General features: G+C 67.8%; 48 protein-coding genes and 5 pseudogenes (2 of these 53 running past the window's edge). 21 read left to right on the top strand and 32 right to left on the bottom strand.

Annotated elements, in window-relative coordinates:
* On the bottom strand, positions 1–1062 hold the 5' portion of the coding sequence (locus tag P9K36_RS27125; RefSeq protein WP_043389141.1) for a dihydroxy-acid dehydratase. The gene continues 636 nt to the left of window position 1, outside the view; only the first 1062 of its 1698 coding nucleotides appear in the window; its start codon is at positions 1060–1062; its stop codon lies off the left edge, out of view.
* A 370-nt stretch (positions 1063–1432) separates the two neighbouring features.
* A complete protein-coding gene (locus P9K36_RS27120; protein WP_236961850.1) occupies positions 1433–2068 on the bottom strand; it encodes a substrate-binding domain-containing protein in 636 nt (211 codons plus the stop codon).
* On the opposite strand from P9K36_RS27120, the gene P9K36_RS27115 reads away from it, so the two are divergent.
* The 4 genes from P9K36_RS27115 (at position 2054) to P9K36_RS27100 (ending at position 6724) form a co-directional block, all read left to right on the top strand.
* Positions 2054–2956: a fructose-specific PTS transporter subunit EIIC gene (locus tag P9K36_RS27115; RefSeq protein ID WP_236961852.1), complete on the top strand. Its 903-nt coding sequence runs from the start codon at positions 2054–2056 to the stop codon at positions 2954–2956. The two genes, P9K36_RS27120 and P9K36_RS27115, sit on opposite strands and share 15 nt — an antisense overlap.
* A 67-nt stretch (positions 2957–3023) precedes the next feature.
* Positions 3024–4505, top strand: a complete 1482-nt coding sequence (locus P9K36_RS27110) for a carbohydrate porin (protein WP_043759998.1) — start codon at positions 3024–3026, stop codon at positions 4503–4505.
* 579 nt (positions 4506–5084) lie between these two features.
* Positions 5085–6374, top strand: a complete 1290-nt coding sequence (locus P9K36_RS27105) for an AraC family transcriptional regulator (RefSeq protein ID WP_075381190.1) — start codon at positions 5085–5087, stop codon at positions 6372–6374.
* Positions 6371–6724 (top strand): hypothetical protein, encoded by a 354-nt coding sequence (locus tag P9K36_RS27100; protein WP_244447709.1) that lies wholly within the window; start codon positions 6371–6373, stop codon positions 6722–6724. The genes P9K36_RS27105 and P9K36_RS27100 overlap by 4 nt, the downstream gene beginning before the upstream one ends.
* A gap of 82 nt (positions 6725–6806) precedes the next feature.
* Here the strand turns inward: P9K36_RS27100 and P9K36_RS27095 are convergent, their stop codons facing one another.
* On the bottom strand, positions 6807–7232 hold the full coding sequence (locus tag P9K36_RS27095) for a hypothetical protein (RefSeq protein WP_043761632.1): 426 nt from the start codon (positions 7230–7232) through the stop codon (positions 6807–6809).
* A 114-nt stretch (positions 7233–7346) separates the two neighbouring features.
* Entirely contained in the window at positions 7347–7742 is a 396-nt protein-coding gene (locus P9K36_RS27090) for a hypothetical protein (protein ID WP_043759995.1), read from the bottom strand.
* 480 nt (positions 7743–8222) lie between these two features.
* On the opposite strand from P9K36_RS27090, the gene P9K36_RS27085 reads away from it, so the two are divergent.
* Both P9K36_RS27085 and P9K36_RS27080 read left to right on the top strand, forming a co-directional pair.
* Entirely contained in the window at positions 8223–8747 is a 525-nt protein-coding gene (locus tag P9K36_RS27085; protein ID WP_043354056.1) for a DUF892 family protein, read from the top strand.
* 155 nt (positions 8748–8902) lie between these two features.
* Complete coding sequence (locus P9K36_RS27080; RefSeq protein WP_091994905.1) at positions 8903–9508, top strand: hypothetical protein; 606 nt, start codon at positions 8903–8905, stop codon at positions 9506–9508.
* A 75-nt stretch (positions 9509–9583) separates the two neighbouring features.
* Here the strand turns inward: P9K36_RS27080 and P9K36_RS27075 are convergent, their stop codons facing one another.
* From P9K36_RS27075 to P9K36_RS27065, 3 genes are all read right to left on the bottom strand, one after another.
* Positions 9584–10891, bottom strand: coding sequence for a TAXI family TRAP transporter solute-binding subunit (locus P9K36_RS27075; protein WP_244447708.1), 1308 nt, complete (start codon positions 10889–10891; stop codon positions 9584–9586).
* A 175-nt stretch (positions 10892–11066) separates the two neighbouring features.
* A complete protein-coding gene (locus tag P9K36_RS27070) occupies positions 11067–11369 on the bottom strand; it encodes a hypothetical protein (protein WP_043759991.1) in 303 nt (100 codons plus the stop codon).
* Between the two features lie 1206 nt (positions 11370–12575).
* Positions 12576–14372, bottom strand: coding sequence for an EAL domain-containing protein (locus P9K36_RS27065; RefSeq protein WP_078947229.1), 1797 nt, complete (start codon positions 14370–14372; stop codon positions 12576–12578).
* Positions 14373–14832: 460 nt separating this feature from the next.
* Between P9K36_RS27065 and P9K36_RS27060 the strand changes: the two genes are divergently transcribed.
* The 4 genes from P9K36_RS27060 to P9K36_RS27045 all read left to right on the top strand — a co-directional run bounded on the left by P9K36_RS27060 (position 14833) and on the right by P9K36_RS27045 (position 19088).
* Positions 14833–15261 (top strand): MerR family transcriptional regulator, encoded by a 429-nt coding sequence (locus P9K36_RS27060; protein ID WP_043759986.1) that lies wholly within the window; start codon positions 14833–14835, stop codon positions 15259–15261.
* Complete coding sequence (locus P9K36_RS27055; RefSeq protein WP_043759985.1) at positions 15197–15586, top strand: carboxymuconolactone decarboxylase family protein; 390 nt, start codon at positions 15197–15199, stop codon at positions 15584–15586. The genes P9K36_RS27060 and P9K36_RS27055 overlap by 65 nt, the downstream gene beginning before the upstream one ends.
* A 179-nt stretch (positions 15587–15765) precedes the next feature.
* Complete coding sequence (locus P9K36_RS27050) at positions 15766–16794, top strand: IS110-like element ISMmg2 family transposase (RefSeq protein ID WP_043758515.1); 1029 nt, start codon at positions 15766–15768, stop codon at positions 16792–16794.
* 608 nt (positions 16795–17402) lie between these two features.
* Entirely contained in the window at positions 17403–19088 is a 1686-nt protein-coding gene (locus P9K36_RS27045; RefSeq protein WP_043759983.1) for a methyl-accepting chemotaxis protein, read from the top strand.
* Positions 19089–19217: 129 nt separating this feature from the next.
* Here the strand turns inward: P9K36_RS27045 and P9K36_RS27040 are convergent.
* The 3 genes and pseudogenes from P9K36_RS27040 to P9K36_RS27030 all read right to left on the bottom strand — a co-directional run.
* Positions 19218–19331: pseudogene (locus P9K36_RS27040) on the bottom strand (IS110 family transposase); the annotation flags it as partial.
* Positions 19332–19615: 284 nt separating this feature from the next.
* Entirely contained in the window at positions 19616–20818 is a 1203-nt protein-coding gene (locus P9K36_RS27035) for a bifunctional diguanylate cyclase/phosphodiesterase (protein WP_278306246.1), read from the bottom strand.
* On the bottom strand, positions 20790–22259 hold the full coding sequence (locus P9K36_RS27030) for a PAS-domain containing protein (RefSeq protein ID WP_278306245.1): 1470 nt from the start codon (positions 22257–22259) through the stop codon (positions 20790–20792). The genes P9K36_RS27035 and P9K36_RS27030 overlap by 29 nt, the downstream gene beginning before the upstream one ends.
* A gap of 692 nt (positions 22260–22951) precedes the next feature.
* Here P9K36_RS27030 and P9K36_RS27025 point away from each other — a divergent pair.
* From P9K36_RS27025 to P9K36_RS26990, 8 genes and pseudogenes are all read left to right on the top strand, one after another.
* Positions 22952–23452, top strand: a pseudogene (locus tag P9K36_RS27025) (transposase); the annotation flags it as partial.
* Positions 23453–23947: 495 nt separating this feature from the next.
* Positions 23948–24573, top strand: a pseudogene (locus tag P9K36_RS27020) (cation acetate symporter); the annotation flags it as partial.
* Positions 24574–24976: 403 nt separating this feature from the next.
* A complete protein-coding gene (locus tag P9K36_RS27015) occupies positions 24977–26212 on the top strand; it encodes an ABC transporter substrate-binding protein (RefSeq protein ID WP_111473487.1) in 1236 nt (411 codons plus the stop codon).
* A 5-nt stretch (positions 26213–26217) separates the two neighbouring features.
* Positions 26218–27084 carry a branched-chain amino acid ABC transporter permease gene (locus P9K36_RS27010; protein ID WP_111473488.1) on the top strand — a complete coding sequence of 289 codons (867 nt, stop codon included), beginning with the start codon at positions 26218–26220 and terminating at the stop codon, positions 27082–27084.
* Entirely contained in the window at positions 27081–28142 is a 1062-nt protein-coding gene (locus P9K36_RS27005) for a branched-chain amino acid ABC transporter permease (protein ID WP_111473489.1), read from the top strand. Before P9K36_RS27010 ends, P9K36_RS27005 begins: the two co-directional genes overlap by 4 nt.
* Positions 28139–28897 (top strand): ATP-binding cassette domain-containing protein, encoded by a 759-nt coding sequence (locus tag P9K36_RS27000; protein ID WP_111473490.1) that lies wholly within the window; start codon positions 28139–28141, stop codon positions 28895–28897. The genes P9K36_RS27005 and P9K36_RS27000 overlap by 4 nt, the downstream gene beginning before the upstream one ends.
* Before the next feature lies 1 nt (position 28898).
* Positions 28899–29624 carry an ABC transporter ATP-binding protein gene (locus P9K36_RS26995; RefSeq protein ID WP_164706355.1) on the top strand — a complete coding sequence of 242 codons (726 nt, stop codon included), beginning with the start codon at positions 28899–28901 and terminating at the stop codon, positions 29622–29624.
* A 43-nt stretch (positions 29625–29667) separates the two neighbouring features.
* Positions 29668–31224, top strand: coding sequence for an amidase family protein (locus P9K36_RS26990; RefSeq protein ID WP_111473492.1), 1557 nt, complete (start codon positions 29668–29670; stop codon positions 31222–31224).
* Between the two features lie 33 nt (positions 31225–31257).
* On the opposite strand, the gene eutC is transcribed toward P9K36_RS26990, so the two are convergent.
* The 11 genes from eutC to P9K36_RS26935 all read right to left on the bottom strand — a co-directional run bounded on the left by eutC (position 31258) and on the right by P9K36_RS26935 (position 43708).
* Positions 31258–32049: an ethanolamine ammonia-lyase subunit EutC gene (gene eutC / locus P9K36_RS26985; protein ID WP_111473493.1), complete on the bottom strand. Its 792-nt coding sequence runs from the start codon at positions 32047–32049 to the stop codon at positions 31258–31260.
* A complete protein-coding gene (locus P9K36_RS26980; protein WP_278306244.1) occupies positions 32046–33449 on the bottom strand; it encodes an ethanolamine ammonia-lyase subunit EutB in 1404 nt (467 codons plus the stop codon). Before P9K36_RS26980 ends, eutC begins: the two co-directional genes overlap by 4 nt.
* A gap of 29 nt (positions 33450–33478) precedes the next feature.
* Positions 33479–34267, bottom strand: coding sequence for a histidinol-phosphatase (gene hisN / locus P9K36_RS26975; protein WP_111473494.1), 789 nt, complete (start codon positions 34265–34267; stop codon positions 33479–33481).
* A 2-nt stretch (positions 34268–34269) separates the two neighbouring features.
* Positions 34270–35205: a phosphotransferase gene (locus P9K36_RS26970; RefSeq protein WP_111473495.1), complete on the bottom strand. Its 936-nt coding sequence runs from the start codon at positions 35203–35205 to the stop codon at positions 34270–34272.
* Between the two features lie 10 nt (positions 35206–35215).
* Positions 35216–36196 (bottom strand): phosphotransferase, encoded by a 981-nt coding sequence (locus tag P9K36_RS26965; protein WP_111473496.1) that lies wholly within the window; start codon positions 36194–36196, stop codon positions 35216–35218.
* Positions 36193–37485, bottom strand: coding sequence for a Zn-dependent hydrolase (locus P9K36_RS26960; protein WP_111473497.1), 1293 nt, complete (start codon positions 37483–37485; stop codon positions 36193–36195). The genes P9K36_RS26965 and P9K36_RS26960 overlap by 4 nt, the downstream gene beginning before the upstream one ends.
* A complete protein-coding gene (locus tag P9K36_RS26955; protein ID WP_043347193.1) occupies positions 37478–38236 on the bottom strand; it encodes a DeoR/GlpR family DNA-binding transcription regulator in 759 nt (252 codons plus the stop codon). Before P9K36_RS26955 ends, P9K36_RS26960 begins: the two co-directional genes overlap by 8 nt.
* Positions 38237–38341: 105 nt before the next feature.
* Positions 38342–40186, bottom strand: coding sequence for an ABC transporter ATP-binding protein (locus tag P9K36_RS26950; RefSeq protein WP_111474317.1), 1845 nt, complete (start codon positions 40184–40186; stop codon positions 38342–38344).
* A gap of 5 nt (positions 40187–40191) precedes the next feature.
* The gene (locus tag P9K36_RS26945) at positions 40192–41112 is read right to left on the bottom strand and encodes an ABC transporter permease (RefSeq protein WP_052083744.1); all 921 of its coding nucleotides are present in this window, start codon (positions 41110–41112) and stop codon (positions 40192–40194) included.
* Complete coding sequence (locus P9K36_RS26940; RefSeq protein ID WP_278306243.1) at positions 41112–42092, bottom strand: ABC transporter permease; 981 nt, start codon at positions 42090–42092, stop codon at positions 41112–41114. Before P9K36_RS26940 ends, P9K36_RS26945 begins: the two co-directional genes overlap by 1 nt.
* A 56-nt stretch (positions 42093–42148) precedes the next feature.
* Positions 42149–43708 (bottom strand): ABC transporter substrate-binding protein, encoded by a 1560-nt coding sequence (locus P9K36_RS26935; protein WP_043347205.1) that lies wholly within the window; start codon positions 43706–43708, stop codon positions 42149–42151.
* Positions 43709–44393: 685 nt separating this feature from the next.
* Here P9K36_RS26935 and P9K36_RS26930 point away from each other — a divergent pair.
* The gene (locus tag P9K36_RS26930) at positions 44394–45845 is read left to right on the top strand and encodes a carbohydrate porin (RefSeq protein ID WP_043347199.1); all 1452 of its coding nucleotides are present in this window, start codon (positions 44394–44396) and stop codon (positions 45843–45845) included.
* A 596-nt stretch (positions 45846–46441) separates the two neighbouring features.
* Here the strand turns inward: P9K36_RS26930 and P9K36_RS26925 are convergent.
* The 5 genes from P9K36_RS26925 to P9K36_RS26905 are packed head-to-tail and all read right to left on the bottom strand — an operon-like array spanning position 46442 to position 49807.
* Positions 46442–47209: an amino acid ABC transporter ATP-binding protein gene (locus P9K36_RS26925; RefSeq protein ID WP_043759968.1), complete on the bottom strand. Its 768-nt coding sequence runs from the start codon at positions 47207–47209 to the stop codon at positions 46442–46444.
* Positions 47202–47858, bottom strand: coding sequence for an amino acid ABC transporter permease (locus P9K36_RS26920; protein ID WP_043759967.1), 657 nt, complete (start codon positions 47856–47858; stop codon positions 47202–47204). Before P9K36_RS26920 ends, P9K36_RS26925 begins: the two co-directional genes overlap by 8 nt.
* Entirely contained in the window at positions 47855–48508 is a 654-nt protein-coding gene (locus P9K36_RS26915) for an amino acid ABC transporter permease (RefSeq protein ID WP_043346416.1), read from the bottom strand. The genes P9K36_RS26920 and P9K36_RS26915 overlap by 4 nt, the downstream gene beginning before the upstream one ends.
* A 45-nt stretch (positions 48509–48553) precedes the next feature.
* Positions 48554–49384: a transporter substrate-binding domain-containing protein gene (locus P9K36_RS26910; RefSeq protein WP_278306091.1), complete on the bottom strand. Its 831-nt coding sequence runs from the start codon at positions 49382–49384 to the stop codon at positions 48554–48556.
* A 3-nt stretch (positions 49385–49387) separates the two neighbouring features.
* Positions 49388–49807 carry a RidA family protein gene (locus P9K36_RS26905; protein WP_051044636.1) on the bottom strand — a complete coding sequence of 140 codons (420 nt, stop codon included), beginning with the start codon at positions 49805–49807 and terminating at the stop codon, positions 49388–49390.
* A gap of 213 nt (positions 49808–50020) precedes the next feature.
* Between P9K36_RS26905 and P9K36_RS26900 the strand changes: the two genes are divergently transcribed.
* Positions 50021–51427: a PLP-dependent aminotransferase family protein gene (locus tag P9K36_RS26900; RefSeq protein ID WP_278306242.1), complete on the top strand. Its 1407-nt coding sequence runs from the start codon at positions 50021–50023 to the stop codon at positions 51425–51427.
* A gap of 52 nt (positions 51428–51479) precedes the next feature.
* Here P9K36_RS26900 and P9K36_RS26895 read toward each other — a convergent pair whose 3' ends face one another.
* Positions 51480–51614 (bottom strand): hypothetical protein, encoded by a 135-nt coding sequence (locus P9K36_RS26895; RefSeq protein WP_257787389.1) that lies wholly within the window; start codon positions 51612–51614, stop codon positions 51480–51482.
* 184 nt (positions 51615–51798) lie between these two features.
* Here P9K36_RS26895 and P9K36_RS26890 point away from each other — a divergent pair.
* A pseudogene (locus tag P9K36_RS26890) lies at positions 51799–52196 on the top strand (transposase).
* Positions 52197–52217: 21 nt separating this feature from the next.
* Here the strand turns inward: P9K36_RS26890 and P9K36_RS26885 are convergent.
* The 5 genes and pseudogenes from P9K36_RS26885 to P9K36_RS26865 form a co-directional block, all read right to left on the bottom strand.
* Complete coding sequence (locus tag P9K36_RS26885) at positions 52218–52496, bottom strand: hypothetical protein (protein ID WP_100794048.1); 279 nt, start codon at positions 52494–52496, stop codon at positions 52218–52220.
* A gap of 417 nt (positions 52497–52913) precedes the next feature.
* A complete protein-coding gene (locus P9K36_RS26880) occupies positions 52914–54569 on the bottom strand; it encodes a porin (protein WP_278306241.1) in 1656 nt (551 codons plus the stop codon).
* A gap of 482 nt (positions 54570–55051) precedes the next feature.
* A pseudogene (locus P9K36_RS26875) lies at positions 55052–55263 on the bottom strand (IS3 family transposase); the annotation flags it as partial.
* A gap of 34 nt (positions 55264–55297) precedes the next feature.
* Positions 55298–56923, bottom strand: coding sequence for an efflux transporter outer membrane subunit (locus P9K36_RS26870; protein ID WP_278306240.1), 1626 nt, complete (start codon positions 56921–56923; stop codon positions 55298–55300).
* Between the two features lies 1 nt (position 56924).
* Positions 56925–57671, bottom strand: the 3' portion of a protein-coding gene (locus P9K36_RS26865; protein ID WP_043388087.1) for a DHA2 family efflux MFS transporter permease subunit. Its footprint extends 828 nt past the window's final position; only the last 747 of its 1575 coding nucleotides appear in the window; its start codon lies beyond the right edge, outside the window — the gene reads right to left on this strand; its stop codon occupies positions 56925–56927.

Here is a 57671-nt window from a genome sequence, read left to right as displayed (position 1 = left end):
GTCCAGGCGCTCGGCGAGGGTGCGGCCCTCCACATCGACGGTGTCGAGGTGCAGGAGCGGCCGCAGCTCGCGCAACAGCGCCCCCATGCCGCCGGCGGCATGGAAATCCTCCATGTACCCCTGACCCACGGGCTTGAGATCGACCAGAACCGGTGTCTCGTCCGAGATCTGGTTGAAGCGCTCGGGGGAGACCCGGATGCCGAGCCGCCCGGCGATCGCCGTGAGATGCACGATGGCGTTGGTCGAGCCCGAGACCGCCATCAGCACCCGGATCGCGTTCTCCACCGACTTCTCGGTGATGACCTGGGAGGGCCGGATCTTCGTCTCGATGAGACGCACGGCGGCCCGGCCGGTCTCCTCGGCGGCCACCAGCCGGTCGGAATGCACCGCGGGGATCGCCGCGGTGCCGGGCAGCGACAGGCCCAGCGCCTCGGCGATGCAGGCCATGGTCGAGGCCGTGCCCATCACCGCGCAGGTGCCCTGCGTGACCGAGAGCCGTCCCTCGACTTCGGCGATCTCCTCCGCATCGACGGTGCCGGCCCGGTACTTGGCCCAGAAGCCCCGGCAATCCGTGCAGGCGCCGAGCCTCTGCCCGCGGTGGCGCCCGGTGGACATCGGGCCGGTGACGAGCTGGATCGCCGGCAGGTCGGCGGAAGCCGCCCCCATGAGCTGGGCCGGCACGGTCTTGTCACAGCCGCCGATCAGCACGACCGCGTCCATGGGCTGGGCCCCGATCATCTCCTCGGTGTCCATGGCCATCAGGTTGCGATACATCATGCTGGTCGGATTGAGGAAAACCTCGCCGAGCGACACGGTGGGGAAGGGCCGCGGCAGGGCCCCGGCCGCCAGCACGCCGCGGGAGACCGCCTCCACCAGCTCGGGCATGCCCCGGTGGCAATTGTTGAAGCCCGACGGCGTCATCGCGATGCCGACCACCGGCTTGTTCAGCAGCCCGACCGAGATGCCCATGGAGCGGGCGAAGGACCGGCGCAGGTAGCGCGCGAAGTCGCGGTCGCCGTAATTGGTCAAGCCGCGATCGAGGCCGTGCGGTTCGTCGGTCATCGTCGGATCCTGTTTCGAAGGCGCGGATGTCTGCGGTGTCGTCCCGGGCCTCGGGCACCCTGTCGGTCATGCCCTTCGCGACCGGAGACCGTGCCGGCCGTCGGAGCCTTCGCGCAGCCGATCCGGCCGGGCGCGGCCCGGCATCCGGAGGTGCGCGCCGAAGCCTTCGGCAGGTGGACCGGGACCGCTCGTCCGGACCGGGCCCGGCGGGAGGCTACCGCATGGCGTTTGCCCTGGGTAGCCGGAAGACCCGCTTCGGGCGCTACCCGGCGCGGGCCGCCGACCCAACGCCCCGCGCGGCCGGAACCGGTGGCGTGCTCCGCCCGGCAGACACCCCGATCCGCGGCGCCGCGCGCGCATAGGCAGACCGTCACCGTGTCCCAGTCGAACCGCGCGGGACGAGACAGCCGCTGAGGACCACGCGCCGGACCGGCTGATCCGGCCTCTCGATCCGCTCGAACAACAGGCGCATCGCCTGGGTGCCGATCTCGGCGACCGGTTGCTCGATCACGGTGAGGCCCGGTTCGGCGAGTTCGGTCCACGGCTCGTTGTCGAAGCCGGCGAGCGCGAGATCCCGCGGGAGCGCGAGATTCAGGGCACGGGCCGCCCGCACGGCGCCCATCAGGATGAGCCCGTTCGAGACCACGAGCGCCTCCGGCCTGTCGGGCTCCTGGAACCAGCGCGTGGCCTCCGCCATCGCCGCGGCCGCGTTCGGGGGCACGCTGCGGATCTGCGGCGCCAAGCCGTGCCGCCCCATCGCCTCCAGATAGCCGGCACGGCGCTCCTGCGCGGTCGAACTCGTCGAGCCGAACAGGCCGCCGATCCGCCCGTAGCCCTGGGCCGCCAGATGATCGACGAGGGTCGCGCAGGCCGCCACGTTGTCGAGGACGACGCTGTCGTAGGCCCCTGGCGGTCCGGCCCGGTCGATCAGCACCACCGGGAAATCGAACCGGCGCGCGCCGAGCCCCCCGGGGTCGGCGGAATCGACGCCATGGCGCCGGACCACGCGGGAACCCTGGGCTACGCCCTCGGGCAGATCGGCGCCAAGGCGGCCTTCGCGCTGATCGTCCCGGCGCTCGCCGGCTACATCGCCTACTCGATCGCCGACCGGCCCGGGATCGCCCCCGGCATGATCGGCGGCATGCTGGCGGCCAATCTCCAGGCCGGCTTCCTCGGCGGCATCGCGGCCGGGTTCATCGCCGGCTACACCGCCCGCTTCCTCAACACGCATATCCGGCTGCCCAGGAACCTCGAGGGCCTGAAGCCGGTCCTGATCCTGCCGCTTCTCGCCACCACGATCACCGGCCTCCTGATGATCTACGTGGTCGGCGTGCCGGTCGCGGCGGTGCTGTCGGCGCTCACGACCTGGCTCAAGGGCATGCAGGGGGCGAGCGCCCTGGTGCTCGGGCTCGTCCTCGGCGGCATGATGGCGCTCGACATGGGCGGCCCGATCAACAAGGCCGCCTACGCCTCGGCGGCGGCCCTGCTCTCCTCCGGCGTCGACGCGCCCATGGCGGCGGTGATGCTCGGCGGGATGACCCCGCCGCTGGGCCTCGCCTTGGCGACCCGCCTGTTCCCGGCCCGCTTCACGCAAGCCGAGCGCGAGGCCGGCGGCGCCGCCGCCGTGCTGGGGGCGGCCTTCATCACCGAGGGGGCGATCCCCTTCGCGGCGGCCGACCCCCTCCGGGTGATCCCGTCTCTGGTCGCGGGGTCCGCGGTGGCGGGCGCCCTGGCGCTCACCCTCGGCGTGACCCTGAAGGTGCCGCATGGCGGCCTGTTCGTCCTGCCGATCCCGAACGCCGTCACGAACCTGCCGGGCGCCGTCCTGGCGCTCGCCGCCGGCACCCTGGTCACCGCGCTCACGGTGGGCCTCATCAAGAAGCGCCCGGGCTGAGGCCCCGATCCGGAGCCCGGCGCACGACCGGACCCGGACACCACAGAGCATCACGGGGGGATCCGTCATGAACGGTTTGGCGATGCGCGCCGCGCTCGCGTTAGGCTTGGCGCTGCCGCAGCCCGGATGGAGCCAGGAGGCGGGGGCCGGCCGCGCCGTGCCGGCCACGGCCGTCGGCCCGGTGCCGCGGCCCCGCGCCAGCCGCCCGCCGCCGCGATCGGACGGCCCGGGCTCCGACGGGGCCGACAGCGCGGCCGGCGCCGCCGACACGCTCGGGCAGACCGCGACGCCGCCGACCCTGCCGCCCGGCACCCTGGATCTCGGCAACGGCCTCAGTCTCCTGGCCAATTACACCGGGCAAGGGGCGATCAACCCGGTCGGCGGCCTCCGGCAGGGCGCGGCTTATGCCGGCCAGCTCGTCCTCGGCATCGACGGCGACCTGCAGCGCCTCGCCGGGATCGAGGGCGGCGCATTCCACGTGGCGGTGACGAACCGGCACGGACGCAGCCTGTCGAACGATGTCATCGGCAATAACACCAGCGTGCAGGAGATCTACGGCGGCGGCCAGACCACCCGGCTGACGCTGCTCTCCTACCAGCAGAAGCTGTTCGACAATCGTCTCGACGTCGAGGCCGGCCGCTTGGTCGCCAATATCAGCTTCCTGAATTCGCCGCTCTATTGCAACTTCCAGTCTAATTCAGCCTGCGGCAACCCGACCTTCGTGTTCAAGACCTCGAACTTCACCTTCTGGCCGGTCTCCAGCTGGGGAGCGCATGGCAGGGCGTGGCTCACCGACACGACGTTTTTCCATGTCGGCGCCTACGAGGTGAACCCGCGGCATCAGCAGCCGGGCGACAACGGCCTCGACTTCTCGCTCGAGGGCGCGACGGGCGCCATCGTGCCGTTCGAACTCGGCTACACGACCACCTTCGCCAACGACGTGCTGCCCCGCAATTACGGAATCGGCGGCTGGTACGACGCCTCGGATTACGCCGATCCGGTGCGCGACGTGACCGGGCAGCCCGCGGTGCTCACCGGCCTGCCGGCGATGACCCGGTTCGGCCGCTCGGGTGTCTACGCCCGGTTCGACCAGATGGTGTGGCGGCCGGATCCGAAGGCGATCCAGGGCCTGACGCTGTTCGGCGTCGCGATGGCCGGCACCTCGGGCCGGCTCGTCGAGGACCACTTCCTGGAGATCGGCGCCCTGCAGACCGGCACCTTCGCGGGCCGGCCGTTCGATACGGTCGGCTTCGTCATCAACACGCAGGCCTTCAGCCGGCTCGCCCTGTCCAACATCGCCCTGGCGCAGGGCACGCTCGGCCTGTTCCGCAAGATCCCGACGCAGCAGGTGATGATGGAGCTGAACTACGGCATCCAGGTCAATCCGGCGATCCGGCTGACGCCGAACCTGCAATACATCGTCGATCCGGACCAGACCCGGTTCCCATTCTACCGCAAGACCATCCCCGACGCCTTCGTGGTCGGCGCCAAGCTGTCGATCGATCTGTTCACCCTGGCGGGGCTCGCGCGCGGTCCCGGCAGCCGGTGACCGCCGGCCGGGTGTCCCGGTCGGTCCAGCATCGCGCCGGCCGGCGGCGTCTGGGCCCGGCAGGTTCTCCGGCGCGCGCATGTCGATCCCGCGGGCCGCGATGTCGGTGTTTCCAGGCGGGATAGGGCTGCATCACGCCCGTCGGCTTGTCCGTCGACTTGTCCGTCGCCTTGCCCGTCGTCCCGCCGGTGAGCGCGATGGCCTGCGGGCCGAGGCGTGGCTGCGGGTGGAGGCGCGGCGCCGGGTCGGCATCGCCCCGCGCGAGGCCGCCCGCCGTTCCCGGTCCGTCACCCGGATCTCGGCCGCGTTGTTCTCCGGAGAGGGCGGGAGCCAGGCCTTCCCCGCCGCCGTGCACCACGCCGCGCCGTGCGCGACATGGCCGGAGCCGCAGATACCGACACACGATTGCGAAAACGCCGATCGACCACCTGTACCCGGACAAAAAACTTCATGAATACTGCATTTTAGTTGCATATTCAAAACATGTCACAGATTTTTTGACAATATTGATCCAGCGCAATGCCGCCGGGAGGGCAAGATTTTGAATTGAGCCCGAATTGGAGAAATGGGATTTGTGCAATGACCAGTCGCCTCGCTCTCGTGTGCGAAGACTCTTGTGACAGTCTCGAATTCTTCCACCCATCGGATGCGGATCTTTCCCCCTCCGTCGAAACCGTTCATGGCGGCGTCGCGAGCGCGACCCGTGCCGCTCTCCGGGAACTCGGCGCCGATCCCGTCCACATCCTGCGCGAGGCCGGTTGCGATCGCTGGGCGTCCGGAGACGATGCCAGCCCGATCTCGAACGCCGCGCTCGGCCGCGTGCTCCAGTTGGGGGCGAACCGCACGCGGTGCGGCCATCTCGGCCTGCTGGTGGGGCAGCGCATTGCCCTCGCCAAGCTCGGGCCCAGCAACATCCTGATCCGGAACGCGGCGACCATCGGCGACGCCCTCCATGTGCTGGAGACCCGGCCCTGGGCCTGGACCTGCGGCTCGGCGGTCCGACTCTTCGTCGAGGCCGACTTGGCGCTGCTTCATTACTTTCCCTACGAGACCGGCGCGACGGCAGTGGGCCTGCAGGCGGAGGGGGCGCTCGCCACCGTCGTCAATATCGTGCGCGCCCTGTGCGGCGCCCGCTGGTCCCCGTCGGAGCTTCTGCTGCCGCGGGCACCGCCGGAGCAGACCGATCCCTATTGGCACTTCTTCCGCGCGCCCGTCAGGTTCGATCAGGAATGGGCGGCCCTCGCCTTTCCGGCGCGCCTTCTGGAGCAACCGGTCCCGGGCGCAGATCGGACGGCACACCGGATCGCCGAAGGCCGCATCCGACAGGTCGGGGCGGCAGCTCCGCTCCCGATGTCGGACCGGTTGCGGCGGCTGCTCCGCGCGGAGTTCATCCAGGATCCGTGGTCCGGCCAAGCCGTCGCGCGCCATCTGGCGGTGCATCGGCGCACCCTCAGCCGCCGCCTGAGGGCCGAAGGCACGAGCTTCCGGTCGGTGGCCACCCAGATCCGGTTCGAGACGGCGCAGCAGCTCCTGGCCGATACCAACATGACGCTGGCGCAGATCTCGGCCTGTCTGGGCTTTTCCGAAGCCGCCGCCTTCACGCACGCGTTCAGACGCTGGTCCGGTACGACGCCGAGCATCTGGAGGCGTGGGAGCCGGCCTCCGGATGCGGCAGCCGATCCGGGGCCGCCCGATCCCGTACCCCTTCCTGAATGGACGGAACGGACCGGCCTTTCAGGCCGCCCTTGGGCGCCAAGGCCGCGATCGCCGGACGACCGCTTTCCCATGGACGGCAGACAGCATTGGTCAATCGAGCACAAGAATCCGGATTGCATGGCATCACCCGGCGAATTCAGGAGATCCCGATGAAAGCGACACGGACCATCTCGCTCGCAGCCCTCACACTGGCTGCCATGCTGGGCCTGCCTCCCATCGGCTCGGGCGGACTCGGCATTGCGGCCGCGCAGGCCGCCGGCGGCTGTGGGCCCGGATTTCATCGGGGCCCCTACGGCGCCTGCCGACCGAACGTCTCCGGCGCACCGGGCTACTACGGGCCCCGGGGTGGCGGCGTGTACGGATACCGCGGCGGCGCCCGCTACGGATACCGGGGCGGTGCCGTCTATCGGGGTGCGCGGGTGTATCGGGGGGGCCGCGTATACGGGGGCCGCGCCGTTTACGGACGGCGCGTCGGCGGGTTCCGGGGCAGCTTCCGCCGCTGACCGCGCCGGCCAGACTTAACCGCGCCGGCCGGACTTGGCTGCCCCACAGCCTTGTCCGGCCGACGCAACCGGAGGTCGTGCCCTAATAGGCGCGGTAGACGGCCCGATGGACGCGAGCCGGAGGAACGTCGTAGCGCACGGAGGCCGGAATCCGCACGGCCACCGGGGCATTCGGGTCGAACGGCAAGATCGCGGCCCCGGCTGCGATGAAGCCCGCCAGGGCGCGGATATCGTCCGGCTGCCGCAGATCGCGCGCGATGCGGTCCGTCTCCCATTGAAGCCGCAGATTGCAGGCCCGTGACGGCAATCCGCCGACGGGGGTGCAGGCGTCATGACGCGCACAGGCGGCATCGAGCGAATCGACGGGCGGCAACGGGGCATTGCTGCCGAGGCCACAATAGTTGCCGTGAATGAGCGCCGCAGGCTGCTGCAAGCCGGACGGCTGCGCCAGGGCTGGTGTGCTCAGGCAGGCGGCGAGGAGGAGCGGGGCGACGATTCGGGAGGTCATGGCTTGGGCCGAACCCATTCTGGGGCCACTCTGCCGGGGCGGGCCGCCGGCTCGGGCCGGATGATCGGGGGTTGGGGGTCGGGGCCTGCCGGCCTCGACCCTCTCGCGGCAGGATCAATACGGGCGGCAGACGCCCGCATAGGCATCGTAATAGGCGTAGGGTCCGCAGCGGCCGTAGGTGGCACCGTATCCGGTGGCGGCGGCAGCGCCCACGGCAGCCGCGCCCAGGCCGTAGCCGTAGGGACGGACGCCGTAGCGGCCATATCCGTATCCGTAACGGCCAACCCCGCCGTATCGGCCGACCGCGCCGTAACGGCCGACCGCGCCGTAGCGGCCGCGATAGCCCACCCCCCCGCGATAGCCGCCGACCCGGACGCCCTGGACGCCGCCCGCGCGGAAACCACCGCCGCGGAAGCCTCCCCGGCCACCGTAGAAGCCACGCGCTTCGGCCACCATGCCGCTCATGATCAGGGCGGCACAGGCCACCGACGCAATCTGCAGAGTTCTCATGGATGGTCTCCGTTCAGGAGAACGACCTGCCGAGGGGCGCCGGACGCGAAGCCCTGCGGCCCCTCGGACACGTCTCGGCCGTACCGTACGCCGAGCTGCCGACGCCGCTTGATCCGCGGGGACTCGCGTGCCGGTGAACCGGCGCAGCCGCGTTGCGCCGCTCCGACCGCAGCGTTCCATCCTGAACGTCGCTTCCGTCCGGCGCCCAGGCGGCCCGAAGCCGTTGTCAATCGCGCCGGCGGCCGGTGTCTTCCCCGATCAAGCATGGGATCGCCGCGACTGCATAATGGGCCCTCCGCTTCGGTGCGGTGAGGCGAGGCAGGGAACTGACCTTGCGTGCCCGGTCAGGGCGCGACCGATCGGGCTTCCTAGCGGTCGGCGCGTTCCGCACATCCCGGCGATCGGAAGAACGCTGCCTCCGGTCCGCTCAAGGACGCGCGAAGCGGTCTCGGCATTTGAGAGATGCCTCGGTTGATCACGATGCAGCGTGAGGAGATGACCATGCCGATCAAGTCACCGAAGGAGCTTTTCGTGCGCATGTTGAGCGATGCGCGGCATCACGCGGAGCGCGCGACGAAGATTTACGAGGAGCTGGGCCAAGCCACGCAGGATCCGGCCATCCAAGAGGCGCTCCAGTCACGCGCCTTCATCCAAGAGAAGACGGTCAAGTCGCTCGATCGCTGCTTTCAGCTGATCGGCGAGAAACCGATTGCCTCCAACGGTCGGCTTCAAGAAGTCTTCCTCGAAGACTTCCGGCGCGAGCTGGCCGAGATCCAGGCCCCGGCCGCCAAGGCCCTGTTCATCCTGATCAAGGCCAATCACCTGATGCATCTGCGCATCGCCGAGTATGTCGCCCTCGTCGCCATGGCCGATGTGAGCGGTCACTTCGGGGTCGGCGTCCTGCTGGAGAGCTGCCTGGCGGACAAGATGGCCTTCACCGAGCGGACCCGTCGCCTGATCCGGCGGACGATCGAGAGCAAGCACGCCGTCAAGCTCGCGGCCTGACCCGCGGCCCGTCAGACCCCGGACCGGGCAGCCCGGTCCGGGGCTTCGGGCGCGCATGCGGAACCGGCCCATGGTCCACGCGCCCGGCGCGCGGACCATGGGCGCACGGGAGCCGCGGAGAACGAGCCATGCCCCCTGTCACGTCTCGAGAGGCGATGGCGGCTGCCCCTGCCCCTGCCCCTGCCCCTGCCCCGCGGGAGCTGCCGGGTGCCGACGGGCGCGCCAAGTCCCGATCCCTGGGACGTCGGGCCGCCGCCGAAGCGAAGCGCTACCTGGCCTTCGCGATCTACCTGATCGTCGTTTTCGGTACCCTGATCCTGTTCAGCATCAACATCTACGCACGGGTCGATCAGGATATCCCGCACTATCCGAGCTATCACTTCTATGCGCTCGGGCTGATCAACGCCCTGGTCCTGGCCAAGTTCATGCTGATCGCCGAGGCGGCGAAGCTCGGATCCCTCCGTCTCGGCCGGCGCATCACGCGCGGCCCCCTCGTCTACGGGATCCTGTACCGCTCCCTTCTGTTCACCGCCGTCCTGGTGGCGGCCTACGGACTCGAAGAGGTGCTGGTGGGGGCCTGGCACGGGAAGGCGCCGGGCACCGTTCTTCCGGAGATGGCCGGCGGCCCGCGGGGCGTGCTCACCTTCGCCTGGGTGATGTTCGTGGCGCTGCTCCCGTATTTCGCCTACCGGGAGATCGGCCGCGTGCTGGGCGGCGGTCGCCTGCGCGTCCTGCTCCTCCGCACGCCGGCGGCGCGCTAGAGCGCCTTCACGGCTTCGGTCGCTCGATCGCCGGCCGCAGCCGGCCCGAGCCACCGCCCGGGCCCGGGCCCGCCGTCAATGGGCGACCACGAGCGTCGGTGCGGACGGGAGCGCCGTCTCGGGGCCGAGGCTTGCGCGCCGGCGGTCGAGGGCGTCGCGCGCATGGGCCAGGGCCGTCGCGAAGGCCGACAGGCAGTCGGTGCTGACAGCCCCGGTGGTGCAGCCCAGCATCGCCGAGACGATCGCCCGGAATTCGCCCTCCAGGGCGGCGAGCTCCGCACGGTCGGCGCCGGGCGCCGCGTCGGCAATCTCGACCAGGCGCCAGACCGGGCGCCATTCCGCCTCCGATCGGCGCCGGGCCCAGCCCGCCGAGGCGGCGGCGAGGAGCGATCCGGCGAGGCTGATCACCACGCCGCCGAGATAGAGATATTGCTGGGCTTGGTCGAAGAAGCTCTGGTCCCCGTTGCTGAGATAGGACGCGACCCCCGGATGGACGGGCAGGATCGGGCTCTTGTCGTCCGGATCGGGCGCCTCGATCTGCGCGGCGAGCGGCGTCACGGCCGTGAGCTTGGCCTTTGTGGTCAGGATCGACCGGGCGATGGCGGCCGCGACGACGTTGGGCATCAGCTCCGAGGCGGCGAACCGATAGGTGACCGCCAGCGTCGTGACCGACTCGCTGGGCGTGGCGGGACGCGCCCGGAACGCCCCCACGGGCACGTCGATCGCCTCGAAGCCGGGGAACCGCTTGCCGATCGCCTCCGCCTCGTCGAGCGCGAGGATGCCCGGCGTGCCCTTCGTGGCGCGCGCGACGGCGGCGACCCCATCGACGATCTCGCCCGGCGCCATGGGACCGACCGCCAGGATGGCCGCCACCTTCTTCTGCCGGACGGCCTGGGCCAGGGCGTCGATCGGAAGAATGGCCCTGCCGACATCCTTGGCGGGGATGTTGAAGTAGCTCAGCACCATGTCGAGGACACGCGTGTTGGTGTCTTGCAGCGGCCCGGCCACGAGGCCGACGGTCTTGCCCGCCAGGTTGGCGACCGAGGTGACAGGACTGTGCGGGGGCACGATCAAGGCGACCACGTCCCGGCGCAGGATGACGATGGTCTGTGCGTTGGCGGGTGCCCCCGCGTCGCTGCGCACGATGGCGAGATCGGTCCGGCGCTCCTCCAGAGCCTTGGCGCTCCCCGCGAGGTCGTCGACCCGCACGAGGTCGAGATTGACGCGGGGATGCTGCACCCGGGAGACGGACACGAAGGCCGTGATGAACCGCTCGGCCGTGCTGCCGGGGGGGCCGAGCGTGATGCGCAGGTTGGCGTGCGGCGACCAGACATGCGCAACCGCGAACGCGCCGGCGGCCACGAGCAGGATGGCGACGGCCACGAGCGCCCGGCTCCACCGCCGGGGCGGCTTGGCGCGGTGCCGCGGGCTTTCCGATCCCGTCCGGTCGGGATCGACAGCGACAGGCTTGGCATCCTGCATCGTGACCTCACACCGGGACTTCGGACCGGGATTTCGGACCGGGGGCGTGTCGCGGGGATGCACCGCCCGGAACCGTTCAGCACGCCTCGCAGGCGCCCCCCTCCCCCGGGAGCCTGCGGTCGTTGCGGCGATCCTGCGGGTCTCGATGCCGCCTCTGCGTGCCCGGTTCGACGCCCGGCGGAGGATCGCTCACATCGAGGGGAGGCGTGGTGATCGCCTCGCGTTCGAGGCGGTTGAGCTGCGCCTCGCTGGGGATGGCGATGCCACCTTGCGCGAGGCGGATCTGCGCTTCCCCGCGGGTGGCCGCACCCGCGACTCCGCTGGGAAGGGCGAGCATCAGGAGGGCGGCCCCGGCCCGTGAAAACGGTGAAAACGCCATGGCGACCTCCTCGGCAGCCGCTGAACGGACGATACTCCGCTCACATAGCCCGTCTCGGCGGGCGCTCCTTGACCGAACCGGACAGGGACTGCGCTCACCGCGCGACGCGCGCCGTATTCGGCGATGTGTCCTGGGAGGCGACCCACGAAGTCCCGCGCACGCCGAACGCCCGACCTGATGGGGAGATCGAGCTGGCGGCTTGCGCGAAGCGGCCATTTCCCGCCGCGGTGTTCGGGGCGGGCCTCATGGCCGATGCGCGGCCCTCCGGGCGTGGCGAGGGCCGCCTCTCCGGATCTCAGGCCGAGGCGCGGATCGGACGAGCGGCGACCGTGACGAATGTCACCGGAGCCGCCCGGCGCAGGCGCCCGATCTGAGCCGGCGCAAGCCGTTCGACGATGTGCGGCAGAGCATCACCCCGGCCACCACGCACCGCGACACGGCCGGATCCACAGAGCACTTCAGGGGGACGACTGGCGGAGAAGGGGGACGCTCCGCACTTCCGGCCAAGTTCCTCGACACTCCGCCAAATCCGCTCCGGACACGCAGCGGAGGGTATAATGGAATGTGCATTGCGTTGGCGCGGAGCCCTGCAACTGCTCGGTTCCACCCTAGAGCGCGATCCGAGCGAGTTGAGTCGTCTGGGGTTTTGGCACGGACGGAGATGTGATTCGATGCACGGCTTTCTGATCAGGAGAGCCGGATGCCCTGTCCGCCGATCTGCGTGAACGCGTCGTGACGGCCATCGAAGCGGGAGCCTCGCGCCGTGATCTAGCCTGACCGTCTGGCGGGAGCCCCTCGGCCAAGCCTCGGGTCAAATCTCAATCCAGGCCGACCGCGAGTTTTTCAACGAAATCGGTCGTGAGCGGGCGGAACGGTGACGTCCGCTTCATCGCGAGGCCGGTGTTTCGGTTGCGACCCGACGCGGTCATGTCGCGACACGCGTTGCTGTCCTGTTAGCAGACACCCCCGCTGCCTTGTTGCGGATCAGTGACACTGAATTGGCTGACTTTGGCGACGGCCTCGCAATTGCGCTACGCAGCTTTCAGCTGGCGGAGGTCGAACTCGGCGTGAACGCCTCCGGGCTTCGCCATCCGTTCCTCGCGATAGGGTCGCCTCGGCGTTCCTGGTCAATCGAATGAGTCACCTCATGGCGCATAGATCCGGCACCGGGCTCTCGCGTGGTAAAATTGAATTTTTCCGCGATACTTACGCCACCTTATTCTTGGAATGCTCGACTTTAAATAGGGCATCGACTTCCTGGGCAGGGCGCGGAGGACTGAACAGAAAGCCCTGCATCTCATGAGCCCCCTCGGAGAGGACAGCGTTACGCTGGATGTCCGTCTCGATACCCTCCACAAGGGTCGTCATATTGAGGCTCTGGCCGAGACCGATAATAGCCCGAATGATCGCGGCCGCCTCGGGCTTCTCGCCGATCTCGCGCACGAAGGACCGATCAATCTTGATCTTGTCAAAGGGGAACCGGCGCAGGTAGCTGATACTGGAATAGCCGGTGCCGAAGTCGTCCATGGCGATGCGGATACCAAAACTGCGCAAGACGTGCAGCGTCTCAAGGTTCGCATCGGTTTCTTCCAGAAGTACGCTCTCGGTGATTTCCAGTTCGAGCCGACTCGGATCGAGGCCGCTTTCTGATAGAATCGAGAACACCATCGTCGCGAAGTTGCGCTGGCGCAGCTGATGGGCCGATACGTTGACCGCGACCCCGACGTGAGCGGGCCATCGCTTGGCATCCTCGCACGCCCGCCGCAACACCCACTCGCCCAACGGTACGATCAAGCCAGTTTCTTCTGCGATGGGAATGAACACCGCAGGGCTCACGAGGCCCCGCTCGGCGTGCCGCCACCGAACCAGGGCTTCAACGCCAGTCACGTCGTTGCTGCTGAGTTTGACGAGCGGCTGGTAGTGCACCTCAAAGCGCTCATTGGTCAGCGCCTCGCGCAGTTCCCGCTCCAAGTTGAGGCGGGCTCGTGCGCTTTCGTCCATCTGGGGTTCGAAGACCCGAAACGTCCCCCGCCCGTCCGATTTTGCTTGGTAGAGCGCCAGATCGGCGTTCTGCAGAAGCTGAGTGACGTCACGATCCATCTCGCCGGACAACACAATTCCGGCACTCATACCGATCTCAACCCGCAATCCGTCGAGCTCGTAGGGCGCGCTGACTGACGCGATCAGTCGCCGCGCCAGCGCTTCCGCCGCCTTCAGGTCCTTGACCCGGTGCAGGACGACGAACTCGTCTCCCCCCATCCGCGCGACGGTAGTTCCTTCACGAACTTCTCGCTGAAGCCGCTGAGCGACACACCGTAGAAGTTGGTCGCCCACCGCGTGGCCGAACCCATCGTTGACGAGCTTGAACCGATCAAGGTCGAGACACAGCACGGCGAGGGAACGACCCGGCATAGGCTGCCCCAGCATTCCGTTGCCAAACTCATGCAAGGCCATGCGGTTGGGCAAATCGGTCAGGGCGTCGTGCCGCGCCATGTAGGTAATACGGTCTTCGTTGCGGCGGCGCTCAGTCACATCCTCGAAGGTCGCGACCCACCCGCCGCCGCTCATCGCCCTGTGAGTCGCTGAGACCGTTCGCCCATCCGCGAGCTCCCGCAGGATTGACGTAGCCTGCCCCTCGATAAGCGAGGTCCGAGTGCCTTCACTCAGAGCATCGACCGTGGTGCCAGCTGCGTAACGTCCGAGGCCAACCAAGATCTCGATGATCTGTCGCTGGCTCATTCCGACATGCAACTGGTCAGCCTCAAGTCCGAAGATCTCCAGATATCGCTTGTTCCAGACCAACAAACGTCGGTCCGCATCGAACATGCACAAGCCTTGGTTCATATTCTCCAAGGCTGCATCGAAGCGTCGATTTTGTTCAATCAGTTGCTCGTGCGGCACAGAGGACTGACTAAGCCACGGCACGAAGGCAGCTGTGGCATTGGAATACCAACACCAAATGCCACAAGAGGTTGGTAATTCCCAAGCATCGAGAGCAGACATGGAATGCGGTCAGCGTGTTGAATTTGGCATACGATAAGATAGATATCTTAATTTATTAGCTGCCTACTCGATGGGCATATGCACTTACAATCATCAACTTAGCGAACCAAAGACAGGCGCTCACTACAGCTTGTCCGATTGTATCACGGGCCGGCCTCTGCACGATGCGCACCGGCAAGCGCTGCAGTGTCGGGAGCGGGACCCATCCGGTCGTCTGCTTTTGCCGTGCTCAGTAAAGGAAGCGGAAGAGCCGAAATTCACCCCGAGCCGCCATTCCGGAAGCGACCCAAGCCGGCCGTGCCGGCCGTTGTTAGGTTTTTCCGAAAGCGGTCCTTTGCAGGAACCCATCGACCTTGGCTCGCGGTATGGCGCGAACCGAGACATAGCGGCTGGATAGGGCCTTGACTTAGAGCGCACTCAAACCCCTAGCCTCAGATGCGTCGTGGCGAGAACGGTGCTCATGAAGATTGGTGAACTGGCGAAGCGTTCGGGACTGTCCGCTCACACCATCCGCTATTACGAGCGGATCGGACTGCTTCCCTATGCCGACCGGGACCAATCGAGCCAACGTGACTACGACGCATCGATCCTGATCTGGATCGCGTTCCTTGGCCGTCTCAAGACGACTGGAATGCCGATCCGGGAGATGCTGCGCTACGCAGCCTTGCGGGAGAGCGGCGTCGTCACCGAGGCTGAGCGCCGGGACATGCTGGAGCAGCACCGCGAGCGCGTCCGCGCCCACGTGGCTGACCTGCAAGCCTGCCTCCTCGTCCTCGACACCAAGATCACCGGCTACGCCGGTCCGGACGAGAGGACACAGGCCTATGACGAAATTCCCCCACAGCGGCAGCGAAAGCCGGCTCGAACGCGGACGACGGGCACTCGCTGAGATCGACGGCGAGGCCGGAGAGAAGGTCGTCGCCTCGCTCGCCGACATTGCCCCCGACTTCGCGACCTACCTGCTCGAGTTCCCCTTCGGCGACATCTACAGCCGCCCCGGCCTCGACCTGCGCGCCCGCGAGATCGCCACCATCGCGGCTCTGACAGCGATGGGCAATGCGGCCCCGCAGCTCAAGGTCCACATCGAGGCGGGCCTTAATGTTGGTCTCTCGCGCGAAGAAATTACCGAGATCATTATGCAGATGGCCGTCTACGCAGGCTTTCCTGCGGCACTCAATGGCCTGTTCGCTGCCAAAGAGGTGTTCGCGAAATGATGCGCCGACCGATGTGATTGCGGCGGGTCGAACGCAAACGTCATAACGAGGTCCGCTTCGAAGCGTTTGTCGCCCGAAAGCAGATGGGGTGGATGGCTCCCGCTCCGACTGACGGCATCTCGGTGCCAAGATGTGGTCGCTGCCGAAGCAGCAGCCACGCTCATGCAGGAGCCATCCCCATGGAGATCACCACCGTCGGCATCGATCTGGCCAAGAGCATCTTCCAGGTCCACGCCGTCGACGCAGCTGGGCACGTCGTCGTGCGCAAGGCTCTGAGGCGGGCGCAGGTCGTGCCGTTCTTCGCCAAGCTGCCGCGCTGCCTGGTCGGCATGGAGGCGTGCGGCACGGCGCATCACTGGGCCCGGGAGCTCATGAGCCTGGGCCACGACGTGCGGCTGATGCCGCCGGCTTACGTGAAGCCGTATGTGAAGCGCGGCAAGACCGATGCGAACGATGCCGCTGCAATCTGTGAGGCGGTCACGCGCCCGAGCATGCGCTTCGTGCCGGTGAAGTCGACCGAGCAGCAGGCGGCGCTGGCGCTGCACCGGACGCGCGACCTGCTGGTCAAGCAACGCACGCAGTTGGTGAACATGATCCGCGGCCTGCTCGCCGAGTTCGGGATCGAGATGGCGCGGGGCCTGCGGCACGCGCTCGAACTGGCGGCCCGGCTCTCGGCCGGAGACGCGGCCGAGGTGCCGCCGCTCGCCCAGCGCGTGGTGACCGGGCTGGCCGATCAGATCGGTGCCGTGCAGATCCAGCTCACCCGACTGGAGAAGGAGTTGCTCGCCTGGCATCGGGACAGCGACCTGTCGCAGCGCCTGGCGACGATCCCGGGTGTCGGCATCGTGTCGGCAACCGCGTTGGCCGCCTCGGTGAGCGAGCCCGAACGCTTCCGCTCCGGTCGGCAGTTCGCGGCCTCGTTGGGCCTGACACCGCTGCAGAACTGCAGTGGCGGCAAGGAGCGCCTGGGCCGGATCTCGCGCATGGGCGACCGCTACCTGCGCCGGCTGCTCGTGGTCGGCATGACCTCTCTGATCCGGCGTGCGAAGACGACACCGACCTCGGTCGACCCGCGGCTGCCGGCGCTGCTGCAGCGTAAGCCGGTGCGCGTGGTGACCGTTGCGGCGGCCAATCGCACGGCGCGGGTCGCCTGGGCGATCATGACCCGCGGCGGCACCTACCGCGCACCGGCGGCCACGGCCGCCTGACAGCACGCAGAGGAGACGTTTCCAGGTTGCGAGGACGATGAGAGTTGATGGCGAACCGGTCAGACCGGGAGCCGGGACACCCCGCCGCTAGTCCAGGGCGTCATAGCCCGCAAAGCAGAGTGGGACCCAGCTCGCGGATACCATCAGGGCCAGCGGTCAACATGAACGACTGCATCGACAGGCCGGACACAAGACTGCACCCGACCAACCCGTCAGAAGCTCAATTCGCCACTTGCAATGCGGGAGCCATCCACACAGGACCAGCGGAAAATCACCGAAAGCCGCCATTCCTATAACGACCCAGATCGGGCGTCATGGACATGTCCCGGGCTTCTTGAAATCCGTCAGTCGCCGGCCGCCACACAAAGTCGGCTCAGGGGGATTGCGGGCCTAGACGCATGCCGAGCTTGCTCGTGTCGTTCTTCGAGAGCGAGCAACCGTGATCTACACTGTGATACCGCGTCCGGCCCTTCAGTCGAGCCGACCCTGTCGGCAGAAACAGATCTCACGGTTGCGCGATACCCGTAGCCGTTTAGGCAGGTGGTAACCCTTGCTGGATGGTATGCCATCGGACGCCTCGTAGCGTTCCACTATCCGCCGGATCATCGATGCGTATCTCGATCAAGGCCGCGCTTGCCGGCCTTTTTGCTTTACTGGCAGTCATTATAGCCGGCGAGAGTGCCCTCACGCTGCTCAAGCTCAGCGCGATCCGTCACAGCGCGACCGAAGTCGCAGGCAACTGGCTGCCCTCCGTTCAAACGCTCGGCGAGCTGAACTCAGCCGTCGATAAGGCTCGCGTGCGCCAGTACCGGCTCGTAGCCGCGACGCGTGACACACAGCAACTGGCCGAGCATCGTAAGCAGTACTTGTCGGCAATCGAAGCCGCTGAACAGGTCAGCAAACGCTATGAAGCGCTTATCTCCTCGCCCCAGGAGCGCGCTCTCCACGATCGGTTCGTGCAAGAGTGGACCGAGTTCGGAGCCATCGGCAAGCATGCGGTCGAGCTGATGGATGCAGGCCGCCAGCCGGAGGCGCTAACCGAGATTACGCAGCCTGAGATCGTGAGGCTCTACTCAGGCCTGTCTCAGATCATCACACAAGCTGTGGCCCTCAATCGAAAGGGTGCTCAGGACGAGGCGGACACGACCGTGTCCAACGTCGACGAAACAGCACGCGTGACCTACGTCGCGATGGTCGTCGCCCTTGTCCTTGCGCTTGGAGCGACGCTGTTCAGCCTCCTCCGCGTCGCGCACCCGATCACCCGCATGACGGCCACGATGGGCACGCTCGCGGCCGGCGATACCTCTGTCACGGTTCCCGGAGCCGACCGACGCGACGAGCTTGGCGCGATGGCCGCCGCCGTACAGGTGTTCAAGGACAACCTGATCCGCACCCGGCAGCTTGAAGCAGAGACTGCCCAGGCCCGTTTGGCTGCCGAGGAACAACGCAAGGCCGGCATGCGGCAGATGGCTGACAGCTTTGAGGCCGCCGTCGGCGGCATCATCGGCCTGGTGTCGTCCTCAGCGACCGAGCTGCAGGCGACCGCGCAGACCATGACCGCCACGGCGACGGAAACGGCGAGCCAGTCGACCACGGTGGCCGCGGCCGCCGAGGAGGCCGCCTCGAACGTCAACACCGTCGCTGCGGCCGCTGAGGAACTCGGTTCGTCCGTTCAGGAGATCGGTCGGCAGGTGGCCGGCTCGGCGGGTCTCGCGCGGACCGCTGTTACCGAGGCCGGTCAGACCGGCGGACTTGTTCAGGAGCTGAGCGCCGCGGTGTCGCGCATCGGCGATGTGGTCACAATGATCTCCTCGATCGCTGGGCAGACGAACCTTCTGGCTCTGAACGCGACGATCGAGGCGGCGCGCGCCGGCGCGGCAGGGCGCGGCTTTGCGGTCGTAGCGTCTGAGGTGAAGGCGCTCGCTGAGCAGACCGCCAAGGCGACGGGTGAGATATCGGGTCAGATCGCTCAGATCCAGGCCTCGACCGGTCAAGCAGTCACGTCGATCACCGGGATCACCGAACGGATCCGCGAGATCAGCGGCGTTGCGACCTCGATCGCCGCAGCCGTCGAGGAACAGGGTGCGGCGACTCAGGAGATCGTCAGGAATGTCTCTCAGGCGGCGCAGGGTACCGGTGAGGTGACAAGCAACATCGCGGGTGTTGCCGGTGCGGCCGAGGAGACGGGCGCGGCGGCGAGCCAGGTCCTCGGCGCGGCCTCGGAGTTGTCGCGCCAGTCAGAGCACCTCAGTGCTGAGGTTGCGCGCTTCCTAGCCACCGTGAGGGCGGCATAGAGCCTAACGAGGCCGTGCTTTTCAGGAGCACGGCCTCAACCATGCTGTCCGCTTCGCCACATCCCCTTACGAAAGCGGATCGGCTTAAAGCCGCCCGCTCAGCTCGAAGGTTTCGGCTGCAGGAGCTAGGGCGATCAGCGCCGTGGCGGTGATCGGACCCATACCTGGGATGGTCATCAGCCTGCGCGCCATCTCGTGCTCGCGAGCACGCTCGGCGATCTCGCGGTCGAGACTCGCAGGCCTGGATCTCCTCGCCCGAGACGTAGCCCCGGTCCGCGCCCATTACGAAGCGTCCATCCCGCCCTACCACCCTGGCGGACACTCTTAACAACCCAGGCTTTTCCCCACAGCCATTGTCGAGACCAGCCGTAAATGTCGGTCTGTGAAAGGCGTACGCAAATCGCCCGGACGTTCAGGGCGGCAACAACGTAATGAGAGAAAGGCCACTCCCGAAGGAGCGGCCCAAGTCAGGGAAGAAACGCCCACAAATGGGCTGCACGGTGTTGAGACGTGCGCCGCAGCAACTTTTATGCACTGCGGCGGTTCCGGAATGAAGCAGGCGGGTGACGGTCGACTGAGCGACGGCGCGCGTCCATGATCCGTTCTGGTCGACCGAACAGGTATCCCTGCAGCTCGTCGCATCCCTCAGCGACAAGGAAATCGCGCTCCTCGACGGTTTCAACCCCCTCGGCGAGCACCGTGATGCCCAACGCGTGACCCAGGGCGATGGCGGCGCGCATGACGGCGACGCCCTGGCTGCCATTCGACAGGTTCCGAACGAAGGTCTGGTCGATCTTGATCTTGTCGAACGGGAAACAACGCATGTAGTTCAACGAAGAGTAGCCCGTACCGAAATCGTCCATGATGATGGACACGCCCATCCGATGCAAAGCCTTCAGGATCTCCAGGTTCGTCAGGTCGTCCCGAAGGAGCACGCTTTCGGTGATCTCGAGCTCCAGCAGCTTCGCCGGCAGATCCGAACGTGCGAGTGCGCGTTCCACCACGGCGACGAGTTCCTTCTCTCGGAACTGCACGGCCGAGAGATTTACGGCCACGCGCAGGCCGGGCAGCCAACCGGCGGCGTCCTCGCAGGCGCGCTGTAGGACCCACGAGCCGATCTCGCGGATGAGGCCGGTCTCCTCGCAGATCGGAATGAACTCGGCGGGCGGGACGAGGCCGCGCGTGGGATGGCGCCAGCGCAGCAGCGCCTCGTACCCGGTCACCGCGCGGCTCGCCGCTCCGACGATGGGTTGGTAGTGCAGCTCGAACTGCCCCTTCTCCAGAGCACAGCCGAGATCCTCCTCCAGCCGCCGCCGTTCACGGTTCTCGCATTCCATCTGCGGTTGGTAGAGGCACCATGTGCGCCTGCCGGAGGCCTTGGCCCGGTAAAGGGCGATGTCGGCGTTGCGCAGTAGCGTTTCGGGCGAGCCGTCCGCCACGTCCGCCCGCGCCACTCCGATGCTCGTCCCGATCGAGAGGTGGACGCCCTCGATAACGAACGGGGTTCCGAGAGCGGAGACGATGCGTTCGGCCAGTCGAACGGCATCCGCCTCTTCGTCCTGCCCGAATCGCACGACGGCGAACTCGTCCCCGCCGAGGCGCGCCAGGACGTCGGGGGCGGCGATCAGAGCCGAGAGCCGCGCCGCGACCGCCCGAAGCAGCGCATCGCCGAGGGGATGGCCGTGGACGTCGTTGACCTGTTTAAAGCCGTCCAGGTCGAGCAGGAGCAATGCCCCCCCCGCCGCCATCCATCGGCGTGCGCCCGCGTTCGGCCAGCAGCCGACCGGTGGCTTCCTGCAACAGGACGCGGTTCGGCAACCCGGTCAGCGCGTCGTGATGCGCCATATGGGCGATCATGGCCTGGGCGCGGTGCCGTTCCGTGATGTCCTCGAAGGTGCAGACGATGCCGCCACTCGGCACGGCTGCGGTCGTCACGCCGACGATGCGGCCGTCGGTCAGATCGCAGACCAGTGCCGCCGGGCGGCTCTCCCTCACACTGGCGGCGAGGATATCCGACAGTCGATCTCCCTCGGCCTTCGACATGGAGGCGATGATCTGACGGAGCAGGACATCGAGAGGGCTACCCGCTTCGCGTAGGAGCGGCGGGATGTCGAACAGCTCGGTCATGCGGGCGTTCAGGACGACGAGCCTGCTCTCGTGGTCGAGCAGCAGCACCCCCTGGCTCATGCTATCCAATGCGGTCCCGAACCGGGCGTATTCGTCCCGCAGGCGGCGGTCCGCCGATGCCCTTTCCTCGGCGGCAGCCTGCGCCGCGCTGGACGAGGCGAGGCGCTCTTGGGCGCGAAGCTGCGCCTTGGCGATCCTGACGATGAAAAACACGCCGCCGACGAGCAGCGCCACCGTCGCGGTCAAGGGCAGGGTCTGCGCCCGCCATGGGGTCAGCGTCGCCGAGATGGTGCGGCTCGTGCCCATGATGATCGGATAATGCTCCATGAGCTGGGCCGCGACGATCCGATCCTGCCCGTCGATCGGTGTCGTCATGCGTTCCACGCCGGAGGTGGGACGTTCCGCCCCTTGGACCCGCATCCATTTGAGCGGCGGGACCTTGCGTCCGATCGCGCCGGGCGGACGCGGATGGCGTGCCAGCATGGTCAGATCCGTGTGGACGAACGAGATGACGTCGGCCTCGTCGGGGGAGACCCTGGCATAGAGCCGCTCGAAGTAGCGGAGGTCTACGGCTCCGATCATGTAGCCGACGGATCGGCCATCGATGTCCGCGATGCGGTGGGCGACGATCAGATCCAGGCCTGAACCGTCCGGCCGGGCCGTGCCGGCGACGATGATCTTCCGTTCGGAGGGATCACGGCCGAGATCTTCGAGGAAAGAAGGACGGGACGATTCTTTATCTGCAGGCCGGTCGATCGAGGAGTTGATCGTCCTGCCCTGGAGGTCGATGATTGATATCTCCTTGACCTGGGGTAGGGCCGAGACGCTGGCACGAAGCTTGTCGTGCATGGCCGTGCTCGAGCCAAGCGACGCGAACGAGCGGTCGGCCGACGATCGAGCGCTGGCAAGCTCCCTCGCCACGTCCAGCTGAATGACCTCCATCGCCTGCATCGACCTGTCGGCCTGCTCGGAAAGCAGGGTCGTGAGGCTGACAAGGCTTCGCTCGGTGCTGCGGATCTCCAGGTCGTAGAGCTTTTGCGCCACGAGAATCCCGGCCCCGGTGAGGACCACGGCAAGGACGATGCCTGCCCTCGTAAGCGACGTTGCGGACAAGGTTGGATGTCGTGCCAATCGGATCGCCCGGCGCGCTCTGGAGGATCCTCGCAACGTCCAAGTCGAAGGCATGTCCGCTTAGCGTCCGTCTGGGCAGTTGTTTGACACAAGCTCGACGAAGCGCCTTGCCATCCGTGCGGCTTCACCGTGGCATCCCGAAGTTGAGGCGGTGTGAACAGCGTCGACCCTCGACCAGACTGAGAATTCCGAGCCCGTAGAGCGCCGCGAACAGGCAAGCGACCGCCGGCGCGCTGCTGTCGCGACCACTCGTGACGCGAGTGCAGCCACCGTTAGACTCAGCTCGCAGAGCGCAGCCCCAACAATGCCGGTGGTGAGCTTCCGGCGTCGCACGCCCGGAGCATCGATGCCGTCGTCCGGTTTTCCGGATGCGGCGGAGGCGGGCTGGAGGGCAAGGTCGAGGCTCTATGCCGCGGGCAGAACATTGCCCGCAACGACCATCGAGGCGTGTCGACCAGCGTCCGCTTTTTCATCGGTGCGTCTGGAAGCAGATGGCGTGGATGGCGCCCGCTCCGACTGACGGCACCTGAGTGCCACGATGTGGTCGCTGTCGACGCAGCAGCCACGCGGCTGCAGGAGCCATCCCCCTGGAGATTACCACCGTCGTGGTGACCGGGCTGGCCGATCAGATCGGCGCCGTGCAGATCCCGCTCACCCGGCTCGAGAAGGCGCTGCTGGCCTGGCATCGGGACAGTGACCTGTCGCGGCGCCTGGCGACGATCCCCGGTCTCGGCATCGTCTCGGCGACGGCGACGGCGCTGGCCGCTTCGGTGAGTGAGCCCGAGCGCTTCCGCAATGGTCGACGGTTCGCCCCCTCGCTGGGCCGGACACCGCTGCAGAACTCCAGCGGCGGCAAGGAGCGCCTGGCCCGGGTCTCGCGCATGGGCGACCGCGACCTGCGCCGCCTGCTCGTGATCGGCCTGCCCCCTCTGGTCCGGCGCGCGAAGGCGATGCCGACCTCGATCGACCCGCGGCTGCCGGCGCTGCTCCAGCGCAAGCCGGTCCGCGTTGTGACTGTTGCGGCGGCCAATCGCACCGCACGGGTCGCCTGGGCGATCATGACCCGCGGCGGTAGCGACCGCATACCGGCGGCCATTGCCGCCTGACGGCACGGCGAGGAGACTTTTCCAGGTTGCGCGGACGATGAGACTTGATGGCGAACCGGTCAGACCGGGAGGCGGGACACCCCGGAATACGTCGTCGGCGTCATGGCCCGCAAAGCAGAGTGGGACCCAGCGCGCGGATACCATCAGGGCCAGCGGTCAACATCAACGCCTGCATCGACAGGCCGGACACAAGACTGCACCCGACCAACGCGTCCGAAGCCCAACTCGTCACTTGCAATGCGGGCGCCTTCCACACAGGACGCTCCACCTTCGATTGTCGAAGAGCGTGTCAGCCCGCGAGTTTGCCTGCGATCCCATAAGGTCCGATTCCGCCATGATGTGGATGCTGTCCTGTCCTGCGATCGTCTGCTCGGCCAGGGTTGCCAGCATTCGTGGCGACGCCCGCCACTTCCGCGGCTCAAGCGAACGAGCTACGCTTCGATCGGCTCAGGGCGCGGCATGTTCGATTGGAATGACCTAACCTTCTTCCTGGAACTCGCCCTCACGGTCGGGGGAAGCGGGTTTTCGGCTTCATCTGCGCCGTGGCGTTCGCGACGATGCTTGCGGTCGTCGCAAAACTGACGCTGTCCGGGGTGGCGACGGTCTGCCACGACCTCTGGGTCAACGTCGTTCGCCAGGGGCATTCCTCCGAGTCCGAGCAGCTCACGGTCGCGCGGATCGCGACGGTCGCCATCGCCGCCCTGGCGGTGTTCCTGGGCATCGTCTTCGAGGGTCAGAACGTCGCGTTCATGGCCGGGCTCGCCTTCGCCGTCGCGACCTCCGCGAACTTTCCCGCGCTGCTTCTGTCCATCACCTGGAAGCGGTTCATGACCCCGGCGGCGGTCGCCAGCATCGGCGTCGGGACGTTCTCCGCCCTCCTGATGATAGGGCTGTCACCCACCGTTCAGGTGGACATGCTCGGGAAGAACCTCGCCGACGCCTCGCGAGCCTGGTGGTTCGTCCCGATGAAGAACCCGGCCATCATCAGTATGCCGCTGTCCTTCATCGTGGCGGTCGCCGTCTCGCTCCTCACTCGAGAGGACGGCGTCGCGAGCACCTTCCGCGAGATGCGCCACCGGATCATGTTCGGGAAGGCGCGGGAAGCCTATCCGGAACGCTGACTTCTGGCCTCCGACGCAATGGGATGGGGTGTCGATTGACGCCCTGTCCCCGCGTTCAAGCTCCGGCGGACGGTCTGTCGGCCTCAAGAGGCCTGAGAGGGACGGAGAGCGTTCTCGTCGCTGAAGGCCGGCGTGCGTGCGAGACCCTCCGACGGGACACCATGCTTGGTAGGACCGCACCGTGGCCCGGTTCACTGCCGCGGCGTCGTGATCGTTGTGTGGATTGTCTGCTGTCACGATGCCCCGCCTGCGCCTCGTCCCGTCGCTTCCGCCGATGCCGCGCTTCCGATTTTTGACCGATCTGTGAGATTGATTGGCATCGACCTTGCGAATGTCCTTTGCACCCGCTTCCGGTCACCGGACCCGAAGCGCGACGTCAAGAGGAGTTCGGGGGATGAGTGCGATGGACCGTCGAAAGGTGCTGAAACTGGCGATGGCGTCCGCAGCCGGCACCGTCGCGATGCCGTTCGTCGCGCGGAAGGGCCTCGCCGCCGAACCGATCAAGCTCGGCAGCCTGCTCGACGGATCGGGCGCGCTGGGCCTCGAAGGCAAGCGGATGATCGAGACCACCGAGTACGCGGTCGAGCAACTCAACAAGGCCGGCGGGCTGCTGGGGCGGCCGATCCAGCTCATCGCCTACGACACGCAATCGTCGATGCAGCTCTACACCCAGTATGCCCAGCAGCTCGCGCTCAAGGACAAGGTCGACGTCATCCAGGGCGGAATCACCTCGGCTTCGCGCGAGGCGATCCGGCCCATCTTCGACCGCGCGAGGACTCTCTACTTCTACAACACCCAGTACGAGGGCGGCGTCTGCGACCGCAACGTGTTCTGCACCGGGTCGACCCCCGCGCAGACCGTCAACCACATCGTCGATTATGCCCTCAAGACCTGGGGCAAGAAGGCCTACATCATCGCGGCGGACTACAATTACGGACACATCACCGCGAGCTGGATGACGAAGTTCATGAAGGACGGCGGCGGCTCGGTGCTGGGCACCGACTTCTTCCCCCTCGACGTCACCAACTTCTCGTCCGCGATCAGCCGCATCCAGCAGGCGCAGCCCGATCTCGTCCTCTCGGCACTGGTCGGCGCCAACCATTCGGGCTTCTATCGCCAATGGGACGCGGCGGGCATGAAGTCCAAGATCCCGGTCGGGTCGAGCGTGTTCGGGCTCGGCGACGAACTGACGACGATGGATCCCTCCACGACGAACGGGATCATCACCTGCTACGGCTGGTACAACGACCTCGACACACCCGCGAGCAAGGCCTTCGTCGCCGGCATGCAGGCGAAGTTCGGCGCCGACGTCACGGATCTCAGCGAGCTCGACACCGCCACCTACGAAGGCATCCTGTTCTGGGCCGAGGCGGTGAAGAAGGCCGGCTCGATCGAGCGCGACAAGGTTATCGCCGCCCTGGAGAGCGGCCTGTCCATCGAGTCCCCGACGGGCAAGGTCACGATGGACGGCGCCACCCACCACACCATCCGCAACACCTACTTGGCCCGGCCGAAGGACCGGAAGTGGGAGATCCTCGCCACCTTCCCGGATTCGTTCCCGGCCGATACCGGCGGCGCCTGCGATCTCATCAAGAACCCGCGCACGAACAAGCAGTTCACGCCGGACCTGAAGGGCTGAGGGCGATGGACCTCGCGGGACTGCTCGCCTTCAACGTCCTCACCGGCATCGCCACCCTGGTGCTGATCACCCTGGGTCTCGGGGTGATCTACGGGATGATGCGCATCATCAATCTCGCCCACGGCGAGTTCATGATGCTCGGCGCCTACACGGCGGTCATGGCGAGCGGCGCCGGGGTCAACATCTGGATCGCGATGCTCGTCTTGCCGCCCCTCGTGGTCGGCGTGATCGGGCTGATCCTGGAGCGCACCGTCATCCGCTTCCTCTACGGGCGGATGATGGACACGATGCTCGCCACCTGGGGTATCAGCCTGGGCTTGATCGGGCTGATCACCACGCTCTACGGCAACGTGGTGCGCGGGGTCTCGACGCCGGTCGGCAGCTTCGACATCGGGCGCTACGGGGCGAGCCTCTACAGCCTCGTCATCGTGGCGACGGCTTTGGCCGCGCTGGGAGCGATGTTCCTGGTGCTGCGCTTCACCAAGTTCGGCCTGATCCTGCGCGCGACCATGCAGAACCCGCGCATGGCCGCGGCGCTAGGGGTGCAGCCGAACCGCATCTACATGGCGACCTTCGCCCTCGGCGCCGCCCTGGCGGGCCTTGCCGGCGGGGTCCTTGCCCCGATCTCGGGCGTCTCCCCGGCCATGGGCGCGGCCTACATCGCCCGCGCCTTCATCACCGTTCTCGGCGGCGGCCCCGCCATCGTCACCGGCACCGGCCTCGCTTCCAGCCTGTTCGGCGTCATCAACGAACTCGTCTCGTTCAAGACGACGCCGGTCATCGGCGACGTCGCCCTCCTCGTCGCGGCGATCCTGCTGATCCGCGTCCTCCCGCAAGGCATCACCGGCCGCTACCTGAGGCGCAGCCTATGACCTCCGCAGCCCCCGCCCGCCGGCTCTCCGCCGCGGGATTCCTGGCGACCCTGGCCCTCGGCCTCGCCATCCTGTTCGGGGCGCCGCACGCCCTCGATACGTTCGGCCTCGTTCAATGCACCGGCTTCGCGGCGCTCGCGATGTTCGGCCTCTCGCAGGGCTTCGTCTGGGGCTTCGCGGGGGTGATGTGCTTCGGGCAGGCGGCCTTCCTGGGGCTCGGCGGCTACGCCTACGCGGTCGCGGTCCTCAACATGGGCGACAGCAGCGTGCCGGTGCTGCTGTCGATCCTGGTGCCGATGCTGTTTGCCGGCCTGCTCGGCTACTTCATGTTCTACGGCCGGATCAGCGACGCCTATATCGGCGTCATCACGCTCACCGTGTCGGTGATCCTGTTCCAGCTCGTCAACGCCACCTCGGGCAGCCAGTACCGGATCGGCGTGGCGGAACTCGGCGGCTTCAACGGCATCCCGGCGATCCCCGCCCTCAACGCGCCCGGCCATCCCGACGAGCCCCTGGACATCGAGGGGATCTGGTACGCCGCGATGGGCGCGCTGGTCCTCGTCTACGCCCTGCTGCGGGGGATCCTGGCGAGCCGCCTCGGCCGCGTGGTGGTGGCGATCCGCGAGAACGAGACCCGGGCGCAGCTGATCGGCTACGACCCGCGCCTCTACAAGCTCATCGCCTTCATGATCGCCGCGGGGGTCGCGGGCCTCGCCGGCTGCCTCTACGCCAACTGGGGCGGCTTCATCAGCCCGACGGTCTTCGCCCTGCCGATGTCGGCGCAGGTGATCATCTACGTGCTGGTCGGCGGTCTCGGCACCCTGATCGGGCCGATGCTCGGCGCGGTGCTGATCCAGGCGCTGATCATCGCCGCCGGCAGCCAGAGCGCGGTGGATTCCAACCTCGGCCTCGGTCTCGTCCTCGTCGGCTTCGTTCTGCTGGTGCCCCAGGGCCTCGTCCCGGTCGCCCGCAGCCTCGGCCTGCGCCTGCTGGAGCGGCGGCCGCGCAGGGTCGCCGGCACGGCGCAGGACGGGCTCGCCACGGGGAGCGCACGATGAACGCCCTCAGCCCGCTCACCGGCCATCACGGCGCGCCGCTGCGCCCCCTCGTCGAGGCTCGCGGCGTGACCATGCGGTTCGGCGGCGTGACCGCGGTCGCCGATGTCGATTTCACCCTCGGGGAGGTCGAGCTGCGCTGCCTGATCGGCCCCAACGGCGCCGGCAAGAGCACCTTCTTCAAGATCCTGACCGGGCAGCTCAAGCCCACCGAGGGCCGGATCCGCCTGCGCGACACCGACATCACCGGGGCCGAGCCCCACGCCATCGCGCGGCTCGGCGTCGGCATCAAGACGCAGGTGCCCAACGTGTTCAACGGCCTCTCGGTCCACGAGAACGTCTTCGTGGCGGCCGGGCGGCGCAAGTCCATCGCCCGCACCCGCCGCATCGTCGACGAGACGCTGACCCGCCTCAACCTCACGGGCATCGCCGGGCGGACCGTCGGCCAGCTCGCCCACGGCCAGCGGCAATGGGTCGAGATCGCTACCGTGCTGGCCCAGGAGCCCGAGCTGATCCTCCTGGACGAGCCCGCCGCCGGCATGACCCACGAGGAGGTCCACCGCACGGCGGAGCTGATCCGCGAGATCAACCGCACCCACGCCCTCATCGTGGTGGAGCACGACATGCCGTTCATCCGGATGATCGCAAAGACCGTGACGGTGTTCAACCAGGGCCGGATCCTCATGGAGGATACGGTGGACGCTGTGCTGGCCGATGCCCGCGTCCGCGACGTCTATCTCGGCAAGCAGGCCGCCTGACATGACCGACCCCGCCAGCCCGCCGCTCCTCTCCGTCGAGGGCCTGCATTCCGGCTACGGCCGCATCCCGATCCTCGGCGGCGTCACCCTCGCGGTACGCCCGGGGGAGTTCGTCGGCATCCTCGGCCACAACGGCATGGGCAAGACCACGCTGCTGCGCACCCTGATGGGCTACCTGCCGGCCACCGCCGGACAGGTCCGGTTCGAGGGGGCCGACATCACCCGGCGCAGCCCGACGGCCCGGGCCCGGATGGGCCTCGGCTACGTCCCCCAGGGCCGGGAGATCTTTCCGGCGCTCAGCGTGCGCGAGAACCTGCGCATGGGCTGCCTCTTGTCGAAGCGCGGCGAGGACGAGACCATCGCCGACATCCTCGCCACCTTCCCCCGGCTGAAGGCCTATCTCGACCGGCCCGGGGGCGCCCTGTCGGGCGGCGAGCAGCAATTGCTGGCGCTCGCCCGCTGCCTGTGCGGCGGGCCGACCATCCTGCTGCTGGACGAGCCGACGGAGGGCATCCAGCCCTCGATCATCGAGGAGATCATCGAGATCCTCCTGCGGATCGGGCGCGAGCGCGGGATCGCGCTGCTCCTCGTCGAGCAGAACCTCACCTGCATCACCGGCCTCTCGGAGCGCATCCTGATCCTTCAGAAGGGCGTCATCACCCGCGAGGTCCCGCCCGAGGTCGCACGCGACCGATCGCTGATCGACGAGTTCGTCGGCATGGCCTGAGCCGCCGACGCCCCGCCTGTCCGTCCCAAGCCCGGAGTTTCCGATGGATGCCGCCCCGACCGACGCGCCCGATCTTGCCGGGATGCTGTCCGAGATGACCGTCGCCGACGCCCAGGCCGCCTTCGCGGGCGGCGTGACGGCCGAGGCCCTGACCCAAGCCTTCCTGGCCCGGATCGAGACCTACAACCCGCGCTACAACGCGGTAATCTTCCTCAACCCGCACGCCGTCGAGGAGGCGCGGGCGATCGACCGCCGCCGGGCCGCCGGCGAGGCCCTCGGGCCGCTGGCCGGGGTGCCGGTCGTGATCAAGGACACGATGGACGTCGCCGGCCTGCCAACCACGGCCGGCTGGCACTTCCTCTGCGCCAAGGCCGGGGGCGTCGACCTGATGCCCGCCACCGACGCGCCCGTGGTGGCACGGATGCGCGCAGCCGGCTGCGTCATCCTCAGCAAGACCAACGTGCCCGTGCTGAGCGCCACGGGCAGCCACGCCAACGACAGCTGGGCCGGCCCGACGCTCAACGCCATGGCGCCCGACCTCCTGCCCGGCGGATCGAGCGCCGGCACCGCGACCGCCGTCGCCGCCAGCCTCGCGGTGCTGGGGCTCGCCGAGGAGACCGGCGGCTCGATCCAGAACCCGGCCTCGGCGCAGGGTCTCGTCGGCATCAAGCCGACCTTCGCCCTGGTGCCCAATACCGGGGTGGTGCCGCTCGCCGGCAGCACGCGCGACGTGGTCGGACCGATCGCCCGCTGCGTGCGCGATGCGGCGCTGACCCTCGATGCCTTGGCCGGCTACACCGCGGCCGATCCGAAGACCGTGGCCGGGATCGGCCGCCGTCCGAAGGGCGGCTACGCTGCCAAGCTGTCCGAGACGGCCCTGCGGGGCAAACGCCTCGGGCTCTACGGGCCGGGCTGGCGCGACCGGGCCCTCTCCGCGGAGACGATCCAGCTCTACGCCCGGGCCCAGGATGAGATTGCCGCACGGGGCGCCACCCTGGTGGCCGATCCCTTCGCGGGCAGCGGCTTCGCGGAACTCGGCCAGCCCGTCGCCGGCCTCGATCACTACGATGCCCGGGGCATCGAGAGCGTGCTCTACGACCTCCACCACTATCTGCAACGGCTCGGTCCGCAGGCCGCCTACCGGACCCTCGCCGAATTCGATGCCGCCACGAAGGCGGAAGATCCCCTGGCCCCGGGCGGCGTCCTCGACTGGATGAATCAGGTGCCGGCCTTCGCGGCCTGTCGCGCGGATCCCCTCGCCCCGCCGGATCTCTCGGATTTCCTGGCGGCGCGCGAGCGCTACCTCGACATCTTCACCGCGGTCATGGCGGAGCAGGGTCTCGACGCCCTGGTCTTCCCGCAGACCCGCGACGCGGTGCCGTCCCTGCACGGGTCGGAGACGATCCACGAGACCACCGTGTGCGAGATCAACATCGCCGGGCTGCCGGGCGTGGTCGTGCCGGCCGGCCGCTACGCCTCGGGCTCGCCCTTCTGCCTGATCTTCGTCGGGCCGCTCTGGAGCGAGGCCGACCTCCTCGGGCTCGCCTACGATTACGAGCAGGCGACCCGCCACCGCGCGGCCCCCGACCTCCGGGCTTGAAGGGATAGCGCCCCGCCGCGAAGGCGGCGGGGGCTACCCGGCCGGCAGAGCCGGCGTCGGATCGGCGGGATCCTCCCGGCGCAGCGCGACGCCGCTGGTGCCCTGGGCCAGCATCGCCCGCAGCAGCGCCTCCATCTGCCCGGCGGCCGCCTCGACCGAAAGGCCGCCCTCCCGGATGTTCGAGAGGCAGTTGCGCCGGGAATCGGCCAGCCCCGGCTCCGGGCCGAACGTCACGTAGCAGCCGAGGCTGTCCGAGGCCGACAGGCCGGGCCGCTCCCCGATCAGCACCACGACGCAACGCGCCCCCAGCCGCGCCCCGATGGGATCGCCGATCGCCACCCGCCCCTGGCTCGCGACGACCACCGGGGCGAGGCTCCAGCCCGCCCGGCGCACCCGCGCCGCGAGCGCCGCGGCGGCGGGGACCGCGTTCAGCGCGACCGCCGTCGCCGAGAGCCCGTCCGCGATCACGATGGCGACGTCGAAGCCCGGCCCGTGCCCGTCGAGCACCGTGGCGGATTCCGGAGCGAGGCTGCGGCCCCGGTCCGGCCGGCGCAGGTACTCCGTCCGGTCGGACACGGCGGAGCGGACCTCCACCGACTCCAGGCCCTGGGCCCGCAGCGCTGTGCGGATCGCGGCCGCGTCGAGGGGCGTCCAGACCGCCTCGCGGGCGCGGGCATGGTCGAGGCCGAAGGCGAGCGCCGCGCCGGTGGGAAGGCCGGCGCCGTGCGCGCCCAGGGCGATGCGGGCCTGGGTCAGCCCGCGCAGATCGCGCAGCGTCGGGGTGCCCGCGTGGGCCGGCTTGGCCGGCTCGGTCGGGTCGCTCACGCGGCCCTCCCAGGCAGGAGCCGGGTGGCCGCGGCGAGGGCCGGGGGCAACTCACCCGTGGCGCTGGTGAGCCGGCCCTGCGCGTCCGTGATGCGCACGTCGCGCAGCCACGCCTCGAATTCCGGGGCCGGCGGACGGCCCAGGGTCTCGCGGGCGAAGACCGCGTCGTGGTGGGACAGCGACTGGTAGTTCAGCATCACGTCGTCCGCCCCCGGCACGGTGATGACGAAGTTGACGCCGGCCGCGCAGAGCAGGGTCAGGAGCGCGTCCATGTCCTCGCCGTCGGCATCGGCGTGGTTGGTGTAGCAGACGTCCACGCCCATCGGCAGGCCGAGCAGCTTGCCGCAGAAGTGGTCCTCCAGCCCGGCCCGGATGATCTGCTTGCCGTTGTAGAGGTATTCGGGGCCGATGAAGCCCACGACCGTGTTGACGAGGAGCGGGTCGAACTCGCGCGCCACCGCGTAGGCGCGCGCCTCCATGGTCTGCTGGTCGACGCCCCAATGGGCGTCGGCCGAAAGGGCCGAGCCCTGCCCGGTCTCGAAATACATGACCTGGCCGCCCGCCGGGCAGCGGCCCAGCGCCCGCGCCGCCTCCGAGGCCTCGCGCAGGACGGCGAGGTCGACGCCGAAGCCGGCATTGGCCTTCTGCGAGCCGGCCACCGACTGGAACACGAGGTCGACGGGCGCGCCTTTCGCCATGGCCTCGATCGCCACGGTGACGTGGCCGAGGCAGCAATGCTGGGTCGGCACGTCGAGGCGCAGCCGCAGGGTCTCCAGAAGCTCGACGATGCGGATGTAGTCCGGCAGGGAATCGGTGGCCGGGTTCACCCCGATGACCGCGTCGCCCGAGCCCATCAGCAGGCCGTCGAGGGCCGAGATCAGGATGCCCTCGGACGAATCGGTCGGATGGTTCGGCTGGTTGCGGGTGGCGAGGCGTCCGGGCAGGCCGATCGTGGAGCGGAAGCGCGTCACGACCGGCCGCTTGGCGGCCACCGCGACGAGGTCCTGCAGCCGGCAGATCTTGGAGACCGCCGCGACCATCTCGGGGGTGAGGCCGGGCGCGAGGGCGGCGAGCGCCCGCGCGTCGGCGGCGGGGGAGAGCAGCCACTCGCGGAAGGCGCCGACCGTGAGGGACGAGACCGGCGCGAAGGCCGCCGCGTCGTGCCGGCGGGCGATCAGGTCGGAGACCTCGTCCTCCTCCGAGGGGATCAGCTCCTCGGCCAGGAAGGTCTTCAGCGGCAGGTCCGCCAGCGCGATCTGCGCGGCCAGGCGCTCCACCGGCCCGTCGGCGCAGAGGCCGGCGAGCTGGTCGCCGGACCGCTCCGGCGTCGCCTTGGCGAGCAGGCGGCGCAGGTCGGGGAAGGTGAAGCGTGTGCCTTCGATCATCGTCGCGTAGGCCATGGCGGGCGCTCCCGGCGCGCTGTCGGACGTCAGGGAACCCGATCCTGCAGGATGTCGAGGGCGGCCTCGTGCAGGTCGGGCGTGGCGGCGGCGAGCACCCGCCCGTCCGAGTCGAGGGTCAGCGCGGAGCCCGCCCAGTCGGTGATCACACCGCCGGCCGCCTCGATCACCGGGACGAGGGCGAGGTAATCGTAGGGCTGGAGACCGGTCTCCGCGACCAGATCGCAATGGCCGGAGGCCAGCAGACCGTAGGCGTAGCAGTCGCCGCAGAACCGCCGGATGCCGACGCGGTCGACGAGGCGCCGGTAGCGCGCCGCGTCCGAACCGGAAAAGCCGTCGGGCGTGGTCGTGAAGAACCGCGCCGCGGCGAGGGACCGGCAGGTGCTGGCCCGGGTCGGCGCCCCGTTGAACGTGGCCGCGCCCGGCATGCCCGCCCAGCGCTCGCCGAGGGCCGGCATGTCGATGACGCCGACCACCGGCCGGCCGCCGTCGAGGAGGGCGATCAGGGTTCCGAACAGCGGCAGCCCGGTCACGAAGCTCTTGGTGCCGTCGATCGGGTCGATGACCCAGACCGGGCCCTGGCCCGGCGTCACACCCATCTCCTCGCCGACGATGCCGTGCTCCGGAAAGCGCGCCGCAATCCGCTCGCGCAGGAGCGTCTCGATCGCCCGGTCCGCCAGGGTCACGGGGCTCGCATCGGCCTTTGCGATGATGTCGAGTTCCGTGCGGAAGTGGCGCATCGCCACCGGTCGGGCCGCGTCGGCGAGCCCGGTCGCGAAAGCCAGAATCTCGCCTGCGGAGGGAAGCGCTTCCGGCATGGTTAGAGCGCCTTCAGGAAAGCAGGCCACCGCGTGTCGTTCATGATCGAGCGGGCGCGCATGTGTTTCCAGATGCCGTACTTGTAGAAATCGAAGTCGAGGTCCGAGATGCGGTTCTGCACCATCGCCCAGGTCGACCATTTCACGTCGGCCAGAGCTTTGTGGACCATCAGCCGAGCGAAGAGCTGGTCGCTGTACCGACCGAAATACATCTCGATCACCGTGCGATCGACGTCCTCGGAGAAGAACATTTCTCCGCTCCAGATCGCGAGGTCGTAGAGGCGATCGTTGTTGGAGGCGTATTCGAAGTCGATCAGCAGGATCGAACCGTCCTCGCCGATCAGGAAGTTGCCGGGCATCGGATCGTTGAAGCAGGGCACGAGGTCGATGCCGGAGGCCTCCAGGGCAGCCCGTGCGAGGCGCGTCTGACGGGTGAGCCAAGCCTGATCGGGCGGCAGCAGCGCGCCGAGGTCGACGGCCTGACGGTCGTGCTCGTCGATCATGTCGAACACCGTCTTGGTGAGCGGCAGCAGAGGCGCGTCGTGGAAGCGGCGGTAGAGGGCAATCGCCTCTCTGCGCACGGCCGCGTCGGCGAAGTCGCGGTTGGTCGAGGGCCGGCGGCCTTCCACGAACTCGGCGATCTCCACGTCTTCCGCGTCGAGATAGTCGAAGGTGCGCGGGCCGAGGCCGATCGCCTCCGCCTGCCGGCTCGCGGCGCGGGCGGCGGCCCGATCGATGAACATCTCGGTGCCCCGCCCGGGCATCTTCACGAAATAGGGGTGCGCCTCGCCCGCGACCTCGACGCGCCAGTTCGTGTTGCTGATGCCGCCCAGGACCGGCCGATAGCGCATCGGCCGCCCCTGCCACGGGGCAACCCGGTGAAGGGTCGCCTCGAAGGCTCGCTCGGCCTCGGTGCGTCCGCCTCCGAAAGGGATCATGCCGCGCTCCTCACAGCGTCCTCAGGGTTTCCTCGAAATCCGGGCGGCTGACCCGCGTGCGGCAGCGCAGAAGTCGCCAGCTCGCATATTTCCGGAACTCCAGGCTGCGCCGGGGCGAGACACGGTCCATCGCGAGCGCCCGCAGACCCCAGTACAGATCATCGGCGGCGGCGTAGGCGCGGCAGCGGCTGAACACGTCCGCCCGGCAGGTCCCCTCAGCGATTTCGATGCCAAGTCGCATCTCGCTCTCGAACGGACAGGCCTCGTTGAGGAAGGCGCCGAGCTGATGATGCGGGTCGGTATCGCAGGCCATGTCGAAGTCGACGAGGCGCAGCGCGCCGTCCGGCGCGAACAGCAGGTTGGAGGCGTGCGGGTCGGCGTGAGCGGGACGGCACCCGGTCCCGGCGGCGGCGAGCGCCGCCTCGATGGCGTCGCCCCAGTCGAAGAGGAACCACGCATCCGGCGGCAGGTCCGCCGGCAGGGTCTCGCCCTCGGCGCCGAGGGCCGCGCGCAGGGTCCGGATGCCGTCGAAGACACTCCACCGGCGGCCGAACGGCGCGCCGGCGCCGATGCGGTCAAAGGCCCCGATCACCGCCGTCATGGCATCGGGCCGGCGCAGGCGGTCGAGGGAGGCCGGGCGCCATTCGGGGCCGAGGCGGCGGAACAGGATCGCCCCCTGTGCCTGCGCCAGATGCAGCGGCTCGGGGCCGAGCCCCAGCGCGGCGATCCGCGTCGCGGCCTCGAACGCGGCGGCGGGGTCGATGAGAGCGGCCGCGGCCGGCTCGGTGACCTTGAGGAAGTAGTCCGGGTCCGCATCCGGCGCCGTCGCCACCAGGAAGGTGGCCGACTCGACGCCGTGGTACGACGGCGACGCCGCGCCCGGGCACGCCACGCCGTAGCGGACCGGCCGGTTCGCCAGGAGGGGGATCGCCGCGAGGGCCTCCTCGGCCAGCCGCTCGTGAGCGCCGTCGGGTGCGCCCGGCGCCTTCACCGGACCTCTCCCCCGGTGCCGAGGGCCGCGAGACCCTCCGTGGCCAACAGCATCAGCATGTCGGCCAGGACCTGGGTGCCGAAGGCCTGATCCTCCGGGGTGGCGAACTCGGTCGGATGGTGCATCACCCCGTCCCGGCAGGGCACCGCCAGCACGATCGCCGGGCAGACCGCCGCCAGGCTGATCGCGTCGTGGCCGCCGATTGTGTCGAGGGGCCGGGGCGGCGCATCATTGCGGGCGCCGGCCCGCTCCGCGAGCCGGACGAGGCCGGGATGCATGGCGCCCGCGGGCCGCAGATCGATGGCGCGGACCTCCGATTCGACGCCGGCCCGCGCCGCCGCCGCGGCGATGAACGTCCTGAGCCGCGCCTCGGCCTCCTCCAGGATCGCCGGCGCGCCGGAGCGCAGCTCGATGAACAGCACCGCCTCGCTCGGGACGGTGTTGGGCGAGTTCGGGAAGACCTCCAGCCGCCCGACCGAGGTGTGCAGGTCGAGCCCGTAATCGGCCACCATGTCCTTCAGGTCGGCGATCAGGTAGGCGGCCGCCAGCAGGGCGTCCCGGCGCTCGGCCATCGGGGTCGGGCCGGTATGGGCCTGCCGGCCGAGGAAGGCGAGGCGGTACTTGGTGGCCCCCCAGTAGCGGGTGAAGGCGCCGAACCGCTTCCCCTCGCGCTCCAGCACGGGGCCGCCCTCGATGTGGAGCTCGATGAACGCGTCCGGCACCGGGACCGTGTCGGTTCCCGCATAGCCGATCGCTGCCAGGGCCTCGTCGACCGCGATCCCGGCGCCGTCGCGCCGCTCCAGGGCCCAGGCCAGCTCGGCCTGGCCGGCGAACACGCTGCTGCCGAGGAGGCTCGGCTGGAAGCGGGCGCCCTCCTCGTTGGTCCAGTTGGCGACGACGAAGTTGCAGGCCGACCTCAGCCCGCGCTCCGCGAGGGACGCGCGCACGGCACGGATCGCCTCGCAGGCCGCGACGACGCCGAGGGCACCGTCGAAGCGGCCGCCATTGGGCTGGCTGTCGAGGTGAGAGCCGACCATGATCGTCGGCGCGTTGCCCCCGGCGAGGTCGACGCGGCCGAACTGGTTGCCGATCCGGTCGACCTGCGGCGTGAACCCGTTCTCCCGGAACCAGGCGCCGAGCCAGTCGCGGGCGGCGCCGTCCTGGGCCGAGAGCGCGAGGCGCGTCATCGACCCGTCGCCGCCGCCACCGAAGCGCGATACGGCGTCCATCATCCCGTGGAGGCGAGCGGCATCGATCCGCACGAAGGACGGCGACGGTGTCTCAGGCATGGAGCACATCCACGTTCAGGTGTCGGAAGGCGTCGGCGAAGTCGCTCGCCAGGGGCGCGTTGGTGACGAGCGTGTCGACGTCGCCGAGACCGAGGGTCCGGATCGTGCCGAGCCGCCCGAATTTCGAGCTGTCGGCCAGGATCACCGAGCGCCGGGTCTGCTCGACGGCGGCGCGGCGCAGGACCGCTTCCTCCTGGCCGAGATCCATGAAGCCGTGCTCGCGATGCACGGTCACGATGCCCATGACGGCGAGGTCGTAGACGTGCTCGCGCACGGCCGCGACGGTGCGGTGGCCGAACAGCCCGCGGTAATGCGGCTTCATCTCGCCGCCGAGCACGGTCACCTGCGATTGCGGATCGTCGGCGAACAGGGTGGCGATGCCGATGGAATTGGTATGGATGGTGATCCGCCGGCCGACCAACTGCCGGGCGAAGGCCAGGGTCGTGGTGCCGGTATCGATGAAGACGGTCATGCCGTCCTCCACCAGCGCCAGGGCGGCTGTCGCGATGCGCGCCTTCTCGCGCATGCCGACGCGCGCCCGCTCGTCGAAGGGCTGATCGTCCTTCTTCTGGTCGATGACGGCGCCGCCGTAGACCCGGCGGGCATGCCCGCGCATCTCAAGGTCCCGCAGGTCGCGCCGGACCGTCTCGGTGCTGATTCCGAGGCGGCTCGCCAACTCGTTGACCGATACGCGACCGTCGCGCTGCAACTCCGTCAGGATCAGTTGCAGGCGCGGCTCGGTTATACTCATCGGCGTCCGTCTCCCCAGGGTTGTAATCCCTCGTGACGGGACGCAACCTAGGAACGGGTTGGCATGGTCCTCGACGGGCCGCAATTCATCGGACTGCGTCATCTGTTAACCTGCCGCGTCGGCGTGGACCGGCCGTGCGCCGGGAACCGTGACGCGGTGGCAGGCGGCGAGCGCGCCCGCGCCGCGCGTCACGAGGTGCGGCCCCTCGGCCGCGCAGGGCGCGAAGGCGCGGGGACAGCGCGAGCGGAAGGCGCAGCCGGCCGGAAGGTCGATCGGGCTCGGCGGCTCGCCGTCGAGGAGGCACTCCTCGGGGCGGTAGCGGCGCTCCTCCAGGGTCGGCATCGCCGACAGCAGGGCCTTCGTGTAGGGGTGGCCCGGATCGAAGAACAGGCGCTCGTTGTCGGCGAGTTCCACGACCTCCCCCAGGTACATGACGGCGATGCGGTTGCAGGCTTTGCGCACCATCGCGAGGTCGTGGCTGATGAAGATGTAGGTGAGGCCGTGTGCCCGCTGGAGCTTCTCGAACAGGGCGAGCAGCCGGAACTGCTCGGTCTGGTCGAGCGACGAGAGCGTCTCGTCCATCAGAAGTATCTCGGGCTCGAGCACCATCGCGCGGGCGACGTTGATGCGCTGGCGCTGGCCCGCGGACAGGCCCACGGGCAGCGCGTCGTAGAGCGCGGGGCTGAGGCCGACATCGTTCATGACCGCGCGGACGCGCTCGCGGATACGGCCGGCATCCCGCCATCCGTGGGTGCGCAGGGGCGCCTCGAGCATCGCGCCGATGCCGGTGCGGGGTGGCAGCGAGTTGAACGGGTCCTGCAGCACGAGCTGGAGCTTGCGGCGGAACCCGAGGAGTGCCGGTCCCGAGAGCGGCGCGATGTCCTGCCCGTCGCACAGGATCCGGCCGCCGCTGGGGCGCTCCAGGCGGCTGAGCAGGCGCATCAACGTCGACTTGCCGCAGCCGCTCTCACCGACCACCGCGAAGCTGTCGCCCTTGTGGATGTCGAAGGTCACGTTGCGCACGGCGCGGAGCGCGCTCGTCCCCGCGAAGGTCCCCCGCTCCCGCACCCGGTAGGTCTGCGACACGTCCTCCAGGCGGATGACCGGGCTCGATTCGGACCGGTCGCGCGCAGGCTCGCCGGTGCGTGGCAACGCGGGGGAGCGGGTCCAGATGGTCGGGATCTGGGCGACCAGATCGCGGGTGTAGGCGTGCCGCGGCCGGGCGATCAGGGCCTCGGTCGGCTGCTCCTCGACGAGGCGGCCGGAATCGATGACGAGCGTGCGCGACGCGGCTTCCCGGGCAACCGGAAGCGACGAGGAGACGAACAGGATCGCCGTCTGGAAGCGCTCCGTGAGCTCGCGCATCAGGCGGATGACCTGCGCGGCCACGGTCACGTCGAGGGGCTGGGTGACGTTGTCGGCGACGAGGAGCGCCGGATCCGAGATCATCGCGTCCACCAGCAGCGCGCGCTGCATCATGCCGCCGGAGAACTGCGACGGGTAATCGTGGAAGCGCCGGGCGGCGGAGGGTATCCTGACCGCGTCGAGCAGCGCGACGACCCGGCGGCGCGCCTCCGCCGCCGCGACGGCGGGATTCACGGCCCGCATCTTCTCGGCGATCTGGTGGCCGACGGGCAGCGTGGGGTCGAGCGCGCCCATCGGGTTGGCGCCGACATAGGCGATCTCCCGGCGCAGGGGCCGCATCGCGCGCGGGGCGAGATTGAGGATGTCCTGCCCGCGGAAGCGCACCGTTCCACGCGCGGTGAGCGGCGGCTCGAGGCCGTTGACCAGGGCCTTCGCCAGGACCGTCTTCCCCGCGCCGGTGGCGCCGACCACGCCGACGATCTCCCGCGGCGCGACGTCGAACGCGATGGCGTCGAGGATACGGCGCCCGGCGACAGGCCCGGCGAGGTCGACGCTCAGGTCGCGGACGGACAGGACCGGCGGCATGTCCATCAGGCGCCTCCGTGGATCGCGTTGCGCGCGCGCTCGCACGCCGCGCCGATCAGGTTGAGGCCGATGAGCGTCAGGCCGAGGAACACACCCGGCATGGTGGCGATCCACCACGCGTTCAGCAGATACTTCCGGCCATCCGCGATGATGTTCCCGAAGGTCGGCGTCGGCGGCTGCACGCCCAGACCGAGGAAGCCCAGCGTCGATTCGAAGATCATCATCCGGGCGATGTCGAGCACCGACGTGAACAGGATCGGCGGCACGAGGAGCGGCGTCAGCAGCGTCAGCACGATCCGGGCATGGGTGGCCCCCGAGACCTGCGCGGCCCGGACGTACTCGCGACCGCGCTCGGCCATGGCGACGGAGCGCATCACGCGGGCGTAGACGGGCCAGTTCGACAGCCCGAGCACGAGGATGATGGCGGGGATCGTCGGCCGGGACACGCCGAGCACGGCGATCGCCAGGATGATCATGGGGATCGAGAGCTGCGCGTCGGTGATGCGCATGAGCACCGCGTCGGTCCGGCCGCCGACATAGCCCGCGACCATCCCGAGCGCACAGCCGATGACGAGGGTCAGCGCGGTCGAGGCGCCGCCGATCAGGAAGGAGTAGCGCAGGCCGATCAGGCAGCGGACGAGCATGTCGCGGCCGATCTGGTCCGTGCCGAGCGGGTGCGCCCAGCTCCAGTGCGGACCGGCGAAGAGCGGCGGCAGCAGGCGGGCGCGGACATCCATCTTGCCGGGATCGAGGCCGCTGAGCTCGGGATAGAGGACGGTGGCCAGGACCAGGACACCGAGCAGACCGAGGCCGATGCGGAACCCGGTCGCCCGGGCCGCCCGTCCGAGGATACGGCGCCCGATTGAGCGGGAGCGTCCCGTATCGACCGGGACGGACCCGAGGGTGAGGCTCGACTCGACGCTCATCAGTAGGCGAGCCTCGGATCGATGATCGTGGCGGCCAGATCGACGAGGATGTTGATCACGACGAAGATCGCGCTGGTGACGATGGCGATGCCCTGGATCAGCGGGAAGTCGCGCTGGAGCACGGCGTTGATGGTGAGCAGGCCGAGTCCGGGATAGTCGAGGATGTATTCGACGATGATCACGCCGCCGAGCAGGCTGGAGAACTGGACGCCGAGGAGATTGAGCAGCGGTACGGCGGCGTTGCGCAGGACATGCGCCCCGACGATCCGCGTCTCCGTCAGCCCGCGGATGCGGCCGACCGCGACATAGGCCTCGCCCATCTGGGCGGCCACGGCGCCCGAGAGGGTGCGGATCAGCACCGGCGACAATTCCACCGCCAGCACGATGGCCGGGAGGATCGTGTAGGAGAAGCCCCCGTAGCCGACCGCCGGGAGCCAGCCGAGCTTCACCGAGAACAGCAGCGCGAGCACGATCGCGAGCCAGAAGTTCGGCAGCGAGATGAAGATCGACGAGACCGCGAACGCGAACTTGTCCGCGAGGCCGCCCGGCCTCAGCCCCGCGGCGATGCCGACGAGCGACGAGAAGGCCAGGGCGAAGGCCAGGGCCAGGGCAGCGAGCTGCAGCGTCATCGGCAGGGCCTCGCCGATGAGGGCGGCAACGGGCGCGCGCTCGGCCCGGGTCGCGTCGTCGAAATTCGCGCCGCCCGTGGCGGCGCCGTTGGCGGGCCGCACGAAGCTGTGGCCGAGGTCGCCGCGCACCACCTGCCCGGCGTAGCGGCCGAACTGGACCAGGATCGGATCGCGCAGGCCCATCCGGTTGGCGATCTGCTCCACGAGGGAATCCGGCGCCATCCCGCCGACCATCAGGCGCACCGGGTCGCCCGGAACGACGCGCAGGAGCGTGAAGATCAGGAGCGAAACCAGGGTGATGATGATCGCCCCCTGCGCGAGGCGCCGGGCGAGGAAGCTGAGCACGAACATCGGGCGATGGGGCTACGGGTGACGCGCCGCCGGAGGCGGCGGGGATGGGATGCAGATCAGGCCGTGCGCGCGGCGTCGATCGAGCCGTCGGGATAGATGAAGAGGCCCTTCAGGTCGGCCTGCATCGCGTGGATCATCGCCGAGGTGAAAAGCGAGAGGGCCGGCGCCTTGGCGGCCAGGAGCGGCATGGTCTCGGTCTGCAGGATCGTCTTGCGCGCCTCCAGGGTCGGCGCGTTCCGCTCCTTGTCGAGGCTCGCGTCGACCTCCGGATCCTCCAGACCCGTGATGCGGTGCGAGGACGCGTGGAAATGCGTGCGCAGCACCAAGTCGGGCTCGGGCGATCCGGTCGACCAGCCGCAATCGATCATGTGGCCCGGCCCGCCGCCGGGGCGATGATAGAGGCGTTCATTCCAGGCCGCGGGTTCCAGCACGGTGAGGGTGACCGGAAAGCCCTGTTCGTTCAGCATCGCGGTGATGATCTCACCGTATTCCTTGGTCTTCGGGTAGAAACCGACCGAGGTGATGTATTCCAGCGGCGGCAAGCCCTTCCCTTTCGGGAAGCCGGCCTCCGCCAGCAGCGCCTGCGCCTTGTCGGGGTCGTAGGCGGGATAGTTCTTCAGGTCGACATAGCCGAACTTCACCGGCGAGACGAAGTTCGACGAGGCGTGGCCCGCGGAGCCGAGGACATCGAGGATCACGCTCCGGTCGATCGCGTGGCAGGCGGCGAGGCGCAGGCGGACGTCGTTGAACGGCGGCTTGGAGCAACGGAACCACAGATACTTGTTCTCGACCGAGACGATCCGGCTGACGGCGATCTTCGGGTTGCCCTTGACGGTCTCGACCTGCTCGGGCTCCAGGCGCTCGACGATGGAAGCTTGCCCGTTCATCAGGGAGAGCATCCGGGTGGTCGAATCCGCCGTGAAGGTGAAGTCGATGCCGGGGATCGCCGGCTTCCCCTTGAAGTAGCCCTCGTGGGCCTTGAGCACCGTGGTGTTGCCGCGCTGCTCGACGAAGCGGAACGGGCCTGTGCCGTTGAGGCGCTTGGCGAGGACGCCGCCGGGGCCCTCGGCCACGTCCTTCGCCGACATGATCGGCAGGAACGAGGCCAGGAAGACGAAGAGGTGCGCCGGGTAGCCGCCCTTCGTCGTGTCGACGATCACCGTACGGTCGTCGGGCGTCGTGATCGTGAGCGTGTCGGTCGGTCCGGGATACCATTGCGCCGGTCGATCGGGCTGCGCGCCGTACTCGAAGGTCGCCTTCACGTCCTCGGCCTTGAAGGGCTTCCCGTCGTGGAATGTGACCCCGTCGCGCAGGGTGATCTGCAGGCGGTGCGGGTCGAGAAGCTTGATGTCGGTCGCCAGTTCGTAGACCACCTTGCCCGGATCATCGAGCGTCATCGGTGTGCGGGTGAGGAATCCCATCACGAAACCCTCGATGTTCTTCTGCGAGAGCGTCGTGTGGGCCGTCGGGTCCCAGTTCCCGGTGATGTTCTCCGCCGACAGGAAGACCAGAGGCCGCGCGCTCTGGGCGGAGGCCGAGGCGATCAGGAAGTCGGGGTTGATCTGCGCGCACGCGGCGATCGTACCGAGCCGCTGAAGGAACCGCCTGCGATCCATCCCGTCGCCCTCCACCTTCGAACCGACGACACACATCGGTCAAAAACCACACAGCAAGCCACGTGCCAGTGTCGTGCATCGCCGAAGTACGGCGGACTCGCGATCATCGCCGCGCGTAGACGCGAAGGTGCGTGACGTGTGAGCACCGTGCTCACAGAGTAAACACGCTGCCGATTATCGGTCCGCTGGCACCGAAGATGCCCATGCGGTGAGCAAAATCGCCCTCGACTTCATGTATCGAGCCGATCCGAGACGCAAACTCGCGAATATACAACGCAAAGTAGACGGTTTTCCGGCGTCTTCAGCAAAAGTAGCGGGATTAAATCGCAGTTCCACCATGACGGGCCGATGCCGCCCTCTCGCGCTCAACTGTGGCCGAAACATCTCGACTCGGTCAGACTCCACAAAAACCATGCACGCCCCATTGACGATGCAGAATCTCTCATGACACGTTGAGGCAGCGATGAGCTCGGACCCGCAAGAGTAGCGGTGTCCTTCGGCGAGACCGGATTCGGCTGACGACCGAACCGTGATCGGCCCGTCATCGAGAAGGCGCGCAGAACGCCGAACCAGTCACACCACCGGCACCGAATGGGTCCCGACGGCTCCCGGCCGCTCGGCCTGCCGCCCCGCGGCCGGTCCGCGCCCGGGCATGCGCCGGCCGGACCCCCGAACGGAGATCACGATGATCGGGGACATTTCGCGCTTCGCCTCACCATCCGGGACCGGCGCGGTCCTGGGCCTGCTCGTGCTCGGATCGGGCCTGACCGCACTTCCGGCCGCGGCTCAGACCGCGACGCCGGTGGAGACATTGAGCGACCAGACGCAGGCGCGGACGAACCCGGATATCGCAGCAAAGGCGACGTCGCCAATCCGCGTCGGTCCGCTCGCGCCTTGGGCGACCGAGATGGCGGCGGCCGGCTTCACCTTCGACATCAACATGTACGACTTCTACCAAGCCAACCCGTCCGCGGGTCTGCGCACGGGGCAGCAATCGAACTCCGCCTATTTCGTCCTGTCGATGACGGCGGACATGCAGAAGCTTGCCGGCATCGCGGGCGGCAGCATCAATTTCACCGAGACGCTCTTCGGCCTGGTGCGCAACCTCAACATGGCCGGCGATATCGGCGATACCACGATCGGGTATCAGCCGCCCTACAATCCGAACGACAACCGCCTGTCGCTCCTGACCTATCAGCAGAAGCTGTTGGACGACCGCCTCGTCATCGAGGTCGGCCGCACCCATCCGGGCCGCTATTACGCCCTGCCGCCCTGCAACTCGATCAACTCCTGCTTCCAGGACATCCTGTATTTCAATGCAGGCTGGACCTCGCCGCTCTACTCGGTCTGGGGGGCGAACTTCGCCTACAAGACATCGCCGACCACGTACATCCAGGCCGGCGCCTTCAGCGTGAATCCCGGAACCAACGTGCTCTCGGGCTACGATTGGGGCTATGAGCGCCTGTCGGGCGCCCTCGCCATGTTCGAGATCGGCCGCGTGACCGATTACACGCAGGAAGCCTATCCCGGACGCGCTTCGTTGACGGGTTTCTACAACTCGGCCGATCATGACGACAACTTCAAGACCGTCTTCGGCACGTCCAAAGGCCTCAATCCCGGCACGCCGGTCCTCCAGAAATCCGGGACGTCAGGTATTGTGCTGACCGGTACGCAGACCCTCTGGCGGGCCGATGGCGGACGCGAGGTCAATCCCCACCCGACCGCGATCTCGGTCTATACCGGAACCGGATATGCCTTCGATCCGACGATCCCGATCCGCTTCAACAGCTTCGTCGGATTGCTCCTGCAGGCGCCGGACCAGGGCCGTCCCCTCGACACCTACGGCATCAAGATCAACTGGCAGCGCCTCAACGAGAACTACACGCGCTTCCTCGCCGACGCGAATTTCATCTCCGGCGGGTCGGGCGCTCCCTTCTCCCGAGACAAGTTCGTATTCGAGCTCAATGCCCATTTCGCCATGCCGGGCGGCGTGATCCTTGAGCCGGTGGTCCAGTACCTCGTGAACGGCAATTCCTACTTCAATCCCTACACGGCGCGCCGCCCCAAGGACGGCTTCTACGGCGGCTTCACCCTGTCGGTCCCACTCGGCACGCTGCTCGGGTTGGCTCCAGGCTGAGGCTTGCCAATTCTGGCTGAGCGACGGGCTCGGCCAGCCCCTCTCCGGCGACGGCGTGACAGTCTTGTCTGCCGCGCCGCACCGATTCCGGCCGCAGGCGAACATTGCTAAGGCGGCCGTCACACAGCGCCAAGCGCAGACGGAATGTCATCTGCCGCCGCATCAGGGAAAGGACGATGGAGGGGCAGTTGGTCGAGGCAAGCAGCATCGAATCGAGGAATTAGCCCCGTCGCTGAGGCTGATGAGCCGGCGCGTTGGCAAGGATGTGCTGCTTGATCACGGATTCGTCAGATGTTTCACAACGATCAGTCGAGACTTCTCATCCAAGAACGTCCTCATACTTGGATGACTGCGAGGCCTCGCGCGCACCTCGGTTCAATCTGGGCATCCGACAAAGAACACCTGTTCTGCACGGGCTTCTTCAGCAACGTGTCTGCTCACCCGCTCCAGCAAAATCGTCTTCTGAAAACTTTCAACGGAAACAAGGCGCAAGCCGGAATCTGCCTTTGGCGGATGCGGCCATCCCATCGCAGCAAACACTCACATCGGTGCGTTTGCTCAGAAAGACGTCGTACTGCGAGAGATTATAGGGTCCATCAAGGTCGGAAGATGAACCGTCGGGCCCGGTCGGACTGAGGATTGGTGAAGAAATCCGTTGGCGCCGCAATCTCTCGGATGCGGCCCCCGTCCATGAAGACGATTGTGTCGGCGATTTCGCGCGCGAAGCTCATCTCATGGGTTACGATCACCATGGTCAGCCCCTCCCGCGCAAGCTCGCGGATGACGCTCAGCACCTCTCCGACCATCTCGGGGTCGAGGGCGCTGGTGGGCTCATCGAAGAGGATGACCTTGGGCCTCATGGCGAGCGCGCGACTGATCGCGACGCGCTGCTTTTGACCGCCGGACAGCGTGTGCGGGTAGACGTCGGCCTTCTCGGTGAGGCCGACACGGGCCAGGATCGCGCGGCCCTCCTCCTCGGCCTCTCGCTTGGGACGGCCGAGGACGTGGACCGGCGCCTCGGTCACGTTGCCGAGCACGGTCAGATGCGGCCAGAGGGCGAAGTGCTGGAACACCATGGCGATGCTGGTTCGCGTGGACGCCAGCTCGCGCCGTGCCATCGGCCTCGTGGCCCTGCCATTCCCGCTCCGCCCGATGGGCTTGCCGTCGATGTGAACGGAGCCCGCGCTCGGCTCCTCAAGCCAGTTGAGGCAGCGTAGAAAGGTCGACTTGCCCGAGCCGCTCGGCCCCAGGATGCAGGTCGTCGTGCCGGGCGCGAGGTCGAGGTCGATGTCACGCAGGACTTCGAACCCATCGAAATCCTTGCACAAACCCCGGACCGAGATCGCGGCGTCAGTCTCAGCCATAGCGTAGCTTCCTCACCCGCTCCATGCGGCGCACGCCCGCCTCGATCACGAACGACATGAGCAGGTAGAGACCGACCGCGGCGGCGAACGGCTCGAAGGGCGTGAAATGGTTCGCACTGACGAAATTCGCCGCGAAGGTCAGTTCCTGCACCGTGATGATCATGAGGAGCGCGCTGTCCCGGATGGTCGTGATCACTTGGTTCCCGATCACCGGGGCAGCGGTTATGGCGACCTGGGGCAGGATGATGCGCCGGTAGATCAGGCTGCGGGACAGGCCGAAGGCGTGCGCCGCCTCGATGTTGTCCGGAGCGACGGCGCGGAAGGCCGCCCGAAAGATCTCCGCGAGGTAGGCCGTCGTGTAGACCGTGAGCGACATCAGTCCGGCCCACCAGGGATCGAGTCTGAGGCCGAGCTCCGGCAGGCCGTAGTAGACGACGTAGGCGAGCAGCAGGAACGGCACGCACCGCAGGAGATCGACGGCCTCGGCGAACAGGCGGCGCAGCGGATCCGGCGCCTCCGTGAGCACGACGGCGCCGAGGATGCCGATCGGGATACTGAGCAGGAGGCACCCCAGTACGAGCGACAGGGTGTTGGCCGCCCCCCAGAGGAAGACGTCCCGGCTCTCCCAGACGACCAGAAGTCCGTTCACGGGCGCGCCAATCCGAAGCGCCGGGCGATCCTGCGCTCGACGACGCGCTGGCCGCGCACGAGCGTCGCGATCAGCGCGGTGTAGATGAGCGTCGCGACGAGGAAGGGAGGCAGCGGCTCGTAGGTCTCTGCGCCGATCCGGCCGGCTGCGCGGGTGATCTCGACCACCCCGATAACGGCCACGGCTGGGGTGCACTTCAGGAGGATCGTGACCTCGCTGACCAGGGGCCCGAGATTGGCCCGCCAGATTTGCGGGAAGACGATGCGGATGAAGGTGGCTCGCTCCGACATGCCGAAGGCGGCAGCCGCCTCACGTTGATCCCGGGGAAACGTCACGAGTGCCGAGCGCCAGATCTCGCTGCTGAACGCCGCCGTATTCAGCGTGAGCGCGACGATGGCGGCCGGAACCGGTTCGAGCTCCAATCCGGCCGCCGGCAGGACGAAGTAGACGAACAGGACGAGCGTTACGAACGGCGTCGCCCGGACGAGGCTGACGAAAGCGGCGAGAAGAGCCGGGACCCCGGGGATGCGGCCTTCACGCAGGAGCGCGAGGAGGAGGCCCAGGGGCAGGCTCAGCAGTATGCTGACCGCTGCCAGCGCGGCGGTAACCACCGCGCCGTCGAGAATGGTGCGTATCGCTGGCCACGTCATGGCCGTCACTCTCCGCGTCCGGGTCTGTCGCCCCGCGCTCCCAGGCTACTTGGTCGGTGCGGACGGCATGTCCTTGAAGGCCCGGCCGAGCCACTTCTCCTGCAGAGCGTAGAGCTCTCCGCTCGCGCGCACCTTCGCCATGAACTGGTCGAGGTAGGCCAGGAGGCCGTCGTTCCCCTTGGCGACGGCCCAGGCCGCATAGGTCGGCGCGCCGACCGCCTCGCCCATCCTGAAGCGCTTCGGCTGGTCCTTCGTCAGGCTGACGAGGTTGACGACGCCATTGATCACGTAGTCGAGCCGGCCATTGGCGAGGTCCTGATATGCCTCCGGCAGCGACGTGTACTGCACCACCTTGCCGAGCTTTCCGCCTGTCTTCGCCAGCGTGGGTTCGAGATCGGCCAGGGCCGCGTAGGACGCGCCGCCGGACTGCACGCCGACCGTCTTGCCGGCCAAGTCGGGGACACCCTTGATCCGGGTCTCGGCCGCGCGGACGACGTAGTATTGCGTCGCTTCGGCGATCGGCATCGTGAAGCTCAGGCTCTGGATCCGATCGGGGGTGATGACGGCCGCCGTCAGGGCCACGTCGTATTTCCCGGTCGCGACCCCGGCCAGAAGCCCCGTCCAGGGTATGATCTGCTGGTCGATCTTGAACGGCGCCTCCTTGCGCAGCAGCGCGAGGAGGTCGTGGTCGAGGCCCATCGGCTTACCGTTCTCGACGTACTCGAACGGCTTGTAGCTGTCCTCGGTCGCGACGACCATGGACCCCTTGGCCTTGATGTCGTCGAGGCTCGCCGCAGAGGATTGGGACGCCCCGACGCTCAAGCTCAGCGCCGCCGCGGCGGCGATGGCGAGGATCTTGTCCCGAACGGAAGCCATGGCTCAGTCCTTTTGCTCGCTCGACGAAAGGGATGGCGCGGCGCCCCGACGGGCGATCAGGTCGATCTCGACCAAGGCATCGTAGGCGAGCCCCGTCGTGCCTACGCAGGTTCGCGCCGGCAGGCGGTCGTGTGGGAAGAAGGATTTGTACGTCGCGTTGAACGCCGCGTAGTCGCGCTTGAACTCCGTCAGGAAGGCCCGCGCGACGACCACGTGCTCCAATCCCAGGCCGAGCCCGGCCAGGATCGTTGTGAGGTTGGCCATGACGTTGCGGGTCTGCGCCTCGATGCCGTCCGGCAGGAGGCCGGGGTTGGACGGCGTGTCTGGCATCTGCCCCGTGACGAAGACGAAGCCGTCGACCTCGACCGCGTGACTGAAGGGAGCGACCGGCTGCGGCCCGTCGGAGACCATGTGGAAGAGCATGGCCGACGGGTCTGATTCTGGCTTCGGCACCGCGATCTCCGTTCCGCAGGCTTGCCCCGCGTGATGTCCCGGACCCAGGGTCGGGACCGTATTGTCATGATCAAGTTAGGCGACATTGTCGGACCTGGCGCGCGGATATGAGCGGCATCGCGCTTGAATTTCGGTCGTGGCTGCGGTCCGACCGAGACAATGTGTAGGACAATCGGTGCAGGTATGAGTCGACCCGGATGGATCGATGCCGTCGAGCGGACGGCCGGGGCTCGCTATTCGGCCATCGTCGGCGCGGTCGAGATCGCGCTGCGGGCCGGCGTCTTGCGACCGGGCGATCGGCTGCCGCCGCAGCGCGACTTGGCCGCATGGCTGTCGCTCAACATCGGGACGGTCAGCCGGGCCTATGCCGAGATGCAGCGGCTGGGCCTTGTCAGAGGCGAGGTCGGCCGCGGCACCTTCCTCAACCCAGTGCAGGATCCGGACGGACCGCCATCCCTTCGGGAGCCGGTCCCACGCCAGACCTTCGTCGACCTGTCCCACAACTTCCCGGCGCATGCGATGCATCACCCTGCGCTGGCGCTGATCCGCCCCGAACTCGACGGCGCCGTCGATCTCGGGGGCCTGCTCGCGAGCCAAGTCGACGTCGGTCTTCTCAGGCATCGGACCATTGCAGCACGATGGCTCGGTCGCTTCGGGATTGAAGCCCCGGCCGACGAGGTGCTGGTCACCTGCGGCGGCCAGCACGGCCTGCTGCTCTCCCTGATGGCGCTGACGCATCCGGGCGATGCCGTCCTGGCCGAGGAGCTGAGCTTCTACGGCCTGAAATCCGCGGCCGGCATGCTGGGGCGCTCGCTGGTTGGGGTCCGCATGGACCGCGAAGGCATCGTGCCCGAATACCTCGACGTGGTCTGCCGCCGGACCCGAGCGAAAGTCCTCGTCTGCACGCCGACGCTGCACAACCCGACCACCGCCACGATGTCGGACGAACGGCGGCGGGAGGTGGCCGAAATCTGTGCGCGCCACGACGTCCTGATCGTCGAGGATGATGTCTACGGCTTCCTGCCCGACCCAATCCTGAGACCGCTGGCTGCGTCAGCGCTGGACCGGGTCGTGCACATCTCAAGCTTGTCGAAGCTTGCGGGCCCGGGATTGCGCATCGGCTTCCTGCGGGTGCCCCGGCAACTGGTCTCTGCTTTCGGTATCGCGCTGCGTGCGACCACGCTGATGGCATCGCCGTTCAACGCGGAATGGGCGACGCGCCTTCTGGAGTCGCGGCGGATCGATCAAGTCGTCGCCGCGATGCGTGCGGAAACGCAAGCGCGGCAGGCACTCGTGGCTGGTCTCCTGCCTCGGCAAGCCATCCTCACCCAACCGAACGCGTACTATTTCTGTCTGAAGTTGGGGAACGGCTGGTCGGCGGAAGCCTATACGCAGGCCGCGGAGGAAGCCGGGGTCGGGGTTACGCCGATCAGCCTGTTCGAGGTGTCGTCGTTGTACCAAAGCGATACCGTCCGGGTCTGCGTCAACGCAGCGCCCGATCGCGAAACGCTTCGAGAGGCACTGGAGAAATTGGCGGGCCTGCTTGAGGCGGGTGCACCGCCTACGGTTCGATTCAGGGGCGCGGTGTGAGACGGGGCTCCACCGCTTTGGTCCCCTGACGACGAGTCACGGGGCGTCGACATCACGCCGGAGCGATCGCGCGCCCTTCGAATTCCTGCGAATCTCCGCCAACCAGCACGCCGCCGACGCGGTGCTCCGGCCCGCCCTGACCTGTGAATCTGTCTGGCTCGACGTCCGCTTCGGGGGCGTTGTCCATCGGTTTTGACCGTCCGGGTTGGACGCATTGCTCCCGGGCTGGTTTCGAAGCCCATCGCCATTGAAGCCGAGGGGCCGGAACACGCAAATCTCAGGTCTTTCGGCTGGGTGTGGACCGAACCAAGGCGTTGCAGAGTTTGTCGTTTTGTGATTCCGGGCGGCCGTTTTGCGGCCTGGAGGTGGCGATGGCGGACCTGTTCTGGCTCGTCCGATGAGCAGTGGGCGGTGATCGAACCGTTCATGCCCAAGGATCATCCCGAACCCGAGCGGAAGGACGACCGGCAGATCATTTCCGGCATCCTGCACGTGCTGACATCGGGCTCTCGCTGGCGCGATTGCCCGGTCGCCTACGGCCCGCGTACCACGGTCTACGCCCGCTTCAACCGCCGATCGCGGCGCGGCTTCTGGAAATCCACGCTCGCCGCGCTGGCCAAGGCCGAATGGGCAGGCGATGCAGCCGCCCTCGACAGCAGCCTCCGACCGCCTCAAAGACTTCCGCCGCATTGCCACCCGCTACGACAAACTCGCCCGCAACTACGCCTTGGCCCTCGCTCTGGCCGCCGTCATCGTCTTCTGGTGCTGATCAAGTCCACACCCTAGAGCGTCACTTGCCTCCGCCGCTCCCGGTCGAACCGACGCGTGAGGGCTGTGCTTCATTGCCGGCGGCGGCCGAGTCCGTTGCGATGCCATCTTCCGCTCGGCCGGACGGCGAGTAGGTGAACGCATCCTCATCGCCGGTGGAGCCCGGCTGACGCGTGATCACACCTGGCGCGCCAGGCGGGACGACGACGGTTGTGCTGGTCGGCGTCTCGATCACCGCCTGTGCGACGGCAGGGGTCGCGAGGATTGCAGCGAAGACTGCACACAAAACGATCTTGTTCACAGAATGCACCGTAGAGAAACGTGGGGCATTATCCCCTGGGTGGTGTCAAACACGGATTGGCCACTATCGATCCGGCCTGATCGGTCGCACCTTGAACACAGTGTGCCAATCCACACGGCATGACCGTACATTGAACACAATATCGCGATCGATGTTGCCGATTCATTTCTGCATGAAATTCGTCAGATCCGCGCGCTAAATCTTTTATATATTCATGCCTCTCCCAAAGAGTATTTGGACCTTGCCCAGGCCCTTTCGGAGGGCATCGGGCGGCGATGGATGTCGTCGCTGCCGCATTGCCGCATTGTCGCATCGTCGGACACAAAAAACCCGGCACAAAGGCCGGGTGAGTAAGGTCCCTTTGCACGGGGACATCAAGACCGGGAAGCTTTGGAGATAACCGGTCTCGATCTGGAATTAGAAATCGCGTTGGACGCGGAAACGAACCTGAGAGATCGAGTCTTTCGTCGCGGTGGCAACAGCGAAGGTTCCGTTGTTGATGCCGGAGATATTGGAGTAAGCCGTCGGGCTCTTGTCCAAATCGATAGCGCGGCCGCTCTTCAGTCCGATTTGCGTGTAGAACGCCTCGACGCCGATATCGAGGTCTTTGACCGGCGACCAGATGATGCTGCCACCAGCGACGAACTGGTAGGTGTCGCGCAGCGCTTGGCTCAGCTGGTAGAACCGAGTGCCTGGCACACCGACGGCGTTGGAGCCGAAGGCATTCGTACCGTTGGGGTTTTCTAGGCTGAAGATGGCACCTTGCACAAGGCGGGCCCCATTCGAGAAGCTCTGCTCGCCATACGAGCCGAAGAAGGCCGAGCGCCATTCCGGCGTCCAGTAGTGCAGATACGAGATCGTGGTCGTGAAACTCGTTGACGTCTCAAGCTGACCAGTGAATGGATTGAGTGTAGCGTCGGCAAAATACTGATTGAATTTCTGGCCCTGAATGGTCTGCGTGCTCTGCGTGTAGCAGCCGGTATAGGCGCAGTACCCGGTGTACATCTGCGCGCCATTTCCATAGGCGCCCTGCAAGTAAAGAAAGTCGCCCGGCGCGATGAAGGGCGTGTTGATCTTCAAGCCGCCCTGTACGGCCCATCCGTACACACTGTTGGTGTGTGGGATGCTCACGTTTGAGCCCGTGCCCGTACCGGCGCCGTTGGCGACGTCGCCGACGTTCAACTCGTGCGCCGCAGCTGAGAGCTGGGCCGTGCCCCAGGCTTGATCGACGCGCAGGACGCCGACAAAGTCGGGCATCCGCTCGCGCTGGATCACATCGACCTGACTATAGCGGGTTGGAATACCGTTAGTATAGCCGATGAACACCGGAGCTGGCGAATTGCTTTGTGCGAAGTTCGCAACGCTGGCGTTGACCGTGACACCAGCTGGGTTGTTCGTCGGCGAGAAGATCGGGGTTCGACGGAACACAGGGTCTTCTATGGACAGGGTCGCCGACAAACCATTGCCGAAGGTCGCCGTGTAGGCCAGCAGATTTGTAGAGAACACGTCGGATCCGAGAGTGGCGCCGGCGAACTCGAAATCGTGGGCGTAGAAATCGAAGAATGAGGAGGCGCGACCAGCGGTGAGCCCCGCGAACTGAATGAATGCCTTGTCGACATTCACATACTGCTGATCGCGGCCGAACTGATCGATGCCGAGACCGGGAAAGGCTTGACCGATGCGCTGCTGGGTCCCTGAAGTGCCGACACCGGAGTAGCCCGTCCGGGCGCCGGCATCGAGGCGCACGAAGGCTCGCAGGGTCCCATAAGCGGTTTGCGTGCGGGCATCGAGATTGATGCGCAGGCGCCCCTGGTATCCCGAGGTGTCACCACTGTTGGTGCCGCTTTGGCGGGTGTAGCTGGGCTGGTAGCCACCTTCGAACCGCGCACGGCCTCCGATACGGAGGCAAGTGTCAGTCCCAGGAATGTAAAAGAAGCCGGCGCCATAGGCGCCACAGACGCGGACGTACTCGACGGGGACAGCCTTATTGACCGGCAGGTCTGCGGCATGGGCTGCCCCCGCCGCTATGAATGCTGCAGCAGACGCAAGCAGCGCGCTTTTCAAGACACTCATCGATATCCTCAAAGCTTCGAGACCCGTGGTGCGGCAGCGCCCGTTTTCCGGATCTCGCCGCGAAGTGCATCGCCGCCTGCATCTGAAGGCAGGCTTGTACGGGGCGTTGGACTGCGATGCCCCGATGCAGGATCAGCATGCGCGGGTCGGCACGGTTGAGCAATGAGGCTTAATCCATCTCAAGAACAGCGCGAAGAAAATGTGGTCATTTTACAACAAAATACCCCTGTTTATCAGAAACAATCGAGCAATTTGGATGCAAATCGCGTTTCTCTTTGTTTCCGTATCTCTGCACTGCCCCATAAATGATTCCAAAAATGACCATCGGTAGCAATTTAACTCGCATTCAGGATCAAATAGACGTGAATTTATGCCATGAACTGCCATTTTTGTTTCGATGCTGGCGATAAATTTCAACTGCTACACATTCTCGTTAGGCAAGGGATCGCAGGCTCTCCGTGACCGGGGAACACATCGTCGCTGAGCCCGTCGCCCCGCATCAGCCAGGCCACGCGTCGCCGGCCTGCCGCCATGCCCTGTTGGTGCAGCTCGTGCGTCACACGGGGCTGCCATAGGTCTCGTGCGAGAGCGCGAAGGTGGAGCGAACAGGGGTGAGCAGCACGAGATCCTCGCGCTGCCGCCTCGCAGCCGGGCGGCTCTTCCAGGCGAAGAAGCCGTTCGGGCAAGCATTCAAGGCGACGCCGACACCAGGCCGCTCGGGCCTGATCTCACAGAATCGGCCCGGCGCCCGCATGGGTGAGATCGGCAGCCGGGACAGAGACCCGGGACAGGTCTAGCGCCGGTGTCGGACCCGCCGGGAAGGTGCTTTCCCAGCCGCCCCCCAGCGCCTTCGACAGAGCCACAAAGTCAGTCGACATCGCCGCCGTCGCCTGGACGAGGTTGGTCTCGGCCTGCAGCACGGTCTGAGAGGCCTGGAGGACGGTGGTGAAGATCTCGACGCCCTGCGTGTACCGCGCCCGGGACAGCGCCAGCGCCTGCCGCGCATCGGCCACCTGCCGCGCCAGCCGCGCCCGGCGGCCCTCGTCGCCCCTGAGCGCAGCCAACGCGTTGACGACGTCGTGCCAGCCCTGGAGCACCGCCTTCTGGTAGGCGATCGCCGCCTCCTGCTGGCGGGCCCGCTGGAGGACGAGGTTCGACTTGAGCCGACCGCCCTCGAAGAGCGGGATGGAGATCGACGGCCCCACATTCATGTATTGCAGGGACGAGCCCCGGAAGATCTTGCCCGGATCGACCGCGTTGACGACCGGGCTCGCCGACAGCGTCACGGAGGGGAAGAACTGCGCCTCGGCGACGCCGATCTCGGCGACCGCCGCGTGCAGGTTGGCCTCGGCCCGCCGGATGTCGGGGCGGCGCAGCACGAGGCTCGACGGTACCCCCACGGGGATTCGCGGCGGCACCGGCGGGATCGCGCGGCCGGTCACCAGCTCCTGCGACAGGGAGAGCGGCGGCTCGCCGAGCAGCAGCGCGATGGCATTGATCTGCTGGATCTCCTGCTGCTGGAGCTGCGGCAGCTGCGCCTTGATCGCTTCGACCTGCTGGGCGGCGTTCGCCGTGTCGAGGCCCGTGACGAGACCCCGCTGCTGGCGGATCCGCACCACGTCGAGGATCTGCTCGTTGACCTTGATGTTGGTGAGGTCGATCCGGATCTGTTCCTGCGTCCCGCGCAGCTGCACGTAGTCGCGTGCGAGTTCCGCCTGGCTCGAGACCAGCGCGTCGCGCCGCTGCTCGGCGGCCGCGTCCGCCTGCGCCTGGGCGGATTCCACCGACCGGCGGACCTTGCCCCACAGGTCGAGTTCCCAGGAGGCGTCGAAGCCCAGCGTATAGCTCTCGAAGCCGTTGGTCAGCGGCGCCGTCAGGTCGCTGCTGGAGGCGCTGGAGCCGCTGCCACCCGTGACGCCGCCGAGGGAGTTGGACAGGAGGCCGATCGTGCCGTTCTTGCTGAATTGCTGCCGGTAGACACTGCCCTGGCCGTTGAGGGTTGGCAGGCCGGCGGCGGCCGCGGTGCCGAGCTGGGCCCGGCTCTGGAACAGGCGCGCTGTGGCGGTCTGCACGTCGAGGTTCTGCGCCGCGACGCGGTCCTCGAGCTGCGCCAGGATCGGATCGCGGAAGGCGAGCCACCACGTCACCGCCGGCTCCACCGCGCTGGTGTGGGCGAGAAGCGGCAGCGGGGCCCGGGCCGGCTGGCCGGTATCGAGGTAATCGCTCGATTCCGCGAGCGGCGCCGCGGGGGGCAGGAAGTTCGGTCCGACTGTGCAAGCCGTCAGCCCGGATAGGGCGAGGGCCGCGCCGCCGCGCAGCCACGGGCGGGGCCGAGAGGAGATGCGGGAGGTCATGTCAGTGTCCTCCCCCGCCGCCCTGCGCGGTCTTGGCCGAGATCAGGAAGCAGAGCGGCACGACCATCAGGGCGATGACGGCCGTGTACTGGAAGATGTTGCTGTAGGCCAAGACCTGCGCCTGCTTCATGTAGGTCTGGTAGGTGTGGGCGACCGCCTGCTGATGCACGACGGAGGCTGCGCGGCCGAGTGAGCGGAGGGTGTGCTCACTCTCCTGGATCAGCGTGTTGTAGCCGGAGCGCAGCGGCGTCATGAACCCCGACAGGTGCGCTTGGTCGGCCTGCGTGCGCTCGGTGATGGCTGCGGTCGAGAGCGAGATCCCCAGCGACCCGAACACGTTCCGGAACATCGAGAACAGGGCCGCGCCGTCGCTGCGGTATTTCTGCGGCAGGGTCAGGTAGGCGATGGTCGAGATCGGCACGAACAGGAAGCCGAGCGCCGCGGTTTGGAGGGAGCGCATCAGCACCAGGGTCCTGAAGTCGATGTCGGGGGCGAGCCGGCTGGAATAGAACAGGGCCGCGCCCATGAAGGCGAAGCCGAACATGACGATGAAGCGCGTCTGGACGACCTTCATGAGCTGCCCGACGATGGGGATCAGGATGATCACCACGATCCCGCCTGGCGACAGGATCAGGCCGGATTTCAGCGCGGTGTAACCCAGCACGTTCTGGGCGAATTGCGGGATCACCACGGCGCTGGCGTAGAGGGCGAAGCCCATGGCGCCGATGAGCACGCAGCCCATGGCGAA

Origin of the sequence: Methylobacterium sp. 391_Methyba4 (assembly GCF_029691625.1) — a bacterium.
Taxonomy (GTDB): domain Bacteria; phylum Pseudomonadota; class Alphaproteobacteria; order Rhizobiales; family Beijerinckiaceae; genus Methylobacterium; species Methylobacterium fujisawaense.
The sequence above is the reverse complement of the archived record's forward strand: the minus strand, read 5'-3'. Positions and strand labels throughout refer to the sequence as shown.

Excerpts from the sequence above, each read along its gene's own strand:
- P9K36_RS27055 (WP_043759985.1), top strand. The coding sequence starts at position 15,197 with ATGACGAAATTCCCCCACAGCGGCAGCGAAAGCCGGCTCGAACGCGGA.
- P9K36_RS27105 (WP_075381190.1), top strand. The coding sequence starts at position 5,085 with ATGACCAGTCGCCTCGCTCTCGTGTGCGAAGACTCTTGTGACAGTCTC.
- P9K36_RS27065 (WP_078947229.1), bottom strand. The coding sequence starts at position 14,372 with ATGTCTGCTCTCGATGCTTGGGAATTACCAACCTCTTGTGGCATTTGG.
- P9K36_RS26870 (WP_278306240.1), bottom strand. The coding sequence starts at position 56,923 with ATGACCTCCCGCATCTCCTCTCGGCCCCGCCCGTGGCTGCGCGGCGGC.
- P9K36_RS27110 (WP_043759998.1), top strand. The coding sequence starts at position 3,024 with ATGAACGGTTTGGCGATGCGCGCCGCGCTCGCGTTAGGCTTGGCGCTG.
- P9K36_RS26955 (WP_043347193.1), bottom strand. The coding sequence starts at position 38,236 with ATGAGTATAACCGAGCCGCGCCTGCAACTGATCCTGACGGAGTTGCAG.
- P9K36_RS27000 (WP_111473490.1), top strand. The coding sequence starts at position 28,139 with ATGAACGCCCTCAGCCCGCTCACCGGCCATCACGGCGCGCCGCTGCGC.
- P9K36_RS26980 (WP_278306244.1), bottom strand. The coding sequence starts at position 33,449 with ATGGCCTACGCGACGATGATCGAAGGCACACGCTTCACCTTCCCCGAC.
- P9K36_RS26905 (WP_051044636.1), bottom strand. The coding sequence starts at position 49,807 with ATGCTCTTCCACATGGTCTCCGACGGGCCGCAGCCGGTCGCTCCCTTC.
- hisN (WP_111473494.1), bottom strand. The coding sequence starts at position 34,267 with ATGCCGGAAGCGCTTCCCTCCGCAGGCGAGATTCTGGCTTTCGCGACC.
- P9K36_RS27115 (WP_236961852.1), top strand. The coding sequence starts at position 2,054 with ATGGCGCCGGACCACGCGGGAACCCTGGGCTACGCCCTCGGGCAGATC.
- P9K36_RS26990 (WP_111473492.1), top strand. The coding sequence starts at position 29,668 with ATGGATGCCGCCCCGACCGACGCGCCCGATCTTGCCGGGATGCTGTCC.
- P9K36_RS26935 (WP_043347205.1), bottom strand. The coding sequence starts at position 43,708 with ATGGATCGCAGGCGGTTCCTTCAGCGGCTCGGTACGATCGCCGCGTGC.
- P9K36_RS26930 (WP_043347199.1), top strand. The coding sequence starts at position 44,394 with ATGATCGGGGACATTTCGCGCTTCGCCTCACCATCCGGGACCGGCGCG.
- P9K36_RS26880 (WP_278306241.1), bottom strand. The coding sequence starts at position 54,569 with ATGAGTGTCTTGAAAAGCGCGCTGCTTGCGTCTGCTGCAGCATTCATA.
- P9K36_RS27015 (WP_111473487.1), top strand. The coding sequence starts at position 24,977 with ATGGACCGTCGAAAGGTGCTGAAACTGGCGATGGCGTCCGCAGCCGGC.
- P9K36_RS26925 (WP_043759968.1), bottom strand. The coding sequence starts at position 47,209 with ATGGCTGAGACTGACGCCGCGATCTCGGTCCGGGGTTTGTGCAAGGAT.
- P9K36_RS26970 (WP_111473495.1), bottom strand. The coding sequence starts at position 35,205 with ATGATCCCTTTCGGAGGCGGACGCACCGAGGCCGAGCGAGCCTTCGAG.
- P9K36_RS26995 (WP_164706355.1), top strand. The coding sequence starts at position 28,899 with ATGACCGACCCCGCCAGCCCGCCGCTCCTCTCCGTCGAGGGCCTGCAT.
- P9K36_RS26950 (WP_111474317.1), bottom strand. The coding sequence starts at position 40,186 with ATGCCGCCGGTCCTGTCCGTCCGCGACCTGAGCGTCGACCTCGCCGGG.
- P9K36_RS27050 (WP_043758515.1), top strand. The coding sequence starts at position 15,766 with ATGGAGATCACCACCGTCGGCATCGATCTGGCCAAGAGCATCTTCCAG.
- P9K36_RS26915 (WP_043346416.1), bottom strand. The coding sequence starts at position 48,508 with ATGACGTGGCCAGCGATACGCACCATTCTCGACGGCGCGGTGGTTACC.
- P9K36_RS27045 (WP_043759983.1), top strand. The coding sequence starts at position 17,403 with ATGCGTATCTCGATCAAGGCCGCGCTTGCCGGCCTTTTTGCTTTACTG.
- P9K36_RS27005 (WP_111473489.1), top strand. The coding sequence starts at position 27,081 with ATGACCTCCGCAGCCCCCGCCCGCCGGCTCTCCGCCGCGGGATTCCTG.
- P9K36_RS27090 (WP_043759995.1), bottom strand. The coding sequence starts at position 7,742 with ATGAGAACTCTGCAGATTGCGTCGGTGGCCTGTGCCGCCCTGATCATG.
- P9K36_RS27070 (WP_043759991.1), bottom strand. The coding sequence starts at position 11,369 with ATGGCGTTTTCACCGTTTTCACGGGCCGGGGCCGCCCTCCTGATGCTC.
- P9K36_RS26960 (WP_111473497.1), bottom strand. The coding sequence starts at position 37,485 with ATGCCTGAGACACCGTCGCCGTCCTTCGTGCGGATCGATGCCGCTCGC.
- P9K36_RS27080 (WP_091994905.1), top strand. The coding sequence starts at position 8,903 with ATGGCGGCTGCCCCTGCCCCTGCCCCTGCCCCTGCCCCGCGGGAGCTG.
- P9K36_RS27095 (WP_043761632.1), bottom strand. The coding sequence starts at position 7,232 with ATGACCTCCCGAATCGTCGCCCCGCTCCTCCTCGCCGCCTGCCTGAGC.
- P9K36_RS27100 (WP_244447709.1), top strand. The coding sequence starts at position 6,371 with ATGAAAGCGACACGGACCATCTCGCTCGCAGCCCTCACACTGGCTGCC.
- P9K36_RS27085 (WP_043354056.1), top strand. The coding sequence starts at position 8,223 with ATGCAGCGTGAGGAGATGACCATGCCGATCAAGTCACCGAAGGAGCTT.
- P9K36_RS26910 (WP_278306091.1), bottom strand. The coding sequence starts at position 49,384 with ATGGCTTCCGTTCGGGACAAGATCCTCGCCATCGCCGCCGCGGCGGCG.
- P9K36_RS26895 (WP_257787389.1), bottom strand. The coding sequence starts at position 51,614 with ATGGACAACGCCCCCGAAGCGGACGTCGAGCCAGACAGATTCACAGGT.
- P9K36_RS26900 (WP_278306242.1), top strand. The coding sequence starts at position 50,021 with ATGAGTCGACCCGGATGGATCGATGCCGTCGAGCGGACGGCCGGGGCT.
- P9K36_RS26940 (WP_278306243.1), bottom strand. The coding sequence starts at position 42,092 with ATGTTCGTGCTCAGCTTCCTCGCCCGGCGCCTCGCGCAGGGGGCGATC.
- P9K36_RS27060 (WP_043759986.1), top strand. The coding sequence starts at position 14,833 with ATGAAGATTGGTGAACTGGCGAAGCGTTCGGGACTGTCCGCTCACACC.
- P9K36_RS27010 (WP_111473488.1), top strand. The coding sequence starts at position 26,218 with ATGGACCTCGCGGGACTGCTCGCCTTCAACGTCCTCACCGGCATCGCC.
- P9K36_RS26945 (WP_052083744.1), bottom strand. The coding sequence starts at position 41,112 with ATGAGCGTCGAGTCGAGCCTCACCCTCGGGTCCGTCCCGGTCGATACG.